The organism is Sphingomonas sp., assembly GCF_048595155.1.
Lineage (GTDB): Bacteria > Pseudomonadota > Alphaproteobacteria > Sphingomonadales > Sphingomonadaceae > Sphingomonas_I.
Window position 1 is genome coordinate 1 of sequence record NZ_JBMDXN010000071.1, and the last position, 41,162, is coordinate 41,162.

The window sequence follows — 41,162 nt, forward strand, 5'->3', positions numbered from 1 at the left end:
TAGCAGCCCTGGATCTGCGCCTCGATCAGCTTCTTCTCGATCCGGCGGCGGACCAGATACAGCTTCTTCTCGAACTCGGCCGCGCTTTCATCGTCCGGCAGCGGCCCGGCGATCATGATCTGCTCGATCTCGGGGCGCGTCAGCATCGCCTTGTCGCCGATGCACGACACATCCACCGGCACCTGGCGCCAGCCATAGATGGTGTAGCCGAAGTCGATGATCTCGCTTTCGATGATCGTGCGGCACGTCTCCTGCGCCCCCAGATCCGTCCGCGGCAGGAAGATCATGCCGACCGCCAGCCGGTTCGGACGCGGGCGATGGCCGGCGCTCTCTATCGCGTCGTCGAAGAAGCGCGCGGGCAGATCGACATGGATGCCGGCGCCGTCGCCGGTCTTGCCGTCGGCATCGACCGCGCCGCGATGCCAGACCGCCTTCAGCGCATCGATCGCCGCCGTGACGACGCGCCGCGACGCCTTGCCATCGGTCGCCGCGACGAGGCCGACGCCGCAGGCGTCCCCCTCATACTCGGGCCGGTACATGCCCTCTTGGGCCAGGCGTTCGCGTTCGGAAGCGAGATAGTCGGTCATTGCTTGGACATTCCTGCAAATTTCGTCACGACGGCCTCGACCGTCTTTTCGATTTGAGCATCGAGCGCCGGGTCGGGCTCATTGCCCCACGCCACTGTAGCCTCGCGGACCTCGTCCGCTATCGCGCGCATCTTGATGCCGGCAGCCGAATTGGCAAATGCCTGCAATGCAGCCAGATCCTCGGGGCTCGCCGATCTAGCCACTTCGACACCGCCTGCCAGTGCCGCTGCGCGCGCGTGCTGCGTTGTAAGCGTCGATCCACCACTCGCCATCGTGTTAGAAAGCGAGGCCGAAAAGTCGGCGCCTCCCGCCATTGTCTTCAAGAGCCGCGCCCCCGCGGGGCTCGTGTAAAAATCCAACAACGCCCGCAACTCTTCCGCCGTAAAGGTTCGCGTAAAGATCGGTGCCAGCCGTGCCCAAAGCAGCGGGAGCTGACGTATAGTGCTCTCGGTGATGAGGGGAGCGGTTGCCTCAACGACTGCCTTGATCAAACCTGGACTGTCTCGCTCCATCTCGACGAACTCAGCGTTATCCGCCATCGTCTTCGGCAGGGTCTCGGCCAGCAACTTCCGCGTCTGAATACGCGTCACCTCCTCACTATTGGTTATCCGCGCAACCTGCGCCGCGAGTTCCTGCTTATCGGCTGCCGCCGCAATGGGCTGTTGCGCTACAACAGCCACCGGGGTTGCAAGCAGCAAAAGTGCGCTGGTGACGAGCCAGCGTATCACGCCGCGACCTTTTCGGCCGACGCCTTGGCCTTCAGCCATTGATGCATACGATCGCTGACGTCGCGCCCGTCGCGCACCGCCCATACGACCAGGCTCGCGCCGCGCACGATATCGCCGGCGGCGAACACGCCGTCCAAGCTGGTCATCATCGTCTTATGATCCACCCGCACCGTGCCCCAGCGCGTCACCGACAATTCGGGCGCATCGAACAGACGGGGCAATTCCTCCGGATCGAAGCCAAGTGCCTTGATCACCAGGTCGGCATCGACGCGGAAGCCCGCACCAGGATCGGCCTCCGGCGCCCGCCGGCCCGATGCGTCGGGCTCGCCCAGCCGCATCTTCGTGACCTGCACGCCTGCAACCGCATCGCTGCCATGGAAGGCTTCCGGCGCAGACAGCCAGACGAACTCGACGCCCTCTTCCTCGGCATTCTTCACCTCGCGCTGCGAGCCCGGCATGTTGGCCCGGTCGCGGCGATAGAGGCATCGCACCGATGCCGCGCCCTGGCGGATCGCCGTCCGCACGCAATCCATCGCGGTGTCGCCGCCGCCGATCACGACGACATTCTTGCCCGCCGCGTTGAGCGTGCCGTCGTCGAACGCCGCAACCTCGTCGCCGAATCCCTTGCGGTTGGAGGCGGTCAGGTAATCGAGCGACTCCACCACGCCGGCCGCGCCGACGCCCGGCGCCTTGATGGCACGCGGCTTATAGACACCCGTTGCGACCACGACGGCGTCATGCCGCTGGCGCAACTCCTCAAGGCTGGCATCCCGGCCGACTTCGAAATTCGGGTGGAAAACCACGCCGCCCGCCGCCAGCCGGTCGACCCGCCGCATGACGACAGGCTTCTCCAGCTTGAAGCCGGGAATGCCATAGGTCAGCAGCCCGCCCATCCGATCATGCCGATCATAGACATGGACCTCGTAGCCGCGCGTGCGCATCAGATCGGCGACCGTCAGTCCGGCCGGACCGGCTCCGATGATGCCGATCGATTGGCCGCGTGCCGGCCCCGGCGTCAGCGGCTCGACCCATCCCTCTTCCCAGGCGGTGTCGGTGATGAACTTCTCGACCGAGCCGATCGTGACCGCGCCATGGCCGGAAAATTCGATCACGCAATTGCCTTCGCACAGCCGGTCCTGCGGGCAGATGCGGCCGCATATTTCCGGCATGGTCGACGTCGCGTTCGACAATTCATAGGCTTCGCGCAGCCGGCCTTCCGCTGTCAGGCGCAACCAATCCGGGATGTGATTGTGCAGCGGGCAGTGCGTCGAACAATAAGGCACGCCGCACTGCGAACAGCGCGACGATTGTTCCTCCGCTTTGGCTACCTGATAGGCGCGCGAAATCTCCGCAAAGTCCGCCGCGCGCGCCGCGGCGGCACGCTTTTCAGGGTAATCCTGCTCGACGAGCGGGAAGCTTAACATACCAGCCATGTGCATAATCTCCGCCGCCCCAATGATGGACGTCGAAAGCCATGTCACGCCAAAAATCAGATATATGTCAGTACTACTGACCTATATCTGGGTCACGTCTAGGAAGTTGTTAAGCTTCGCGCAATTATCGTGCGCAATATCGTTCCGATCCGGTCCTTATAGCGTATGAAGCCAGATAAGGGCCGCGGCGCCAGCGACGATTCGGTACCATGCAAAGGGCGCGAAGCCGTGCTTGGTCACGATCGACACAAAGGCGCGAATGACGACGACCGCCACGATAAAGGACACGAGAAAGCCGATGCCGATCGTCGGGAGGCCCACCGCGGTCGGGCCGCCAAATGCATGCCGGTTCTTGTACAGCTCGATGAAACTGGCCCCCAGCATCGTGGGAATGGCGAGGAAGAAGCTGAACTCCGCCGCCGTTCGCCGCTCGACCCCAAGGCTGAGCGCGCCCATGATCGTCGCTCCGGACCGGCTGACGCCGGGGATCATGGCGAGGCACTGGATGAACCCGATACCGACGACGGTCGGCAGCGGCACGTTCGCCACGCCCGCGACATCCTGCCGCTTGGCCAGCTTCTCGACAATCAGGATGGCGACGCCGCCCACGATCAGCGCGATTGCGACCACCTGCGCATTGTCGAGCAGGGTTTCGATCTTCTTGTGCAATGCCAGGCCGATCACCCCGGCGGGCAGAAAGGCAACGACGAGGTTGCGCAGAAAGCGCCAGGAGGTGGGGTCACGCCGGGCCAGGCCTGCCGCCACCGCCCAGAAGGTACGCCAATAGAGGACCAGCACAGCCAGGATCGCGCCCAGCTGAATGACGATGTTGAAGACCTCCCACCGCGCCGCATCGTAGCCGAGCAGCTTGGTGGCAAGGATGAGGTGGCCGGTTGAGGAGACCGGCAGGAATTCGGTAAGCCCCTCGACGATGCCGAGCAGGATTGGCGTGACGATATCCATATCCCGTCAGGCCGCCGCATTGAGGCTGAAGCGGCCTGCGCGGCGATAGCGCACCAGCCACTGGGATGCGACCGCCGCAAGCGGCGTCGGCTCGATCCCGACATCACTGAAGCCAGCCGTTCCCGGCGCGACCACATTGTCGCGCTGGAGCATCAGCCACTGATCCCATGTGATCGGCGCTCCGGGAAGCCAGCCGAAGCGGGCAATTCCGGCAGAGAGGCCGTCGGGAAGTGGAACCAGTCCCGGTGTCCGACCGATCGCTTCGCCGATCCACTTGTGGAGTTCCAGCATGGACAGGATCTGCGGGCCGCCGAGCTCCAGCACGGCCGGCGCCGGATCGGGCGACAGGGCGACCCGCGCGATCGCGCGCGCCACGTCGACGACCCAGGCCGGCTGAAACTTCACGTCGGGGCGCACGACCGGCAGGATCGGTGCCGCCGCCATCATGCCGGCGAACTTGTTGACGAACTGGTCCTCCGCACCGAACAGGATCGACGGGCGGATGATATGGGCGTTCGGGAAAGCGGCCAGCACCGCCTGCTCACCCCGCCCCTTGCTGCTGCCATAGGCGGAGGCAGCATTCGGATCGGCGCCGATGGCGGAAAGCTGGATGAAGCGTTTTGCCCCCGCTGCGGCGGCCGCGGAAGCAGCGTTCTTCGCGCCATCGACATGGACCGCATCGAACTTGCCCTTGAGAATGCCGACCAGGTTGATGACCACATCCGCACCCTGCACCGCCCGAGCGAGGCTGTCCGGATTGGTGATGTCGGCGGTCAGCGATTGCGCCTGTCCCAAGGCCGCCAGCGGCTTGAGGAAATACGTATCAAGCGGATTGCGCTCGGCGATGCGCACGCGCGCGCCACTGCGCAGCAGCTCCTGCGCGACATAGCGGCCGAGAAACCCTCCGCCGCCAAACAGCGTTACCAGCTCGTCCATCGATCCAGTCCTTAAGGAAATACCGGCCTGCCCATGCCTCCTCACTCCCGCCCATGCAAGCAGGAGAGGGCGATGGTGCATTTCCTGGATCAATTGGCCGAACGCCGTTGACAAGGCGCGAGACAGCCCACTAAAGCGCGCCCCCTACCCCGTGCCCATATGGCGGAATTTGTAGACGCACCAGCTTCATGTGCTGGCGCTCGAAAGGGCGTGGAGGTTCGAGTCCTCTTCTGGGCACCATTTTCTTCCGGAGGCGTCCGACGCCTTCGGGTCGACTAAACGGCCACGGCAGAGCAAGCCGCCCGCTGCTCGGCGACGAACGGCCATACCATCAGGAAATCGACCGCGCAGCGCCTGTGCTCGACGCGGCCAGCCCGTTCCTTCAGATCGCGCGGCGCGCTTCCGCTTTCGTCCTGGTCGGCCGGCGAAGATCAGGCGGGCTTCATCACCGTCAGCAGATCATCCACATTGCCCACGGCAAAAGCCGAATATTCGTCGCCAATCGCATAAGGCAGCAGGATTCGCCGTCCCTGGATCATCGCGCCACAGCTATAGGTAACGTTCGGGACATAGCCGCCGCGATGCTCGGCGCTCGGGAACAGCAAGGGCGATGCCGTGCGCGCGAGGACCTTGGCTGGATCGGCCTTGTCGAGCAGGCAGGCGCCGATGCAATAGCCGCGCACCATGCCGACACCGTGGGTGAAAACCAGCCAGCCCTCGTCGATTTCGATGGGCGAACCGCAATTTCCTAATTGCACGAATTCCCAAGGGTATTTCGGTGCCATGATCGGCGTTCCGGTTTCCCAGGTGTAGAGATCGTCGGATCGCAACAGCCAGATATTCTCATTATCCTGGCGGCCGAGCATCACGAACTGGTTGTCGATCCGTCGGGGGAACAGCGCCATTCCCTTATAGCCCGTCATTGCTCCCGTAAGCGGGCTCATCTCCACCCTGCGCAGATCAACACCGCGCAGAATCTCCTGACGCGCATCCCTGCCATCGAACGCGGTATAAGTGCCGATGATGCTGCGGACGCCATCATGATCGGTGAAGTTAACGAGGCGGAGATCCTCAACCCCCTGGCGCTGGCTGGGCAGGACAGGGAAGATCACGGTTTCCGAGGCGTCTTCACTGTCTTCGCACAACAAACGGACCCAATTACCCTCATGGCGTTCGATACGGGGCGGTACGCCATGCTCGCTCGCAGGATCGATCGTCAGTCGATCGCCCGGGCCCCACTCGCCAGTACGAAATGTGATCGACGAGATATGTCCTTCGCCAATCCCCCGCAACGACAGAACAAATCGGACGGCGCCCGGCTCCGACGGCTGTTCGTCCGGCAACGCGACAATGCTGGGGTTGAACAATGCGGCCGCCTCGAACGCATATTCCTGGCTGAAATAAGCGCCGATCAGAAGTTGTTCGTCCTCGCAAAAGTGACCCGCGCCGATTTCTGGCCTGATTTCCGCGAAGCGTCGGAGCAGCACCTGCTCGGCGTTGCGATGGCGCTGCCGCATCGGCGTCAGCAACAGATCGCGCATCCTGGCCCGCATCCGATCATCCAGCGCCCGGATCCGATCCACGACGACTTGGCTGCGTGGTGGCCGCCCTGCTTCAAAGGCGGACGGATAGCCGAAGCTGAACGGCCGGATGACGGTGCGCGACGGATCGGGCTTCAACTCCACGTCGAGCGTGGTGAATACGTCGGCAGCTTTCATCGGCATGGCCCCTTCGGTTTTTCGCGAACGGACGCACGCGATCACGAAGTTAACGATGTCGAACCGGGCACGATCCCCGGCAAACCGCCGCCCGCCGCCCGCCGCCCTGAGGATGCATCCCGCCATAAAAGGGCGGCCAGCCAGCCGCTGTTGCATGCTCCGTTCCCCGTCACCCTCTATGCTGATGTCGACCGCTGCGGGTGTGCGAACGATAACGGCAATTCACAACCGATCGGGGCATCGCCCAAACCCGAGTTCAGGTGCGAAGCGGCTCGATCAGCGTGCTGGGCGCGTGTTGCGCACCGCATGGGGCGTCAGCACCAGCAGCGAAACGCCCTGGCGTGGCAGGCGGAAGCGCAGGCTGGCACGACCCTTCTCGATCGATACTGCCTCACCCGCATCGCCGACCGTCGCAAGCGTGGCGGCCTTCAACAGGGCCGCGCGCTGCGTATCCGAGGGCGCGATCGGCGACCCCATGGCGAGCCATGCCGCATAGGCATTCGAATGATCGCGATCCACGCGATAGTGGGTCACTGCAGCGCCGCGTGCGAAGCTGGCGGGCACCCTTGCCATATCGATGTTCACGTCGGCGTCCGGCCCGGCCAGATCGTCATCATGATAATGCCAGACGAGGATGGTCAGGCGCTTGCCATCATAGGCGGCGACGCTGCCCACATCCGGCGCGTCGCGCACGCCCTCCGTCATCATCTTGTCCAGCGTCGCCTGATGGTCGGAGCGGGCGGCGACATAGCGGCCGTCCATCATCGCAAACAGCTTGAAGACGTTCATCACGGGCAAATCGATGCCCGCCGAGGTTAGCTGGCGGAAACCGGCGAAATAGGGCTGATCCTCGAACTCGAAGGCCCAGGTGAGCACGCCGTCCAAATTCACCTGCCGCTGTTGCGCCAGCGCCTGTAGCCGCGGAAAGACGGCCGCAGTGTAGCTGGAATACATGGTGCCGTTGCGATAGGCGTTGGCCGGCCCTTGGCAGGCCGCGCACCCTTCCGGATCGGACTCGCCGATGATGATCGGCCTGTCGCGGAACGCAGGATCGGCCGCGATCTGGCCGAATTCGTGATCGGCGGCTTTCAGATGGGTGCTGATCCCCATCCGGACGTGACCGCCTTTATCATCCTGTAGGAACTCGGGCTTGCCCTTGGCGTGGAAGGACAGGAAGTCGGTCGGCGTGCCGGCCTGTTTCACATGCGCCAGAAAGCGCGTCATGAAATCGTCGCCGGCGCCGGCAATATCAGGGCCGCCGACGCGGGCCTGCGGCAGGGCGCGACGGACGCCGCGCACGGCCGCGTCGTGCAACCGAAAGAATTCGTCCGGCGTGCCGCCCCAATAATATTGCGGCAGGTTCGCCTCGTTCCACGTCTGGAAATACCATGTCGCGACCTCCTTCGCGCCATAGCGATCAACACAGTGGCGAACCCACTGGTAGATCAGCTCTTCCCACTTGGCGTAATCCTTGGGCGGATAGGCCCATCCCGTCCGCAGATTGCCGCTGCCCGGCCGAAAATCATGCTGGTAGGGTTGTGGATGCGTCGACAAGGCCTCCGGCATGAAGCCCAGTTCGACATAGGGTCGCACGCCGCGGGCACGATAGGTGTCGAAGATCCGGTCGACGATGGTCCAGTTATAGACGGCGCGGCCTTGTACATCCTCCGTATAAGCGTTGGTCGAACCCCATTTCAGCGCCGGCGTGCCGTCACCCGTCGTCAGCAGATTATGCGCCCGGAAATAGACGCGATCCGGCGCGAGCTGGCCGAGCGTAGCCAGCGTCGTTCGACCATCCTTCATCGTCGCATAATTGGGCTCGTCCGCACCGAAGAACCGCCAGAGCGGCTTTACCGGCCCGCCTATCTGGCGGGCATCAACCGCAATATGGACCGCAAGCGGAGCGGGCTGTGACAGCGCGGGAGCCTCGCCCGCCAGCGCGGCGGCCAAGAGCAAGAGCGACATGGTCCGCACCGCGCGGCCTCTGTCTGCGGCTTCGCTACGGTCTCCCCAATTGGGCATCCTGCATCCCTCCCCATTTGGCTGGCTTATCGCTACGCACCCGAACCTTCGGGCCGCGCCGCACCGCGCTGTCGATCGCCTTGGATCGTCGTAGCGGGTGCGGTCAAGATTTCCCAAGGATCCCATGCCGATAGATTGAGGCGGCAGGCCCATATCGATGAATTTACCGGTCGCGACAGCCGTTCGATCGAGATGAGGATTGGCGCATTGCCGTTGGACGGGAGAGGATACCTACCTTGAAGGCACATCATGGGCTTCCGGCGCCAGCAATTGCGAGAGCCCGGGCACTGCGCGTGCGAGCTGGCAGGCTACGATGCTGCGCCCAGCTTCGCCCCTTCCCTATTCCACCGCACCAGACGCTTCAGGGCCAAGCTTGCGCCGCAATGCCGCGCAACGCATGTTGATCAAGCGTAGGGCCGGCCGGTCAGCTGAGCCGGACGAACTTCGTCGCGCTTGCACTGACACAGCCGCCCGAACCCCGCACCGAGAGCTGCCCTCCGGCACCCTTGCGGAAGTTGTGGACGCCCAGATCCACCCATGTTCCGCGTGTGTCCGCAAGGTTCAGATGTTGCCGCACCGTCTTGCCGCTGGCCGTGATCGTCACGTCCGCGGCACGGTCATCACCGGTGGGGCCGTTCCAGAGTGAAACGCGGTAGCGGCCAGCCTGGGCCAAGGTCGCCGCGAAGGTCGCATAGGCAGCCTGACGGCAGCTCTTCCTTTGCGGCATCAGGCCGAACCCGCCTTGCGCTGGCTCCCAGCCCCCACCGGCCTCCGTATAGCCGTCATGGCCGGACAGGACATAGTAATCCCGCTGGTAGAAGCGGACGTTGCGATAGAGCTGCGGCGTGCCGCCAACCGTAACAGGATCGCGATAGGCGATCGCGGTCAACCAGATCCGGACGGGGTCCTGGCGATAGGTGTCGGCCTGATAGGCCTTGGTGCAATATTTGACGCCATCGACATAGAAGTCGACCGCGCCCTCGCGCCAATCGGCACCGTAGGTATGGAAGCCGGCAGAGCTATCGAACGAGGTGACGTCCGCGCAGCGATCCTCCTTGATCCACTTGGGCCCCGGCTGACCGTTCCAGAAGATGAGTCCGGACGTCACTGCCGAAGGGTTGGTGGTGTTGATCTCGAACTGATCGATCTCGAGATAGTGGCCGGGACCGTATGTGTTGCTGCCGTCTCCGGCCATCATCCAAAAGCTGTTATGCCAGCCCTTGTTCGTAGTCGTCCGCGCGGTCACTTCATAATATCCGTAACCGAACAGGCGTTTGCTGATGATGCCGGCGCCCGTATAGTCTTTACCGCGCACCGCCTCCTTTTTCATCACAAGGCTGAGTTGATTGTCCCGGACAACGACATTGGCGGGCAATTGCGTGCTCAAGGCCTTCGAGTCCGTGCGGAAGCTCCATCGGCTCGTGTCGATGGCGGTTCCGGCGAACGTTTCCTGCCACGTGAGCCCGTAAAGCGCAGACGGCGGAGAGGCCGTGCTGATGCCGGTCGTGGTCGCCGCCAGCACGATTGCAAACATCCGCGCCTTCATGTCTCGTCTCCTGCAAAGCGTGATGGGTCGGCATAGGGGGACGACGCGTTTCGTTTCACGGCGTCGTCACGCCCCATGGGAAAAAGCTCTGTCGGCACGTCAATGCAGCCGATTGAGGGCGTGAAACCCGGCGACGCGCGCGGCCTGAGGATCGACCAATTGCGCCGGGATGGCCTGTACGGCGAGTGCGGCAACATAGAGGTTCGCCAGAGCGCCACCCCCGATCACAGCGACACGTGCCGACGCGAAATCCGGCAGAAGGCGCTCGCCATCGGCCAGCTCCGAGCCGATCAGGAGGCCCCGCAGGTAGGATGAGGCGTCGTCCTTCGGCAGCGTGTTTCGTATCACCCGCGCGCGCACGCCAAACAGCAATGTGCCAAGTGTCAGCGGCTGGAGCCGGCCTACGCGGACGCCCTCGCGGAATGCATCGCCATCCTCCGCCTCATCCCCCGTGATTGAAGCTAGCAGTCCCTGTTTTGTGACCTGGTTGTAAATTTCGCCGTTGAGCGAGGTGAAGAAGTCCGTCACGCGACCCTGGCGAAGGCTGAGCCATTTTGGATGGGCGCCGGGCAAGATGGCGATCATATCGTCCTGACCGCGCATGATCCCAAGCAGTTCGACCTCTTCCCCGCGCAGAACATCGGGTTCCGCGTCGGTCGTCCGCGTGCAGGTTATGCCGGGTACGATCCTGATATCGACACCGCCGATCGTCATGAGCGGGGCAGCCGCGACGATCTCATCCCGGCCTACCGGCGCCTGCGCATAGGGAACTTCCGCCCAACCGAGACTGGAGCCGATCATGCCGGACGCCCAGATGTTCGACAGGCCCGGCCACCGGCCCACGACCTCGCCCGCGGCCTCGGCCATCGCCCGACGATCCATGCTCAGGACACCACGTGGGTGGCTGTAGCAATCGACGAGCGCACCGTCCGCTCCGATGCGGTAGGCGTGGAAGTGGTTGCTACCCCAGCTCAGTCCCGCGATATCGCGCCCATCAGCGGCGCGTGACATGTGCACCTCCGTCAATTTCGTAGATTGAGCCCGTGATCCAGGACGCGCGATCAGACACCAGGAAAAGAGCGAGTTCCGCCACCTCTTCGGCCGTGCCGATCCGGCCCAGGGGGTGACGATTCTTGTTCAACTCACGCGCAAGCGCCGCATCGCCGCTCGCGGCATAGGAGCTCTGCATCGCCGGCGTATCGACGCTGGCCGGGGCGATCGCGTTGACGCGGATATTGTCGGGCGCAAATTCCAAGGCGGCCGTCTGGGTCAGATTGCTGAGTGCTGCCTTCGACGCCGCATAGGCTGCGAGCGAGGGGGTGGCGAAACGGGCATTGATCGACGACAGGAAAAGGACTGCCCCACGCGACCGCGCCTGCATCGCGGGCACGCAGCCCCGCAGCAGACGGACCGCGCCTGTGACGTTCACGTCGAATATCATGGTGTAGACAGCAGGATCGGTTTCGATCGTGCCGCCCCGATGGGTTGCTGCCGCCGCATGCACCAAAATGTCGGCGTGACCGATCTCTTGTTCCATGACACCGAAAGCGCGCACGACAGCGGCATCGTCCCTGAGGTCCGCCACCAAGTTGCAGTCGCTCACCATGTTTGGATCGATGTCCAGGCCGGCGACCTGCGCGCCCTCCCGCCGCAGGCGCGCCGTGATGGCTGCGCCGATGCCACTTGCAGCGCCTGTCACGAGCGCGACGCGTCCGCTAAGTTCGCCGCCCGTCCCGGCTCCTGCCGGCTCAGAATTTGGCACTGATACTGGCCTTGTAGATCCGCCCGAAGAAGAGGTTGGTCCGTAAGGCTTCCCGGAAGCCGTCATAGGTGCGCTGCTTCTCGTTGAGGATGTTGTTGGCCTCGAACCCGACCGAAAGGTTCTTGGTCAGATCATAGCGCAACGTAGCCGAAAGATCGGTGTAGTTATCGTTGTAGATGCCGTTTCCGGTCGTGGAGAGGCTGATCAGATAGTTGTCGCGCCAGTTATAGGCGACACGGACGCTGAACGGCCCTTTCTCATAATAGCCGACGATATTGATGTTGTTCTTCGACAGGCCGGGAAAAGGCAGCGCCCGGTTGGTCACGTCGCGGATCGGCGTTTTCGAAGAGATATAGGAATATGTCGCCAGCACACCGAAGCCGTCAAAGGGTTCGGGCAGGAAGTAGAAGGGCAGCTGCAGCACGCCTTCGACACCCTTCACCGTGGCGCCTTCGCCATTGACCTTGCGGTTGATGAGGTACTTCACCCCCTCATAGGTTTCCTGGCTCTGCTGCTGGACGATGAAGGTCGACACGTCCTTGTAGAATAAGCCGATCGACAGCATTGCCTGCTTGCCGAAATAATATTCGGCGGAGAAGTCGATCTGGTTGGCCTTATATGGATCCAGATTGGGCGCTCCGCCGCTACCCGTGCCCAACACCGTCTGTACGCCGTCCACGAACAGCGCGTTATTGGACAAGGAGATACCGTTGTTGAGGTCACCCGAATTGGGGAAGGTGATGACCCGGGCTGCGCCGGCGCGAGCGACCAGCTGATCGGTAAGGTTCCACTTCACGATACCCGACGGCAGCCATTCATTGTCGGTCCGGCGGAACGTAGTGGGGCTGGCGGCCCCGCTCGGCGCGATCAGATTGCCGATCGAGGCAAGCTCGCGCTTGAGGTAGCGGAGGCCGATATTGCCGGTCAGATCGGTACTGCCGATGTCGGTGCCGAAGTTGATCTTGCCATAGCCTTCGTAGAACCGCTCCTTGATCTGGAAGGTCGTCGAGAGCGCGTTCAGGTTATTCTTTGGGTCCAAACACTGCGAATTCTGGGACACCACCGGCAGGTCGGTGAAGTCATGGCAGCTTCCAATCGTGTCGCTGGCGGCAAGATAGCTGCGCGGAATCCCCGCAAAATCGCCTTTGGCGAAGTCATTGTTGGAGAATAAGGTAACGTAATTGGCGATCTGCGTGGCCGGAATGCCGTTGGTCGGCCGGATGTCGGCGCGGTCGGGATCGGTCGCAGTGGTCAGGCGCGCATAGCGTCCACCGACATCGATCGATTTCAGGAAGCCCGCGTCGAGGTCATAAGTCCAATCATTCCGCGCGGCCGTCTCCTTGCTGGTCGAGCGACCCCAATTGTCGAACAGGATCGTGAAACGCAGCTGCGACGGATCGGAAAGGTCGATCCCCTTGATCTGGTAGGATCCGAAACTGCCCTGCGTGAAATCGAAGTTCACGCTCGGCGATACCGACGCGGTCGGCTGCAGGCGGAAATAGATCTGGTGCGAGCTGGACGAGGAGCGATCATAAGCGATCTCGGCGCTGCCATGGAGCCGATCGGTCACGTCGAACTTGCCGTGCAATGCGGTGGACCAAACGTCCGCCTTCGTGTCGAGCGTCTCGCTATTGCTGAGGACCGGGCCGGTGGCGGTTCCGGAAAGCAGCACATCATTGTCGGAATAGACCGCGTTGCTGAGCCCCGAGCTCGGATTGAACGAGAGCCAGTGCCGCGAACGATCCGACGTCAGCTTGGAATAGAAGCTGTCGAGCGTGAACTCCAGGCCGGGCCGGGGCTTCCATTGCAGCGCGCCGTCGAGGCCGAGATTGTCGCGCCGCTCCTGGATGTCCTCCGGGCGTGCATCGGCATTGCCGAAACGCCGTATGCCAGCGCTGTCATTGAAGGCGGAATAACCCGAGAAAGTGTCCAGCCCCTGTTGCTCGAGATTGCGGCGGTTGAAGGAGGCGGACAGCAACACGCCGAACGTATCGTCGGCAAATTTGCGTGAGATCAGGCCGAAGGTTTCGAAGCCTCCCTTTTTGGGCAACTCATCATAGATGCCGCCCGCCTTCAGCGCGATCTGGTTGGGCCCGTCGAGCGGCATGCGCGTTCGAACGTCGACGATACCCCCGAGGGCGCCGGCAATCTGGTCAGCGCCGGGCAACTTGGTCACGTCGAGGCGGCCGATCAGCTCCGATGGCACCAGCGCCAACAGACCGTATGTGGACGTATTGAGGTTATCCAGGCCCGCACCGCCGCGACCGGCCGCGTCGATGATTTCGCGACCGTTGAACAGGATGATATTCTGACGAAGGCCGCGGATCGAGATGCCGGTTCCTTCGCCGATGCCGCGATCCACCTGCACGCCCGATACGCGTCCCAGCGATTCCGCGATGTTGCGATCGGGAAGCTTGCCGATGTCTTCCGCGACGATCGAGTCGACGATCTGCGTCGAGTTGCGCTTGATATCCCGGGCGCGATCGAGACCCGCCCGTATCCCCGTGACGACGATTTCGGCGTCGCCGCCGGCCGGATCGGCCTGGCCACTCGCCGCCGTGGCCGCGCCGGCAGCGGCATCGGGGCCCGAACGGGCGTTTTGCGCAAGTGCGGGCGCCGACGTCAGCGCTGACGTCACAAGCAGACCGGCGACTATCGAGACCTTCATAATCTCCCCTCTCCTGAGCGCCCGCAGACCGGGCTTCACATTCTGCCGCGCTTCGTCGGCTTCTAATTTTCGTATCTACTAAAGCAACAGTCGTCGTTTAGCAACCCTGTTTAGAGGCAGCCGTCTAGAGGCAGACCTTTAATTGTCCCCGAGCGCGTCCGGCGCTTGACAGCTCGATATCAAAGCCTCAGATTTGCACATATAGCAACATAATGAGAGGCAGCATGGTGGCGTTGCAGGGAGTCATCCCCATCCTTCCGACCATTTTCGATTCCGCCGGGCCGATCGACGAAGCCGGAACCTTGCGCGTCGCCGACTACATCATCGAGGCTGGAGGCCGCGGCATCGTCTTTCCGGGGCTGGCCAGCGAATATGACCAGCTGGATCGCGAGGAGCGCCTCCACATGGTCGCGGCAATTGGCCGCCATGTGGCCGGCCGCGTCCCGTTCATTGTCGGTGCGAGCGCCGAACATCCCGCCGACGCGATCGCCTTTGCCGCCGCCGGGGCACGTGCCGGCTGCACCTCCGCCATGATCCTCACGCCCAAAGCTTTCGCCAGTGATATGGCAGCTATGACGGCCTTCTTTCGGGACGCTGCCGATGGCTGCGGCCTGCCGATCATGGTTCAAAACGCGCCGCCGCCGATGGGACTGGGGCTTCCCCTTGAGCAAGTCGCCGAGCTGGCCCGTTCGGTGGACGCGATCGTCTACGTCAAGGAAGAAGCTGCCCCCTCGGGCCAGCGTATGACCCGTCTGACCGATCTTGCCGGGCCGGCGTTGCAGGCGGTGTTCGGCGGAGCGGGCGCGCGCTATGTTATCGACGAGTTGAAGCGCGGTGCCCGCGGGACGATGCCCGCCTGCGAAATCACTGAGCTGCACGTCGCGATGCTGAGCTGCTTCGAAGCCGGCGACGAAGCGGGAGCACGCGACATGTTCGAACGCACGCTGCCACTGCTGAATATGCAGGCGATCTTCCGCTGGCGCTTGACGAAGAAGGTGTTGCAGAAGCGCGGCATCATTGCTTCGGATTATGTGCGCGCACCGGGGCCGGCGCTCGATCGCTACGACAATGACGAACTCGACGCGCTGCTGAGGCGGTTGTCCGACCTGCTGCCGCTGGAGGGAGCATGACGCAGCGGGTCGCCTCGGTCGAGACCTTCGTCGCCACCATCCCACGCGACACGCCCTATCTCGGCCCGCTCGGCCCGGGGGAGAAGGTCAATAGCCGCGGCTATCTGGTACGGCAGGGCAATGGCACGATCTATCCCACTGCGGATCGTTCGATCGTGGTCCGGATCACCAGCGACACGGGTGCCATCGGGTGGGGGGAAACCTACGGCATCTGCGCGCCCCGTGCGACGTGCGAGATCATCAACGATTTACTGGCCCCGGTGCTTGTCGGCGAGTCCATCGAGACGCCGGAAGCGATCTGGGACAGGCTCTATGGCCTCATGCGCGTGCGTGGCTGCACCGGCGGCTTCCATGTCGATGCCATCGCCGCCTTGGACATCGCCCTATGGGATCTTCATGCGCAGGCGGCGGGCAAGCCGTTGCGCGACCTGCTCGGACAGACGGTCATCCCGACCATTCCCGGCTATGTCTCCGGCCTGCCGGCTGGCACGTTGGCTGAACGGGTTGCCTTCGCCGAACAGATGTTCACGGCCGGGCACCGCGTCTTCAAATTCGCGGCGGCCGTCAGCCACGAAGGCATCGTAGAAGAGATGGCCGCGCTTCGCAGCGCGCTCGGGCCCTCTGCCAATATTCTGATCGACCTTCACTGGAAATTTGAAGCGGAAGCGGCGCTGCGCCTGATCGACGCTCTTGCGCCTTTTGGTCCCGGCTTCGTTGAGGCGCCGGTTGCCCCCGAGGACGTAGGCGGATTGACCTTGGTCGCGCACGAAAGCCCCATCCCGGTCGCCGCCGGCGAAGAATGGTATACAGCCTACGAGGTGGCCAATCGGCTGCATGCCGCGAACATAGCCTATGTCCAGCCGGAGATGGGCCATACCGGGGTAACGCAGTTCATGCGGATCGCGCGGGTTGCGCGCGACCATGACACCCTGATCGCACCGCACGCGACGATTGGCGTCGGCGTGTTTCTCGCCGCGAGCATCCAGGCCTCGGCCGTGATCCCCCACCTCTGGCGACACGAATGGCAGCATTCCGTCTTCGATCGCGGCCTGGAGCTGCTGGAAGGCATGCCGCCTTATGCGGATGGCGCCTATGCCCTGCCGAACGGACCCGGGCTCGGCGTACGGCCCAACGATGCGTTCTGGAACTATGCGGAACGCGTCGAATGATTGCGGTAACGATCGCCTTCGCATGTTTCGGAGGTGTCGATGCGACCAAAGCCTAATGCCCAGCCCAACCAGAGCCTGATCGATGGATTGGCGACCCTGCAGGCGCTGGCCACCTCGCCCGAACCGGTGGGCTCGCGCGAGCTTGCGCGCCGCCTAGGGCTCGACGTCACCAAGACCAATCGCCTGCTGAAGACGCTCGCTTATGTGGGCATTGCGCGTCAGACGGCGGATCGCCGTTACACGGCCGGAGCCGGCATGCATGTTCTGGCCGCGCAGAGCCTGTTCGCGTCGGGACTGATCCGACGCGCGCTGCCCGTGCTGGAATCGCTTCGGCGGTTCGGCCACACCGTCGCGCTCGGTGTGCTGTGGCAAGAGAATGTGAGTTATCTGTTCCACGCGCCGCCTGGTGTCGAGGCATCGCATGGGCTCGGTCGCATCGGCCTGCTGCCTGCGACCACCAGTGGCATCGGCATCGTCCTTCTGTCGGAATATGAGGATGACGAGGTGCGCGACCTGTATGCGGGACGCGACATTCCGATGTTCCCGGAGGGGATCGATCAGCTCCTCGGCAAGCTCGATGAGGTGCGCCGGCTGGGCTATGCACGCGTCCACGTCGCGGACGATCGTGACATGCACATCGTCGCCGTTTCCACGGGAGATCCGGCGCATGCGGGCGTCGCCTTGTCGGGATGGATCCCGGAAGAAACGACCGCACCGATCGTTGAGGCTCTACGGCTTGCCGCGACCGAGATCGGCGGATGAAGGTTGTGCCGACCACGCGGCCGGAACGGCTGCGCTGGGTTATACTGGCGCTGCTCTTCCTCGCCACCGTTCTCAACTATGTGGATCGGCAGACGCTCTCGATCCTGGCCTCCTACGTCCAGCACGACCTTAGGATCAGCGATCGCAGCTACGCCCATATCGTTCAGGCATTCCTCATCGCCTACACGGCCGCCTATCTGCTGGCCGGTTGGGTAACGGACCGGCTTGGCGCCAAGGTCGCGCTGGCGCTGTTTCTCGGCTGGTGGTCGCTCGCCAATATGGCGACCGGATGGGTCCGTTCGGCGCTAGAACTTGGCCTTGTGCGCGCCATGCTCGGTCTGGGCGAGCCCGGCGTCTACACGGCCGGTCCGAAAGCGGTGCAGGAGCATTTCCCCCCGCACGAACGTGGCTTCGCCTTCGGAGCCTTCACCGCGGGCGCCATGGTGGGCGCCACGCTGGCACCGCCGCTGATCGGCGGACTGGCCTTAACGATGGGGTGGCGGACAGCCTTTGTGGTGAGCGGCGCCGCCGGATTCGTGTGGCTGGTCGCCTGGCTGCTCCTCTACCGCGACGCTGCGCATTCCAAGGAGACTGAACCGCGCGTGCCGGTGCGCTGGGGCCCCATCCTGCGCGATCGGCGGGTCTGGGGTCTCGCAGCGTCGCGGATGCTGTCGGATCCGGTCTGGTATTTCTACCTGTTCTGGTTTCCCAAATATCTCACCGACGCCCGCGGTATGACGCTCATGGCGGTCGCGAAAATTGCTTGGGTGGTCTATCTTGCCGCCGATCTCGGCAGTATCGGCGGCGGCTGGTTTTCGGGCCAGCTGATCCGGCGCGGGATCAGCCCGGAGCGCAGCCGCTTGATCGCGATGACGATCGCCGCCTGCCTGTCCCCGTTCGGCCTTCTGATCGCCTTCCATCCCAGCATCGGCGCGACGCTTGCGTTGGGGGCTCTGGTCGCGTTTGCCCATCTCGTGCTTCAGATCAACATCAGCACGCTCATCATCGATCTTTATCCCAAAGCCGTCGTCGCCACGGTTTTCGGCGTGATCGCTGCCGGTAGCGGATTAGGCGGCATTCTCTCGACGCAGATCGTTGGCCAGTTGGTGAGCGGGGGCTCGTTCGACACCGTGTTCCTGATCATGGCTGCTTTGCACCCTGCCAGTTGCGCGGTCGCATGGATCGCCTGCAGGCGCCCGCGCACCCAGGCCGAAACGGTCTGAGTGACCCCACGATACGACGGAACGCCCCGCTGGCTCTGGAGATGGCTTTCTGGGAGAGGGCAGGAGACAGATCAGATCATGTTGATCTTTACACGCCCGAGGCCACACGATTCCGACCGGCCCGCTTCGCCGCATAAAGCGCGTGGTCCGCTCGATTGATAAGGGCGTCGAGGCTGTCCTCCTGGGCTTCAGCGACACCGACGCTAACGGTTACGCGCGCTACGTCATCGGGAAGGCAACTTGCCGCATGCCGCTCAATCTCTTGACGTAACCGCTCGCACGCTTCGACTGCGCTGGCTTCACCCAGTTCAGGTAATAACAGACCAAATTCCTCGCCGCCGATCCGCCCGACAAGGTCGGCCTTACGGATCGATCCTTGGGCGATGCGCGCGACAGCCTTGATCGCCTGATCCCCAACAGGGTGACCATAGCGATCGTTGATCTGCTTGAAATGATCTATGTCGAAGATCGCCATCGACAGGGGGCGGCCATATCGCCCGTGCCCTCCAACCGCACGTTCTGCCGTTTCAAGGAAGGTGCGGCGATTTGCAATTCCGGTAAGCTCGTCGGTACTTGCGAGACGTCGCAATTCTGCCGCAGCGGCACTTGCCTGCCGCCAGGCTCTATTCGCGTTAAGCGAGGTCAACATCAGCAAAGCTATTGCCAGGCCGGATACGCCGAAAAGGAGATGGCGGCGGTTGGCCGATTGCCGCTGTGCAGCCTTTGTGCGAGCGCCCCTGATGTGAAGCAGTGATCTTTCCTCCTGCTCGATGCGCGACAGGCGCGCTTTCGCCTCTTGAGCCGCTCTGATTCTGCCGGGCTCGCGCGCGCCATAGTCACCTTCCAACAGCAACGCGGACTTAAGCTGCCTGACGTTAGCCACCTGGGTCGGATTGTCCCCAACAAGCCGACTCAGCCGTCCAAGATTGGACATGAGAACTCCGGTTTCGCGCGCGTCGGCGCGTAACCCCTGATCGGCATCTATGTACCCGCTTTGGTAAAGCTGCTGCCGAAGAGAGGCGGTGGCGACGAGAACATCAAGAGTATGGACGAACCATCGGTCTGCAGCCAAACGATCTCGGGCAGCAGCCTCCGCCGCTATAGAGACGATGAGGAGGACGCTCCCCAGGAAGACCGCGAGAGCCATTGTTACATAAGAGCGCCATTGCGGCCTCAAAGTCATCGCACGCGTCCTTTAGCTCTGTCCTAATTGTCTGAACTTTTTATTCGTTGGGGAGCTCCACTCTTTTTGATTGAGTTAGCTTGCATCAGACAGTTCGCCGTCCTGTCCCTGCGCGGCAGGAAACGCGCTAGATATGTCGGCCTGCGAAGGGGGGCGCCTGCAATCCGACGCGCAACTGGAATGACGCCGGGATTGCCGCATAACGTCTGACGGGATCGACCGTTAAAATATCTGCACGGCTCAGAAATTAAGAATTGGTGAGAGGTCGAAGCAGCACCGCGTGCCGCCTGCAAGATACCTATAACCGAGACGCTGGCTGATCAATGTCAGCGCGATATACCGACGAGAGCTTCCCTCACAGTCCTGTCGGCAAAGGGCTTTTCAAGAATAGAGCTGAAGCCCGCAGCAAGCGCGTTCATCGAAAGGTGGGAGGATCCGTAGCCAGTCACGAGGACCGCGCGCCCCTTGAAGCCTGCGGCTTTGAGGTCTCGCAATATGCTCAACCCGTCGCTGTCCGGAAGCCGGTAGTCCGCAACAAGCGCGATCGCTGAACTCGCGCTTGGATCTGCCAGCAACGTAGCGGCCGAGCCGAAGCTTCGTACGTCAAAACCGTCCCCTTGCAAGATGAGTTGGAGGGAACGCCGCACCGCGGGTTCATCTTCGACAAGTAGCAAAACAGGGCGACTGGGCGGCTCGGACGCATGCTCGATCATTTTCATTTCCATCATGGCCCGCTGAGGATGATGGCTGGCAACCACGTCGTCGCTACGTAAAGCTCCTAGGCACGATCCCTTCCGAGGCCGGCGGCGAACGCGATGCGCAAGGCTTCCGATAGGCTCCTCACCTGAAGCTTGGTCATGACATTGGCCCGATGCACCTCCACCGTGCGGGGGCTGATGCCAAGGTCGTAGGCGATCGTCTTGTTCGGCAGGCCTTGTGCTAATCCTTCGAGGACGTCGCGCTCCCGTTTGGTAAGCGCGGCAATCGCCGTCGCGGCATCATGCGCTCGCTCTGCCCGCCCTGCTCGATCACCAAGTCTCGCGAACGCTGCGTCGATCGCGTTCAAGAGCACAGTCTTCTCGAAAGGCTTCTCGATGAAGTCGACTGCCCCGCCTTTCATGGCCCGCACCGCCAGCGCAATGTCACCGTGACCTGTAAGTATGATGACCGGCATCGTTACACCGCGATCGGCAAGTTCCTGCTGGACTTCCAGTCCGTCCATCTCCGGCATACGGACGTCGAGCAGGATGCATCCGATGCGCGCGGCGCGGACGCCTTTCAAGAATTCGACGCCGGACGGCCAAGCTTCCACATCGAAACCCGACATCTTGAGCATGAAGCTCGCAGAGCGCCGAATGGCATCGTCATCGTCGACGACATGGATCAGACGCCGCTCATTCATTTCAAGTCTCCGATTCGACCTTCACCAAGGTAAAATGAAAATGCGAGCCGCCGCCCGCGCGCGGCTCCATCCAGATCCGCCCCCCACTCGCCTCGACGATCGTGCGGCAGATGGAGAGGCCAAGCCCCATTCCTTCCGCCTTGCTGGAGTTGAAGGCCCGGAACAACGTCTCCGCCGTCTCCGGAGGCACGCCAGGGCCCGTATCGGAAACCGTGACCCGGACGAAGCCGGCGTCGTCCGGGCGCGTCGAGACAACCAATTGCCTAAGCGGCTGGTGCTGCATCGCCTCTACCGCGTTCCGCATCAAGTTGATCAAAACCTGCTGCGTCTGCACGCGATCTACCAGCACCGGCGATGCACTGGGATCCAAGTCGAACCGGACGCTGACCCCACGCTCATGCACACCGAGCAAGGCGAGTTGCGATGCCTCGTCGATCAGACGGGGCAGGTCTTCGACGCCCTTGTCGACCTCACCACGCGCGACGAAATCGCGTAGACGGCGCACGATCTGGCCAGCCCGGACCGCTTCTTTCGCCGCGTCGTCAAGCGCTTCGCGGATCATCGGCATGTCGTCCAGGTTGGGGACGGTGAGCAGATCACGGATCGCTTCCATATAGTTCGCGACGGCGGTCAGCGGCTGGTTCAGTTCATGCGCCAGGGTGGAAGCCATCGTCCCCATCGCACTGATCCTTGCCGCATGGATAAGCCCGGAGCGAAGCTCATCGAGACGCTCCTCCGTAGCCTGCTTTTCAGACAGATCGCGGATGAAGCCGGTGAATACGCGATCGTCCTCAATCTTCGCTTCGCCTACGAACAGGTCCATCGGGAATGTCGATCCGTCCGCGCGAAGGCCGGTGACCGTCCGGCCGCGGCCGATGATCTTGCGCTCGCCTGTCGTCAGATAACGCTGCAGATAGGTGTCGTGCGCCTCGCGGTCGGGCGAGGGCATGAGACGACTGACGTTCGATCCGACGATTTCGCTTTCCGCCAGTCCGAAGAGCGTCTCTGCGGCGGCACTGAACGAGATCACGCGGCCGCGCTGGTCGATGACGATCATCGCATCCGGCACCGTCGCCAGGATCGAGCGCAGATGCGCGGCATTCGCGCTCAACTTGCGCTCGACCGACCGTTGCTCGGTAATGTCGCGGATCACCTTGCCGAAGCCACGCAGCGCGCCAACCGCATCGTACAGCGCCGTTATCGAAACATGGGCAAGAAATTCGGAGCCATCCTTGCGCAACCGCCAGGCCTCGTCCTCAAGTCTGCCCTCTCGTCGCGCGCGCTCGAGATCTTGTTCGGGCTTGCCTTCCGCCACCTGCTCCGGCGGATAGAAAGTCGAGGTGTGGCGCCCGACCACCTCGGCTTCACGCCATCCCTTGAGACGCTCGGCACCCTTGTTCCAGATGGTCACATGGCCGCCCGGGTCGAGCATGTAGATCGCATAGTCATGCGCGCCGTCGATCAGCAGGTTGAGTTCGTCCGCCAAGGCAAGGCTGTACTCGCCACCTGCATAGGTGCCGCCGCGTCTACTGATCCGCTCGCCTACGGGAACCTCCAATCGATGCCTTGTTCGTGCCTCAATCCCTTATAGAGCTCGGCACGTAAGGAACAGGATCTCAGCCTCGCAAGATGGTGAAAAGCTGGGCGGCGCCAATCAGGCTGAGCATGATGATCCCCAACCTAACGCGCAGATCCATTGAACAAGGCGGCCTAGATTCGATGATCGACATGCGCATGCTGCATCTCCTCGGGTCCCGCTGCGCTAGCCGACTCGCCGCGCCGACGAGATTGGGGATTCTACGGATGTCGCCTGGAAGAGGCGGAGCTCATGGTCCGCAAACGTGAGGAGATCGCCCATGAACGAACCGACAATGAGCCAGAGGCGTGCCGGCTTGACCGCAGCCCTGACCACCCGCAGCGGTATCGAGATCAGGATCCGGCCCGTGACTTCGGACGACCGGTCGCAGCTGGTCGATTTCTTCCGTGATGTCAGCCGCGAAGACTTGCGCTTCCGCTTCCTCACGTCTTTGCGCGAGGTAGATCCCGTCAGGATCGATACATTGTGCAAGGCAGAGCCGCCCGCGCTGATCACCTTTCTGGCGTTCAGCGGCGAGCAACTCGCCGCTATTGCGACCCTCGCCGGCGAACCGGATCTGACGAAGGCGGAAGTCGCACTGGCGACCCGCACGGGCTGGAAGAGCCGTGGTATCAGTTGGACTCTGCTTGAGCACGTCGTCGGCTACGCCCGCGCGCAAGGTTATCGCGAGTTATTGTCGGTAGAGAAGACGGAAAACGGAGCCGCAATCCAGCTTGAGCGCGACATGGGCTTTTCGATCAGCCTCGCCGACGATGATGCTGGTGAGGTCATCGCGAGCCGGCCGATCGTTGGCGCTCGATCGGCCGGCCCTGCTGAACCGGCAACTCGTTCAGACCGATAACACCACTCGTCCGTCGATCTGGCCAGCGGCGAGCCGGCGGAACACGTCGTTGATGTTTTCCAGCGGCTCGACCGAGAAGGCCGTGTGCACCTTTCCAGCTGCAGCGAAGGCAAGGGCTTCTTCCAGATCGTGCCGCGTGCCGACGATCGAACCGCGAATCGTTATGCGCTTCAGCACGATGTCAAAGATCGGCGTGGGGAAATCACCCGCCGGCAGCCCGATCAAGGCGATTGTGCCCTTGCGACGCGTCATCCCGATCGCCTGGCTAAACGCCGGCCGGGATGGGGCGGTGACCAATATGCCAGGCGCCCCACCATCGGTGATGGTGTGGACCGCCTCCATCGCGTCGCCTTCGCAAGCGTTGACGACCGCGTCCGCGCCAAGCGTGCGCGCCAGCGCAAGCTTCGTCTCGGATACGTCCACCGCGACCACGTTCAGGCCCATCGCCTTGGCATATTGAACCGCGACGTGCCCGAGCCCCCCAATACCGGAGATGGCGACCCATTCGCCCGGACGCGCTTCTGTTTCCTTCAGCCCTTTGTAGGTTGTGACGCCCGCGCACAGGATTGGCGCGAGCGCGAAGAAGTCCGGATGCTCGGGCAATCTACCGACGTAATCGGCCCAGGCGATGACATATTCAGCATAGCCGCCGTCGACGCTGTAGCCGCTATTATGCTGCTGCTCGCACAGCGTTTCCCATCCGGTCTCGCAGAACTCGCAATGTCCGCAGGCGTCATGCAGCCAAGGGACGCCGACTGCGTCGCCTTCCTTGAACCCGGCGACGCCCGGACCAATGCCGGCGACATAGCCAACCGCCTCATGGCCGGGGATGAACGGGAGCGTCGGCTGCACCGGCCAATCGCCATTGGCGGCGTGGAGATCGGTATGGCAGACGCCACTGGCGACGACGCGTACCAGCAACTCTCCGGGGCCAGGCTTTGGTACGGGGCGCTGCTCGATCGTAAGCGGCTTGCCGAATTCGTGGACAACCGCTGCGCGCATCATGGTCATGGCTTCCTCCTGATCTGAGCCAGAAGCCTATCTGCGCGCCGCTGGGTGCGGCATTCGTATGTCTACCTAGGCTGCCGCCGATAACGCGCGCCCGCCCACCAAAATGCGGTGCGAACATAAGGCGGCGAGATGCGGACGGTGGCTCACCAGCACAAGGCCCTGACCGGTCCGGGCCAACCGCGCATCAAGCCGCTCTACGACCAGCGTCTCGGTTGCCGCATCCAGCCCCTCGGTTGGTTCGTCGAGCAGCAACCAGGGTGCAGGCGACAGGAAGGCCCGCGCCAGCGCGAGGCGTCGCCGCTCGCCGCCCGACAGGCGGGCGCCATTCTCGCCGATCCAATTGTCGAGCCGATCGGGAAGTGCCGCGACGCGCCTGTCCAGCGCAGCGTCATGGAGGGCCGCCCATAATTGCGCCTCGCTCGCCTGCGGATCCGCCGACAGCAAATTGTCACGGACGGTCCCCGCAAGCAGTGCGGCATCCTGCGGGAGCCAGGCGAACGCGCGACGCAGAGTTTCCAGCGCCACCTCGTCCACATCAAACCCGCCATAGCGAACCTCGCCTGGCAGCGAACGCAGGCCGATCAGCGCCTCGATCAAACTGGTCTTGCCGACGCCAGAAGGCCCATCGAGCTGAATACGGTCGCCCTTTACGAACAGCCGATCTTGGCCGGAAAAGCGGATCGTATCGGCAACGGGAATGATGCGGAAACGTGGCTGCGGCTGCACCAGCATGGTTCCCAGCCGTCGCTCCGCTTCCGCCGATGCCCCCCGCTGCGCGAAGCTGCGCACCATCGGCGCGGCGCCTTCGATCGTCATGGCGGCTGCAAGCGCGGCGAGCGCCGCGATCGCAGCCCCAGCGGGCGCTGCGAGCAGTACCGCTGTCGTCGCCGCCACGCCGATTGCGGTGGCTTGTACAAGCTCCAGCCAGGATTGCGCATTCGCCTGCGCACGCTGGGCAGCTTCAAGGCCATAAGCGGTCGTGCCAATGCGCTCGGCCGCCCATTCTTCCAACCCGAAACAGCGCAGTTCCGCCGCCGATCCGGTGAGGACCGCCACCTCCTGCTTGAGCAAGCCGGCCGCGCGATGGACATTGGCACCGTGAGGCTCCGTATGCCGCGCTATGCGATCGGCCGACAGCAGCGTACCTCCGAGAATCACGGTGGTGGCAAGCGCTGCCGGCCAGCCGCTCAACAGCGTCAGCGCGGTCCCCGACAGCAGCGCGGCGCATAGGGCCCACACGGCCGACAGCCGAACGAAGCGGCTCTCGATCGCATCGACATCCTGTACCAGTCGCGCCGTTGCTTCGCCGCTTCCCAGCGCCAGCGTTGTCGATAACGGGCCCGCCGCCAGCGCGCGGTACAGCGCGGGGCGAATGTGGGCGAGCGCCGCAAAAGCGGCCTCATGGCTCGCCAGCCGCTCGCCGTAGCGCGCGCCCGTGCGCACGATGGCGAGCAGCCGTATTGCGGCGCTGGGCAGCATATAATTGAACGCCGCGGCCGCTGCGGTCCCGGCGAGACCCGCGAAGGCAGCGGCCGTGATGAACCAGCCGGATAAACCCAGCAGCAAGACCGAAGCGGCGGCGACCAGTCCGGCAAGCAGCGCCGCGCGCCTCAGCCGTTTTGCCTGGCGTGTACGCTCCTTCAGAAGCAGCTCCTCCAGCGCGCTCATAGCCGTACGATCCGGTCGGCGACGCTGGCCACCAGGGGGCTGTGTGTTGCAATGAGCGTCGTGCGGCCGCGGCAGGCGGCTCGGATCGCCTGCACTAGGCCGCGTTCCGACGCGTGGTCGAGATGCGCCGTCGGTTCGTCGAGCAAGAGCACAGGTGCGTCCTTCAGAAGCGCGCGGGCGAGCGCGATGCGCCGACGCTCGCCGCCCGACAAAGCACTTCCGCGCTCATCCAGAACGGCATTGATCCCGCCGGCGCGCCGATCCAGCATTGGGTCGAGCCCGACATCGCGGATAGCGCGCCCGACTGCCGCGGGCGTGGCGCTTGGCCGGGCGAGCAACAGGTTGTCGCGGATCGTGCCGGGGATGATGAGTGGTGCCTGCCCAGCCCAGGCGCAGGACGGCGATAATCCGCCATCTGGCGAAAGCCCGCTTCCATCGATCGTCACCCGCCCACCGCTTAGCGGCGCCAAACCAAGAAGGAGATGGAGCAGACTGCTTTTGCCGGAACCGGACGGGCCGAGCAGCGCCACCGTTTCGCCCGACGCTACCGTAAGCGAGAAATGCGCGATCGCCGGCACCTCCCCCGGCCCATAGCTGATGGTGACATCGTCGAAATCGATCTTAGGCGCCTGAGCAGGCAGAGCGGTGTTGGGGGACTTGTCAGGCACCTTATGAGCCCGCAAGCGTGCGGCCGCGCTCTCGGCAGCCTGCCGATCATGATAAGCGGCAGCCAGGCGCCGCATCGGCGCGTAGAATTCCGGCGCTAGCGCCAGCACGAAGAAAGCACGCGGAAGAGACAGCGTCTCGGGCACGGGAAAGGGTAGCAGCCCAAGCAGGTTGAACCCGGCATAAACCGCTACCAGCGCGACCGAAAGCGCAGCGAAGAACTCAAGCCCGCCCGACGACAGAAACGCCACCCGCAACACCCGCATCGTTCGACGGGCGAGCTCCTCGGCGGCGAGCCCCAGAAGGCGCGCCTCGGCTTCTTCCTGTCGAAAAGCGAGGATGACAGGCATGGCGCGCAGACGGTCCGCAAAGCGGCCCGACAAACGCGCCAGCGCCACGAATTGCCGATCGCGCTCCTGTTTGGCCGCACCGCCGGCCAAGGCCATGACCGCCACGAACGGAACAAGCGTGCCCAGCAGAATGGCCGCGGCAATCGGGCTGGCTATCGCAGTAGCGAGCAACACGATCAAAGGTGCGAGCGTCGCCGCCTGTCGGGCCGGCAAGAAGCGCGCGACATAGCCGTCCAGGGCGTCGACCTCATCGACGATCGCGGTCATCCACGCGCCGCTTGTCGACGGGTCGCCCGACCTGCGGCGCAAGCTTGCGGCTGTCACCGTCTGCCGCACCGCCCGTTTGACCCGTTCAGCTGCCCCGGCCCCCAGCCGCGCCGACATCATCGCGGCAACGCCCCGCAGCGGGCCGCAGGCAGCTACCAGAGCAGCCCAACACACCATCGCCCCCGCACCGCTGCCGACATGCGCAATGCAGCCGGCAAGTCCCCCAGCGAAACCGATCGCGGCAACCGTATCTAACAGCAACAGGGTCGCCGGTGCGCAGGCATCGCCCCGCTTGACCGTCCGCGCGAGGAATGTCGCTGCTTCGTTCACTGTTCTTGCCATGCGTCACCGCTGCCTTGCGCCGCCGAAACCGTCTTTGACGGCGGTCAATGTCGGTGCGGCGCAACGCTCCTAGCCGCCATCAGCGGGGCCGCGTCCGGCGCGCCAAGGAGATGTTCAATGGATTGGGGGGTCGTCGACCTGTCGCGGCTGCAATTTGCGCTGACCGCACTGTATCACTTCCTGTTCGTCCCGCTAACGTTGGGGCTCAGCTTCATGCTGGTCATCATGGAGTCCATCTATGTGATGACCGATCGGCCGATCTGGCGCGAGACCACCCGATTTTGGAGCCGTCTGTTCGGCATCAACTTCGTACTCGGGGTAGCTACCGGCCTGACGATGGAATTCCAGTTCGGGACCAACTGGTCTTACTTCTCGCATTACGTCGGCGACATCTTCGGCGCGCCGCTGGCGATCGAAGGGCTGATGGCCTTCTTCCTGGAAGCGACCTTCGTCGGCCTGATGTTCTTCGGCTGGAACCGCATGTCCAAGGTTGCGCACCTTGGCGTCACCTTCATGGTCGCGCTCGGCACGAACTTGTCGGCCTTATGGATCCTGATCGCGAACGGCTGGATGCAGAACCCGGTCGGCGCGGCGTTCAACCCCGAAACGATGCGCATGGAGGTCACCGATTTCGGGGCGGTGCTGTTCAACCCGATCGCGCAGGCCAAGTTCGTCCACACCGTCAGCGCAGGCTATGTCATCGCCAGCGTCTTCGTGCTGGGCGTGTCGGCTTATTATCTGCTGAAGGGCAAGTGGGTTCCCGTTGCACGCCGGTCGATGACGGTCGCGGCCGCGTTCGGGCTTGCCGCGTCGCTGTCGGTCGTGGTGCTGGGGGACGAGAGCGGCTATGCGCTGACCGACAACCAGAAGATGAAGTTGGCCGCGATCGAGGCCGCTTGGCACACGGAGCCGGCGCCGGCCGGCATCACGCTCATCGGCATCCCCGACACCGCCGCGCGCAGCACGAGCTACAAGGTCGAAGTGCCGTTCGTGCTCGGCCTGATCGCCACGCGGAGCCTCGACAAGCAGGTTACCGGCATGTCGGAACTGGTGCTGAAAGCGGAGCAGCGGATCACGTCAGGCGTGCTCGCCTATGATGCGGTCGAACGGCTCAAGATCGCGCCGCATGACCCGATCGCCCGCCGCAAATTCGAGCTGCACAAGGCCGATCTTGGCTATGCCTTGCTGCTGAAACGTCATGTTGCGGATCCGCGCCAGGCCAGCCCGCAGCTGATCGCGACGACGGCCTGGGAAACCGTGCCGAGCGTGCCGCTCATGTTCTGGAGCTTCCGGATCATGGCGTTGATCGGCTTTGCGATGATCGGCCTGTTCGCGATCGCCTTCCTGCTTTGCTCGCTCCGGCTGCACACACAGACGCGCTGGTTTCTAAAGCTTGCTGTAGCGGCGATCCCACTGCCGTGGGTCGCCGTCGAGCTGGGCTGGATCGTGGCCGAGCTCGGCCGCCAGCCCTGGGCGATCGAGGGCGTGCTGCCGACCTTCCTCGCACCATCCTCGCTTACGCGTCCCATGCTGATCACCACGATCGTCGGCTTCACCGCGCTCTACGGCGCACTCGCCGTAATCGAGATCCGCCTGATGATCGCATCGATCCGCAAGGGCCCGCACGACCATGCGGAGGATCCACAACCGCTTCCCGGCCCCATCCCGGCCGATCCCATCACCGCCTGATCCGGAGGATTACGATGATCGATTATGAAGTCCTGCGGGTGATTTGGTGGGCGCTTTTGGGCGTACTGCTGATCGGCTTTGCGCTGACCGACGGCTATGATCTGGGGGTCGCCGCCTTGCTGCCCTGGATCGCCAAGAAAGATGCAGAGCGCCGAATGGTGATCAACACCGTCGGGCCGACCTGGGAAGGTAACCAAGTCTGGTTCATCCTGGGCGGGGGCGCGATCTTTGCAGCGTGGCCCTTTGTCTATGCGGTGAGCTTTTCCGGCTTCTATCTGGCCATGTTCGTAGTGCTCGCAGCGTTGATTCTGCGACCGGTGGGCTTCAAATATCGGTCGAAGCGGTCCGATCCGGCATGGCGCACCCGTTGGGATTGGGCCCTGTTCGTGGGCGGGCTCGTCCCGGCACTCGTATTCGGCGTCGCCGTGGGCAACGTCTTGTCCGGCGCGCCCTTCCGCCTCGATAGCGATTTGCGAGCCTTTTACGAAGGCAGCTTCTTCGCTCTATTCACGCCATTCACCCTGCTGTGCGGGCTTCTGTCCGTGACCATGCTGGCGTTGCACGGCGCTGCCTGGATTCAGATGAAGACAGAGTATGGCGCAGTCCGCGATCGGGCACGCCGGCTGGGCCTGGCGGCGGGGGCGTTGTCGATCCTGCTGTTCGCAGGTGGATGGGGCGCGATTGCATACGGGAAATACGGCTTCGTGATGGTGAGCCCGTTTGATCCGCTGGCGCCATCCAATCCGCTGCGTACGACCAGCATGGCAGCTCCGGGCGCATGGCTGGCCAATTACGGCGTCCACCCATGGATGATGATCGCGCCCTTCCTGGGTTTCGGGGGGACGGCGCTGGCGATGTTCGGCATGTGGCGCGGGCGCGAAGCGCCGGCATTTGCAGGGTCTTCGGGGGCAGCAGCGGGCATCATCGCGACGGTTGGGCTGTCGATGTTCCCCTTCATCCTGCCGTCAAGCATCGATCCGCATTCCAGCCTGACGGTCTGGAACGCGTCGTCCAGTGCCAAGACGCTTGGCATCATGGTGGTGGTGACGCTGATCTTCCTGCCGCTTGTGCTCGCTTACACGGCCTGGGCCTTCAAGATCATGTTCGGCCGGGTGACGAGCCAGGAGGCCGTCTCAAACCCCGATTTCTACTGACTGGCGCATACCGCCAAGGGAGCATGACAATGTGGTATTTCACCTGGGTGCTCGGGCTGGGCCTCGCAGTCCTTTTCGGGATCATCAACGGCCTCTGGCATGAATTTCACCTGCCCCTGGAGGATGATGACACACCGCCAACGCAGTCCTGACGCGAAAAAGGGCCGCCCGACTTGTGCTGGGCGGCCCTTTTTATGACGAGCAAGACGAGGCTTCAGGGGCGTCGATCGCTGATCGCCTCCTGGATCGTCGCATAAAATAGCGCGGCCAGGAAAAGTACGGCGCCTCCGATTGCAATCCACAGGAATATGTCGCCGGCAATGATGGGCATGGTCTTTTCCTTCGCTTGAGGTGGCATCAACCATGCCGGCATGGCGGGACCCCGCGTTTGACGCCGGTCAAACTACGGGATTTTACGAAGCGACTGCGCTGCTGGCTCGGGGCATCACCGCCCCATGGACATCAGCAAGACATGCGCGGACTGTTCGGTCCGCAACCGATCCCTCTGCGGGACGCTCGACGATGGTGAGCTTCAGGCGCTCAGCCGGATCGGCCATCGTAGGCATTTTACCCGCGGCGCCACGATTTTGTGGAGCGGCGAGCCCGCCACGCAATGCGGCAATCTGCTCAGCGGTGCGCTGAAGATGACTGCATCGACCGCGGATGGCCGCGAACAGACTGTCAGCACGCTTTACCCTGCGGATTTCGTCGGCCGTCCGTATGCGGAGGATAGTCGGTTCACTGTCACAGCCACTGCGGACAGTGAGCTTTGCATGTTTGCAAGAGCCCCATTCGAACACTTGCTGGAACGCCATGCCAAGATGGAACGGCAGTTGCTCGATCAGGCGTTCACTGCCCTCGACGAAAGTCGCGCCCAAATGCTCACGCTGGCGCGTCGCTCCGCAGCGGAAAAGGTAGCAGGCTTTCTGCTCGATATGGCCGACCGCGCGGAGGTGACCCGTATCAGCCCTACCGGGCCTGCCACGTTCGATCTGCCGATCAACCGTGGTCAGATAGCGGACCTGCTCGGTCTTACGATCGAGACCGTGAGCCGGCAGCTGACGAAGCTGAAGCTCGCCGGCATCATCGCCCTGCCCGGCATACGTACGATCACCATTCGCGACGAAGCCTCTCTGCGCACGCGCGCAGGCTGATCAGCTGTCTGCCGCCTCCGCCGGCATATGCTGCAGCAGCACGGCGCGCGCGGCAGCGGTAAGCCGCTGTGGGGCAATCAGCAGCAAAGCGAGCGTTTCGAGCGCGATCGACTCTCGCCACCCGGCAAAGACCGCGCGCAGCATATAGCCCAGCGTGTCGGCACAAACGCGCTTGTGATCGGCCGCGATCATGTCGGCCAGATCCTGCGCCTCGACGGTGCGGCTGAAGCGACGTTCCCGTAACCCGTCCAGCACGGTCTTGACCTGCGGCTGTGAACCTTCGTTCTGGAAAAGAGCGTGGAGCGAAAAAGCGGGTGGCTCTGCCGTCGCCGGAAAAATGTCGCGCACCTGACAACGCAAGGCGGCGATCTCGATCCGCGTCGGCATTGCCGGAAGCGCGTCCGCAATCCGTTCCAGCCGCACGCACAATTGCCGCCACCGGCTATGTTCGACGATGAGGGGCACCAGATCGATTTCGTCGATCATGTGCCAACAGCGAACGCGTCGGGATGTGTGGGAAGCTACCATCATCGTTTCTCCGGCCGCTCGACTGGCACAAGGCCGAGCGGCCGGACTTGACCCCGGTCAAATTGGGTCGGGTTAGAAGCGCGTACCAATTCCGATGCCGAACACGAGCGGATCGAGATGCACCCGCTCGCGATTGATCAGGCTGCCGGTCTTCAGCCGGGCCTTCGTGTCGATATCGATATATTTGACGTCTAGGTTGAGGAAGACGCGCTTGGACAGATCCATATCCACGCCAGCCTGCAGCGCATATCCAAAGCTGTCGCGCAACCGCACCTTCGTGGCGCCGATCGCCTTGTTGAGCGCCCCGGAAGACTTGGTGTTGTAGAAGATCGTGTAGTTGGCGCCGGCGCCGAAGTAAGGCCGAACTGCCGCATCCGGCAGGAAGTGATACTGCAATGTCAGCGTCGGCGGCAGCACCCAGGTGCCGGCAAGTCGGCCGACCGGGGCAAGCGCGTCCTTACCGCTGACATGATGCTTGGTGGTCGCCAGGATAAGTTCCGCGCCGACATGCTTGGTGGCCATATAGGTAAAGTCGATTTCCGGTGCGACGCTGTTGTCGACCGCGGTGTGGCTGGTGGCGAAGGTCGGCTGGACCGGGCCAGTCTTTTCATTGGGGGCCACCACGATCGCGCGCAGTCGTACCAGCCAGTCCCCCTTCTCGGCGTAGGCTGGGCTCGCCAGCAGAAGCGCCGCGCCGGATGTGGCGATAAGCAGATTGCGCATGATGTCCTCCGTTGCAGATGGGCGGCGGTTAGGCGCCGTATGCGGAGGCAACATTGACGGCGGTCAAGGATCGCAACGAGGTGCTGGGGCACTCAGGGACATGGCCCGCTTCATCCCCGCACTCGCCCGCCGCGCCGTACCGCGCTACACCAGCTATCCCACCGCTGCGGACTTTTCAGATGCGGTCGGGCCGGCAGGTCAGGCGACCGCGCTTGCCGCGGTGCCGGCGGATATGCCGGTCTCGCTTTACGTCCATATCCCGTATTGCCGCGCGCTCTGCTGGTATTGCGGATGCAATACCGGCGCCGCCGGACAGCCAGAACGTCAGGCGCGTTACGCCTCGACACTGATGCGCGAGGCCCAACTCGTCGGTTCCATGATGCGCGGTGAAGTGGTGTCGATCCATTTCGGTGGCGGCAGTCCGAACGCCTTGCCAGCCGCTTTGTTTGAGCAACTCGTCGGCCATCTGCGCAATTGCTTCGCGACCAGCGAAAAGCCCGACATCGCGGTCGAGCTGGATCCGCGCTTCCTGGAGCGCGAATATTGCGATGCGCTGGTCCGTGCAGGCGTGACGCGCGTGTCACTGGGGGTGCAGACCTTTGCCCCCGACGTGCAGCGCCGGATCGGTCGTATCCAGCCCTTTTGGCAGGTGTTCGAAGTGGTGCGCGATCTGCGCTATGCGGGCATCCGTCACATCGCTTTGGATCTGATGTACGGCTTGCCGGGGCAGACCATCGATGACGTGGCCGAGACTATCGAACAGGCCATGCGGCTGCAGCCTGATCGCATAGCCATGTTTGGCTATGCCCATCTTCCGACCGTCCTGCCGCGGCAGCGTGCGATCGACGCGTGCCTGCTGCCTGACGAAGCCGAACGCTTTGCGCAGAGCGAGCTGGCTTTCTCCGCGCTGACCAGCCGCGGCTACAGCTCGATCGGGTTCGACCACTTCGCCCGACCTGACGACAGCATCGCGATCGCGGCAGCACAGGGGCAATTGAAGCGCAACTTTCAGGGCTTTACCGAAGATGCGGGCCTTGCGGTGATCGGGCTGGGCGCATCAGCGATCAGTCAATTCGATCACCTGCTCGTCCAGAACGAAAAGCATGAAGCGGCCTATCGCAAGCGGATCGATCATGGAAGGCTTGCTGGTTACCGGGGCATCGTGCGCACCCAGGAAGATCGCATGCGCGGAGAAGCGATCGCCGCGCTGCTGTGTAACGGCAGCGTCAACCTGGTGGATATCGCAAACCGCGGCGGCAGCGCCGCCGATTCCTTCACGCCCAGCCTGCCGGCGCTCGGTGAACTGGAGCAACACGGCTTGCTGACGCGGGAGGCATGGCAGCTGACTTTAACGGAGGAAGGCCGCCCCTACGCCCGGCTTGCCGCCGCGGCTCTGGATGGCCGGCGCGGCGGTGCGGGAACGTTCAGCAACGCGGTTTAAGCGAGGGGACGGAAAGGAACAGCCTGTTCATCACGAGGGTGATAGCGCTCGGCCAGAATTGCGGCGCAGGTCGCGCGCGCTTGCTGCTCCACCTGATAGAGATGTTGGTCCGCCCAGCGCTGCTCCATGCCAGGCACCACGCTTGCGAAATGGACATGTTCGTCGCGCTGCATGCCGAAGGCATGGCTCAGATAATGATCGAACACATAGCGGAGCGCCTGCCATTGCCCCTGCTCGCTTAGCCACGGCTGGCTTGCGGCAGAGGTGGTGAAGCTCACCAGACGTTGCCCCGCAAGGAACGAGGTAGGCAAACGCGCCTGAACATCCCTGGGATTCACGCCCGAGCCGAGCACACGCTCGACATAGCCCTTCAGCATCGCCGGCGGCGTTCCGAACCAGATCGGATAGATGAGCACGAACGCCTGGCATCCGCGCAGCACATCCAGCTCTGCCTGGACATCGGCGCTGACCGTGAAGTTCTCGATGGTGGGGCGTTCCTGCGCCTTCAGGACAGGGTCAAAGCGCATCGCATAAAGATCGCGCAGGATCGTTTCCTGCCCATTGGCCGCGACCGCGCCACAATAGGCGTCGGCGATGGCATGGTTGAAGCTATGCGGGTCCGGGTGACAGAGGATGACAGCGTGTCGCAGAACCGGGGTAGGATGTGATCGGTGCATGAGGGACCTCCTCCGACCGACGCTAGGTGTTCCGGCACGCGCGCGCCTTCCGCAATCTTACGTAGGTACTTCGTCCGCACCGAATGCCACCAAGACGGAATTCCGGATCGGAAGATGACAACGCCGCACCATGGCAGAACGGCGATAACGTCGACTCCGCGCGCCGCGTAGCCATATTGCGCACGCCGCCCCCACGGTGATACGAATTGCTTTGTGCTCGCAATTGGCGCGCAGCTATTCCTTGGCACAAAGCAGGCGAAAGCACAGCTTTGCGTCGGTCGGCTTCGGGGGCGGTCATGAGTGCAGATCGGGAACAATGAAATGAAGCGCGTCTTCATTGGCGCTGCGGGTGTCCTGGTCGTTTGCCTGATGGCCTTCATTATTTTCGCGTGGCGGCCGGCCTTCAAACCAGTCCCCGTTCCTGCACCTAGCTCCTTTGCGCCTGAGCAGGTCGCGCGTGGCGCCGTGCTGGCGAGCGCCGGCTATTGCGCCTCCTGCCATACTGCAAAGAACGGCAAGGCCTTCGCCGGCGGTTATGCGATGGCCACGCAGTTCGGTACGATCTATTCGACCAACATCACGCCGGATGCGGACACGGGCATCGGCACCTGGTCAGAAGCGGCGTTCAAGCGTGCCATGCACGAAGGGGTGCGGCGCGATGGCGCGCACTTGCTGCCGGCATTTCCCTACGATCATTTCACGAAGCTCACCGACGAAGACGTGGCGTCGCTTTACGCGTTCCTGATGTCGCAACCCGCCGTGCACGCCCCAGCCCGTCGCAATACGATCCCCTTCCCGCTCAGCATTCGCGCGCTTCAAGCCGGCTGGAAGCTCTTATTCTTTCGCCCCGGCCGCTTCCGACCCGACGGGACGAAAAATGATCAGTGGAACCGCGGAGCTTACCTCGCCGAGGGGCTTAGTCATTGCGGAGCATGCCACACGCCACGTGGTGCCCTTGGCGCCGAAAAGACGGGCCAAACGTATGCGGGCGCCGCCATCGATGGCTGGATAGCGCCGCCCCTCACCAATACAAACCCCTCGCCGGTGCCGTGGGATCAGGCCGAACTCGCAGCCTATCTGTCAAGCGGCATCAGTCGCTATCACGGCACTGCGGCGGGGCCGATGGGCCAAGTGACGCGCGGATTGTCAGCATTGTCCGCAGCCGATGTTCAGGCGCTGGCCGCCTATTTCGCCGATGTAGGTGGCGCTGCCGCACGGGCGAGCGAAGCGGCGCCCGCTCTGGCACGTGCCCAAGCTGCCGACCGCACCGGAACGGGCTTGCAATATGCACCGGCGGCGCGGCTCTACACTGCAGCATGCGCGTCCTGCCACTATAATGGCGCGGGCGAACCCAATCCGCTCCGGCCGGATCTCGCGCTTAATAGCGCCGTCAATCTCGACGATCCGACCAACCTGATCCGCGTCATTCTCTACGGAATTTCTGCCCGCGACGGCGCGCCGGGCGTCGTGATGCCCGCGTTCGGCAGGGGCTTCAGCGACACCGACGTTGCGCGGATTGCCGCTTATTTGCGCGCGACACGCACAACGAAGGCGGCATGGCCGGATTTGGAGAAGAAAGTTGCCGCGATCCGGGCTGCGGGACAGGCTGGGGACTGAAGCGATGACCACATTCACCATCAACGGACGCATGGTCACGGTCGACGCAGAGGACGATACGCCCCTGCTGTGGGTCATTCGCGAGGACGTCGGGCTTACCGGCACTAAATTCGGTTGCGGCATCGGGATGTGCGGCGCCTGCACGGTCCATGTCGGCGGCCGTGCCACCCGTTCCTGCATCACGCCCGTAGCGTCGGTCGACGGCGCGGTGGTGACGACGATCGAAGGCTTGGATCCGGCCGGTGCGCATCCCGTGCAACAGGCCTGGCGCGCCCTGCAGGTGCCGCAATGCGGCTACTGCCAATCAGGCCAGATCATGCAGGCGGTTGCCCTTCTGCGGGATTTCCCCCAACCGACGGACCAAGATATCGACGCGGTGATGGACGGTAGCCTGTGCCGTTGTATGACCTATGTCCGTATCCGGGATGCCATCAAACGCGCGGCCGCCGCTATGCCGACGGGGGCCAAGGCGTGAGCCGCCCCGAAGCAGCCAGTAAGCTTGACGAGGCACTGTCCCGCCGCAGCTTTTTGGCGGCGACCGTCGGTACGGCCGCGATGTTCGGTTTCGCGCGCGTCGTGCAGGCCGCAATGGACCCGGCCGCTCCTGGCGGCGCTCCCGCTGCCGCGGCTGGCCCACTGTTTGAACCGAACCTGTGGTTTGCGATCGACGCAGACGGCATCATCACGGTCAATATCGTGCGGGCCGAAATGGGCCAGCACGTCGGCACCGCGCTCGCCAGGATCCTCGCGGATGAGTTGGAGGCCGACTGGAGCAAGGTACGCATCCTCCATGTCGACAGCGATGCAAAGTGGGGCTTGATGGTCACTGGCGGCAGCTGGTCAGTGTGGCAGACGTTCCCGTTGTTCAGTCGCGCCGGTGCGGCCGGGCGGATGGCGTTGATCGAAGCAGGCGCCAAGTCACTCGGTGTTGGTCCAGCCGCCTGCACCGCGCGGAATGGCGCCATTCATGCTGGCGGACGTTCGATCGCTTACGGCGAGATCGTGAAACAGGGCAGCATCGCCCGCAAATTCACTGCCGACGAGATGGCCAAGCTGCCGATCAAGCCGACGGCGCAGCGCCGCCTGATCGGCCGGCCGACACCGGCATTGGATGTGGATGCGAAGACCAATGGCTCCGCGGTCTATGGAATCGACGCCAAGGTCCCCGGTATGGTCCATGCGCGTCCAAAGCTGCCGCCGACGCGCAACGGCTGCAAGGTGGTGTCCGTCGACGACAGCGCCGCGAAGAAGGTTCGGGGCTACATCCGCTACCTGATCCTTGATGATCCGTCTGGGACCGTGCCCGGCTGGGTCCTGGTGATCGCGTCCAGTTATTATGCGGCGATCCGCGCCACTGACGCGCTGGTGGTCACATGGTCGGGCGGCGCCGGCGCGACCGTCTCGGAAAAGGATCTGCAGGACCACGCCACTGGCCTGGTGAAAGCCGCCAGCGGCGGGGTTCAGCTCGACATTGCTGATGACGATACGACGCCGGACTTCGCCAATGCGAAGGCCACCACGATCGAGCGCTTTTATTCGACCGCAACGGTGCTCCATTTTCAACTCGAGCCGGTCAACGCCCTGGCATTCGAGAAGAATGGCGTGATGGAAATCCACGCAGGCAATCAGTGGCAGAGTTTGATCCTTCCAACGCTGGCCAAGGCGCTCGGCATGCCGGAGGCGAGGATTGTGCTGCGTTCCTATATGCTCGGCGGAGGTTTTGGGCGCCGCTTGAACGGCGACTATCTTGTCCCGGCGGCACTTGCCGCCAAGGCGCTCGGCAAGCCTGTAAAGATGGTGCTCACGCGCGAGGACGACGCCCGCTTCGACTCCGTGCGCTCCCCTTCGGTGCAGCGGCTGCGCATGGCGTTCGATGGCAGCGGCCAGATACAGGCGATGGAGCATCATGCATGTGCGGGCTGGCCGACGCAGGTCATCGCCGGACCTAGCTTGCTCACCAAGACCAAGAGAGGCGGCCAGTATGATCCGTTCGCCATATCAGGCGCCGATCACTGGTACGATGTCGGGCATCAGAGAGTGCGGGCGGTCGCCAACGATCTCGCGAACGACACCTTCCGCCCCGGCTGGCTGCGCTCGGTAGGGCCGGGCTGGACGAACTGGGCGCTGGAGAGCTTTATCGATGAAGCGGCGCTCCACGCGAAAGTCGATCCCGTTGCCTTTCGGCTGAAGCTGTTGACCGGCACCGGCCGCAACGCCGGTTCCTCTCCCAACGCAGTCGGTGGCGCGCTTCGCCAGGCTGAAGTGGTGCGCCGCGCGGCCGAGACGGCGCGGTGGGGCGAGAAGCTGCCTCCCGACACCGGCTTGGGTATCGCCACCAGCTTCGGCCAAGAGCGCGACATGCCAACCTGGGTCGCCTGCGTCGCGCGCGTTCACGTGGCTCGCCGCACCGGCGTCGTCCGGGTGGAGAAGCTGACCGTGATCACCGATGCCGGCACTATCGTCGACCCGGACGGGGCCCTCGCGCAAACCCAGGGTGCGGCACTGTGGGGCCTTAGCATGGCGCTTCACGAAGGCACGGAGTTCGTGAATGGACAGGTGAAGGACACCAACCTTAACACCTACATGCCGCTGCGCATCAGCGACATGCCGGAACTCGACATAGCCTTCGTTCAGAATGACGAGGTGCCGGTAGGTCTTGGCGAACCGGCAACGACCGTCGTCGCCCCTGCAATCGGCAATGCCATCTTCGCAGCCGTTGGCTTGCGCCTACGTCACATTCCCATCACCCCAGAGGCGGTCCACGCGGGCTTAACCGCTATATAGCCGACACGCTCAACAAGGAGACGGAGCCTGGATAGCTCTCTCCGAGGCCTAGGTTGCGATCAGGTGCGGCGTCCCGACCGCGGATTCATGCGACGCCCTATCCTGGGAGCCGTGTTGATCGATGCGCACACCAGCCCCAACAAGACAGATGCGCCGAAGGCCTCAGCACCGTCTCAACGTTCGCTGGCTGACGCCACCATATTTTCCCATCCCGCGATGCCGAGTTTGGCGACAGCCTGCAGTTCCTCCCGGTCGGCGCCATCCCGGGCCCGGATTGCCATGCCGCTCTGCAAGGTCTGCAAATAGCGGGCGAGCTTGGTGACGTCGACCGACTTGGGCAGCTCGCCTTCGGCGATCGCTCGCTCGAGACGAGATGCAAGCACGTCGAACGCACCGCCACGCGTGGTCCGCATCAGGAGGCCAAGCTCGGCGTGACCGTCGCTCCCCACCGTCCCCAGCGTCGCCATGCAGCCATGAGGCAGCTCGCTATCGGATCCCGTCATCGCGGCCGCCGAATCCATCAGGTAGGCAAGCGCGGCGTCCCGGACGGTGGCAGCCTCGTGGAACCTTCCAAACACCAGATGCTCGTAGTTCGTGGAGTAGCGGCGAAGGGCCTCGGCGTAGAGCTCATCCTTGGATCCGAACGCGGCGTACAGGCTCTTCACCCCAATACCTAAGGCGTCGGTCAGGTCGGCAATCGACGTGGCCTCATAGCCCCTGACCCAAAACAGCTTCATCGCCCGTTCCAGAGCAACATCGCGATCGAACGCCCGTGGGCGGCCACGCTTGGGGAGGCTCTCCACGCACGCACCCGTCTGCTCCAAATATTTTTCCATCGATCGCTGTATAAATATCTTGACGTCGTTTTTCAAGCAACCCAACTTAATGCAGCGATCGCTGCATAAAGGAACTAACGATGATGAGCTTGGCTAACAAACGTGCGCTTGTGAACGGTGGTTCGCGGGGGATCGGCGCCGCTATCGCCTTGGCTCTCGCCGAAAACGGCGCAGACGTTGCGCTCACCTTCCAGAACTCCCTCGATCGTGCCCAAGCCGTGGTGGAATCGATCGAGAAGCTAGGGCGACGCGCAGTCGCCATCCAGGCCAACAGCGGTGACCCAGCCGCCAACAAGCGAGCGGTCGACGAGGCCGTCACCGCGCTGGGTGGGTTAGACATCCTCGTCAACAACGCGGGCATCGCGCTCTACGACCTGATCGCCGATATCAAGGCCGAGACCATCGACGCCATGTTCGGAGTTAACGTGCGCGGAACCATTCTCACCACTCAGGCTGCAATTCCGCATCTGAGCGCAGGCGGCCGGATCATCACGATCGGTTCCGCCGGCGCTGAACGGATCGTCGGCGTGCCCGGAACGGTTTACTACATGACCAAGTCCGCCCTGCAATCGTTCAACCGCGGCC

Annotated in this window: 35 protein-coding genes, 1 tRNA gene and 1 pseudogene; 15 read left to right on the forward strand and 22 right to left on the reverse strand. The window is 63.4% G+C overall.

Annotated elements, in window-relative coordinates:
* From ACOJSI_RS11240 to ACOJSI_RS11260, 5 genes and pseudogenes are all read right to left on the reverse strand, one after another.
* Positions 1-587 (reverse strand): annotated as a pseudogene (locus ACOJSI_RS11240) (glutamate synthase large subunit); the annotation flags it as partial.
* The gene (locus ACOJSI_RS11245) at positions 584-1,354 is read right to left on the reverse strand and encodes a DUF2059 domain-containing protein (RefSeq protein WP_420138382.1); all 771 of its coding nucleotides are present in this window, start codon (positions 1,352-1,354) and stop codon (positions 584-586) included. The pseudogene ACOJSI_RS11240 and the gene ACOJSI_RS11245, both read right to left, overlap by 4 nt.
* Positions 1,312-2,739: an NAD(P)-dependent oxidoreductase gene (locus tag ACOJSI_RS11250; protein WP_420138415.1), complete on the reverse strand. Its 1,428-nt coding sequence runs from the start codon at positions 2,737-2,739 to the stop codon at positions 1,312-1,314. Before ACOJSI_RS11250 ends, ACOJSI_RS11245 begins: the two co-directional genes overlap by 43 nt.
* 165 nt (positions 2,740-2,904) lie before the next feature.
* Positions 2,905-3,711, reverse strand: a complete 807-nt coding sequence (locus ACOJSI_RS11255; protein WP_420138383.1) for an undecaprenyl-diphosphate phosphatase — start codon at positions 3,709-3,711, stop codon at positions 2,905-2,907.
* 6 nt (positions 3,712-3,717) lie between these two features.
* Entirely contained in the window at positions 3,718-4,647 is a 930-nt protein-coding gene (locus ACOJSI_RS11260; protein WP_420138384.1) for a complex I NDUFA9 subunit family protein, read from the reverse strand.
* Positions 4,648-4,800: 153 nt separating this feature from the next.
* Here ACOJSI_RS11260 and ACOJSI_RS11265 point away from each other — a divergent pair.
* A tRNA-Met gene (locus ACOJSI_RS11265) sits at positions 4,801-4,887 on the forward strand.
* A gap of 191 nt (positions 4,888-5,078) precedes the next feature.
* Here ACOJSI_RS11265 and ACOJSI_RS11270 read toward each other — a convergent pair.
* The 6 genes from ACOJSI_RS11270 to ACOJSI_RS11295 all read right to left on the reverse strand — a co-directional run bounded on the left by ACOJSI_RS11270 (position 5,079) and on the right by ACOJSI_RS11295 (position 14,363).
* Positions 5,079-6,365: a glycoside hydrolase family 130 protein gene (locus ACOJSI_RS11270; protein ID WP_420138385.1), complete on the reverse strand. Its 1,287-nt coding sequence runs from the start codon at positions 6,363-6,365 to the stop codon at positions 5,079-5,081.
* A gap of 276 nt (positions 6,366-6,641) precedes the next feature.
* A complete protein-coding gene (locus tag ACOJSI_RS11275; RefSeq protein ID WP_420138386.1) occupies positions 6,642-8,330 on the reverse strand; it encodes a GH39 family glycosyl hydrolase in 1,689 nt (562 codons plus the stop codon).
* A 481-nt stretch (positions 8,331-8,811) separates the two neighbouring features.
* Entirely contained in the window at positions 8,812-9,933 is a 1,122-nt protein-coding gene (locus ACOJSI_RS11280) for a family 16 glycosylhydrolase (protein ID WP_420138387.1), read from the reverse strand.
* Between the two features lie 99 nt (positions 9,934-10,032).
* Positions 10,033-10,944 (reverse strand): 2-dehydro-3-deoxygalactonokinase, encoded by a 912-nt coding sequence (locus ACOJSI_RS11285; RefSeq protein WP_420138388.1) that lies wholly within the window; start codon positions 10,942-10,944, stop codon positions 10,033-10,035.
* A complete protein-coding gene (locus ACOJSI_RS11290; RefSeq protein ID WP_420138389.1) occupies positions 10,928-11,695 on the reverse strand; it encodes an SDR family NAD(P)-dependent oxidoreductase in 768 nt (255 codons plus the stop codon). Before ACOJSI_RS11290 ends, ACOJSI_RS11285 begins: the two co-directional genes overlap by 17 nt.
* Entirely contained in the window at positions 11,682-14,363 is a 2,682-nt protein-coding gene (locus ACOJSI_RS11295) for a TonB-dependent receptor (protein WP_420138390.1), read from the reverse strand. The genes ACOJSI_RS11290 and ACOJSI_RS11295 overlap by 14 nt, the downstream gene beginning before the upstream one ends.
* A 212-nt stretch (positions 14,364-14,575) precedes the next feature.
* Between ACOJSI_RS11295 and ACOJSI_RS11300 the strand changes: the two genes are divergently transcribed.
* Genes ACOJSI_RS11300 through ACOJSI_RS11315 form a run of 4 tightly spaced genes read left to right on the forward strand, consistent with a single transcriptional unit; the run spans position 14,576 to position 18,647 of the window.
* A complete protein-coding gene (locus ACOJSI_RS11300) occupies positions 14,576-15,493 on the forward strand; it encodes a dihydrodipicolinate synthase family protein (RefSeq protein ID WP_420138391.1) in 918 nt (305 codons plus the stop codon).
* Entirely contained in the window at positions 15,490-16,662 is a 1,173-nt protein-coding gene (locus tag ACOJSI_RS11305; RefSeq protein WP_420138392.1) for a mandelate racemase/muconate lactonizing enzyme family protein, read from the forward strand. Before ACOJSI_RS11300 ends, ACOJSI_RS11305 begins: the two co-directional genes overlap by 4 nt.
* A gap of 39 nt (positions 16,663-16,701) precedes the next feature.
* Complete coding sequence (locus ACOJSI_RS11310) at positions 16,702-17,424, forward strand: IclR family transcriptional regulator (RefSeq protein ID WP_420138393.1); 723 nt, start codon at positions 16,702-16,704, stop codon at positions 17,422-17,424.
* Positions 17,421-18,647 carry an MFS transporter gene (locus tag ACOJSI_RS11315; protein ID WP_420138394.1) on the forward strand — a complete coding sequence of 409 codons (1,227 nt, stop codon included), beginning with the start codon at positions 17,421-17,423 and terminating at the stop codon, positions 18,645-18,647. The genes ACOJSI_RS11310 and ACOJSI_RS11315 overlap by 4 nt, the downstream gene beginning before the upstream one ends.
* A gap of 88 nt (positions 18,648-18,735) precedes the next feature.
* On the opposite strand, the gene ACOJSI_RS11320 is transcribed toward ACOJSI_RS11315, so the two are convergent.
* From ACOJSI_RS11320 to ACOJSI_RS11335, 4 genes are all read right to left on the reverse strand, one after another.
* A complete protein-coding gene (locus tag ACOJSI_RS11320; RefSeq protein WP_420138395.1) occupies positions 18,736-19,794 on the reverse strand; it encodes a diguanylate cyclase in 1,059 nt (352 codons plus the stop codon).
* Between the two features lie 362 nt (positions 19,795-20,156).
* Positions 20,157-20,558, reverse strand: coding sequence for a response regulator (locus ACOJSI_RS11325; RefSeq protein WP_420138396.1), 402 nt, complete (start codon positions 20,556-20,558; stop codon positions 20,157-20,159).
* Between the two features lie 50 nt (positions 20,559-20,608).
* A complete protein-coding gene (gene fixJ / locus ACOJSI_RS11330) occupies positions 20,609-21,232 on the reverse strand; it encodes a response regulator FixJ (RefSeq protein ID WP_420138397.1) in 624 nt (207 codons plus the stop codon).
* A 1-nt stretch (position 21,233) separates the two neighbouring features.
* Positions 21,234-22,766 (reverse strand): PAS domain S-box protein, encoded by a 1,533-nt coding sequence (locus tag ACOJSI_RS11335; RefSeq protein WP_420138416.1) that lies wholly within the window; start codon positions 22,764-22,766, stop codon positions 21,234-21,236.
* 358 nt (positions 22,767-23,124) lie between these two features.
* Between ACOJSI_RS11335 and ACOJSI_RS11340 the strand changes: the two genes are divergently transcribed.
* Complete coding sequence (locus tag ACOJSI_RS11340) at positions 23,125-23,670, forward strand: GNAT family N-acetyltransferase (RefSeq protein ID WP_420138398.1); 546 nt, start codon at positions 23,125-23,127, stop codon at positions 23,668-23,670.
* Here ACOJSI_RS11340 and ACOJSI_RS11345 read toward each other — a convergent pair.
* The 3 genes from ACOJSI_RS11345 to cydD all read right to left on the reverse strand — a co-directional run bounded on the left by ACOJSI_RS11345 (position 23,659) and on the right by cydD (position 27,962).
* Positions 23,659-24,681 carry a zinc-dependent alcohol dehydrogenase gene (locus ACOJSI_RS11345; RefSeq protein ID WP_420138399.1) on the reverse strand — a complete coding sequence of 341 codons (1,023 nt, stop codon included), beginning with the start codon at positions 24,679-24,681 and terminating at the stop codon, positions 23,659-23,661. The genes ACOJSI_RS11340 and ACOJSI_RS11345 overlap by 12 nt on opposite strands.
* A gap of 66 nt (positions 24,682-24,747) precedes the next feature.
* Positions 24,748-26,349: an amino acid ABC transporter ATP-binding/permease protein gene (locus ACOJSI_RS11350; RefSeq protein WP_420138400.1), complete on the reverse strand. Its 1,602-nt coding sequence runs from the start codon at positions 26,347-26,349 to the stop codon at positions 24,748-24,750.
* Entirely contained in the window at positions 26,346-27,962 is a 1,617-nt protein-coding gene (cydD, locus tag ACOJSI_RS11355; protein ID WP_420138401.1) for a thiol reductant ABC exporter subunit CydD, read from the reverse strand. Before cydD ends, ACOJSI_RS11350 begins: the two co-directional genes overlap by 4 nt.
* Before the next feature lie 129 nt (positions 27,963-28,091).
* Here cydD and ACOJSI_RS11360 point away from each other — a divergent pair, with 129 nt between their 5' ends.
* The 4 genes from ACOJSI_RS11360 to ACOJSI_RS11375 all read left to right on the forward strand — a co-directional run bounded on the left by ACOJSI_RS11360 (position 28,092) and on the right by ACOJSI_RS11375 (position 31,971).
* Positions 28,092-29,663: a cytochrome ubiquinol oxidase subunit I gene (locus ACOJSI_RS11360; RefSeq protein WP_420138402.1), complete on the forward strand. Its 1,572-nt coding sequence runs from the start codon at positions 28,092-28,094 to the stop codon at positions 29,661-29,663.
* A gap of 14 nt (positions 29,664-29,677) precedes the next feature.
* Positions 29,678-30,817, forward strand: a complete 1,140-nt coding sequence (gene cydB / locus ACOJSI_RS11365; protein ID WP_420138403.1) for a cytochrome d ubiquinol oxidase subunit II — start codon at positions 29,678-29,680, stop codon at positions 30,815-30,817.
* 23 nt (positions 30,818-30,840) lie between these two features.
* Entirely contained in the window at positions 30,841-30,969 is a 129-nt protein-coding gene (cydX, locus tag ACOJSI_RS11370) for a cytochrome bd-I oxidase subunit CydX (RefSeq protein WP_420138404.1), read from the forward strand.
* Positions 30,970-31,272: 303 nt separating this feature from the next.
* Complete coding sequence (locus ACOJSI_RS11375; RefSeq protein ID WP_420138405.1) at positions 31,273-31,971, forward strand: Crp/Fnr family transcriptional regulator; 699 nt, start codon at positions 31,273-31,275, stop codon at positions 31,969-31,971.
* Here ACOJSI_RS11375 and ACOJSI_RS11380 read toward each other — a convergent pair whose 3' ends face one another.
* Positions 31,972-32,457, reverse strand: coding sequence for a hypothetical protein (locus ACOJSI_RS11380; RefSeq protein WP_420138406.1), 486 nt, complete (start codon positions 32,455-32,457; stop codon positions 31,972-31,974). It lies immediately after the preceding gene.
* A 114-nt stretch (positions 32,458-32,571) separates the two neighbouring features.
* Positions 32,572-33,222: an OmpW/AlkL family protein gene (locus ACOJSI_RS11385; RefSeq protein WP_420138407.1), complete on the reverse strand. Its 651-nt coding sequence runs from the start codon at positions 33,220-33,222 to the stop codon at positions 32,572-32,574.
* Between the two features lie 100 nt (positions 33,223-33,322).
* On the opposite strand from ACOJSI_RS11385, the gene hemN reads away from it, so the two are divergent.
* On the forward strand, positions 33,323-34,663 hold the full coding sequence (gene hemN, locus ACOJSI_RS11390; protein WP_420138408.1) for an oxygen-independent coproporphyrinogen III oxidase: 1,341 nt from the start codon (positions 33,323-33,325) through the stop codon (positions 34,661-34,663).
* Here the strand turns inward: hemN and ACOJSI_RS11395 are convergent.
* The gene (locus tag ACOJSI_RS11395; RefSeq protein WP_420138409.1) at positions 34,660-35,340 is read right to left on the reverse strand and encodes an NAD(P)H-dependent oxidoreductase; all 681 of its coding nucleotides are present in this window, start codon (positions 35,338-35,340) and stop codon (positions 34,660-34,662) included. The two genes, hemN and ACOJSI_RS11395, sit on opposite strands and share 4 nt — an antisense overlap.
* 321 nt (positions 35,341-35,661) lie before the next feature.
* Here ACOJSI_RS11395 and ACOJSI_RS11400 point away from each other — a divergent pair, with 321 nt between their 5' ends.
* Genes ACOJSI_RS11400 through ACOJSI_RS11410 form a run of 3 tightly spaced genes read left to right on the forward strand, consistent with a single transcriptional unit; the run spans position 35,662 to position 39,741 of the window.
* Positions 35,662-36,957 carry a c-type cytochrome gene (locus ACOJSI_RS11400; RefSeq protein ID WP_420138410.1) on the forward strand — a complete coding sequence of 432 codons (1,296 nt, stop codon included), beginning with the start codon at positions 35,662-35,664 and terminating at the stop codon, positions 36,955-36,957.
* 4 nt (positions 36,958-36,961) lie between these two features.
* Entirely contained in the window at positions 36,962-37,432 is a 471-nt protein-coding gene (locus ACOJSI_RS11405) for a (2Fe-2S)-binding protein (protein WP_420138411.1), read from the forward strand.
* A complete protein-coding gene (locus tag ACOJSI_RS11410; RefSeq protein WP_420138412.1) occupies positions 37,429-39,741 on the forward strand; it encodes a molybdopterin cofactor-binding domain-containing protein in 2,313 nt (770 codons plus the stop codon). The genes ACOJSI_RS11405 and ACOJSI_RS11410 overlap by 4 nt, the downstream gene beginning before the upstream one ends.
* Positions 39,742-39,914: 173 nt before the next feature.
* Here the strand turns inward: ACOJSI_RS11410 and ACOJSI_RS11415 are convergent, their stop codons facing one another.
* A complete protein-coding gene (locus tag ACOJSI_RS11415) occupies positions 39,915-40,613 on the reverse strand; it encodes a TetR/AcrR family transcriptional regulator (protein ID WP_420138413.1) in 699 nt (232 codons plus the stop codon).
* A gap of 44 nt (positions 40,614-40,657) precedes the next feature.
* On the opposite strand from ACOJSI_RS11415, the gene ACOJSI_RS11420 reads away from it, so the two are divergent.
* Positions 40,658-41,162, forward strand: a 505-nt coding sequence (locus ACOJSI_RS11420; protein WP_420138414.1) for an SDR family NAD(P)-dependent oxidoreductase, incomplete at its 3' end; no start/stop codon positions are given.

Bases quoted from the DNA above. Each gene is read 5' to 3' on its own strand.
- ACOJSI_RS11345 (WP_420138399.1), bottom strand. From the start codon at position 24,681: ATGACCATGATGCGCGCAGCGGTTGTCCACGAATTCGGCAAGCCGCTT.
- hemN (WP_420138408.1), top strand. From the start codon at position 33,323: ATGGCCCGCTTCATCCCCGCACTCGCCCGCCGCGCCGTACCGCGCTAC.
- ACOJSI_RS11395 (WP_420138409.1), bottom strand. From the start codon at position 35,340: ATGCACCGATCACATCCTACCCCGGTTCTGCGACACGCTGTCATCCTC.
- cydB (WP_420138403.1), top strand. From the start codon at position 29,678: ATGATCGATTATGAAGTCCTGCGGGTGATTTGGTGGGCGCTTTTGGGC.
- ACOJSI_RS11405 (WP_420138411.1), top strand. From the start codon at position 36,962: ATGACCACATTCACCATCAACGGACGCATGGTCACGGTCGACGCAGAG.
- ACOJSI_RS11295 (WP_420138390.1), bottom strand. From the start codon at position 14,363: ATGAAGGTCTCGATAGTCGCCGGTCTGCTTGTGACGTCAGCGCTGACG.
- ACOJSI_RS11360 (WP_420138402.1), top strand. From the start codon at position 28,092: ATGGATTGGGGGGTCGTCGACCTGTCGCGGCTGCAATTTGCGCTGACC.
- ACOJSI_RS11255 (WP_420138383.1), bottom strand. From the start codon at position 3,711: ATGGATATCGTCACGCCAATCCTGCTCGGCATCGTCGAGGGGCTTACC.
- ACOJSI_RS11280 (WP_420138387.1), bottom strand. From the start codon at position 9,933: ATGAAGGCGCGGATGTTTGCAATCGTGCTGGCGGCGACCACGACCGGC.
- ACOJSI_RS11270 (WP_420138385.1), bottom strand. From the start codon at position 6,365: ATGAAAGCTGCCGACGTATTCACCACGCTCGACGTGGAGTTGAAGCCC.
- ACOJSI_RS11300 (WP_420138391.1), top strand. From the start codon at position 14,576: ATGAGAGGCAGCATGGTGGCGTTGCAGGGAGTCATCCCCATCCTTCCG.
- ACOJSI_RS11310 (WP_420138393.1), top strand. From the start codon at position 16,702: ATGCGACCAAAGCCTAATGCCCAGCCCAACCAGAGCCTGATCGATGGA.
- ACOJSI_RS11245 (WP_420138382.1), bottom strand. From the start codon at position 1,354: ATGGCTGAAGGCCAAGGCGTCGGCCGAAAAGGTCGCGGCGTGATACGC.
- cydX (WP_420138404.1), top strand. From the start codon at position 30,841: ATGACAATGTGGTATTTCACCTGGGTGCTCGGGCTGGGCCTCGCAGTC.
- ACOJSI_RS11250 (WP_420138415.1), bottom strand. From the start codon at position 2,739: ATGTTAAGCTTCCCGCTCGTCGAGCAGGATTACCCTGAAAAGCGTGCC.
- ACOJSI_RS11315 (WP_420138394.1), top strand. From the start codon at position 17,421: ATGAAGGTTGTGCCGACCACGCGGCCGGAACGGCTGCGCTGGGTTATA.
- ACOJSI_RS11260 (WP_420138384.1), bottom strand. From the start codon at position 4,647: ATGGACGAGCTGGTAACGCTGTTTGGCGGCGGAGGGTTTCTCGGCCGC.
- ACOJSI_RS11350 (WP_420138400.1), bottom strand. From the start codon at position 26,349: ATGAGCGCGCTGGAGGAGCTGCTTCTGAAGGAGCGTACACGCCAGGCA.
- ACOJSI_RS11285 (WP_420138388.1), bottom strand. From the start codon at position 10,944: ATGTCACGCGCCGCTGATGGGCGCGATATCGCGGGACTGAGCTGGGGT.
- ACOJSI_RS11325 (WP_420138396.1), bottom strand. From the start codon at position 20,558: ATGATGGAAATGAAAATGATCGAGCATGCGTCCGAGCCGCCCAGTCGC.
- ACOJSI_RS11305 (WP_420138392.1), top strand. From the start codon at position 15,490: ATGACGCAGCGGGTCGCCTCGGTCGAGACCTTCGTCGCCACCATCCCA.
- ACOJSI_RS11380 (WP_420138406.1), bottom strand. From the start codon at position 32,457: ATGATCGACGAAATCGATCTGGTGCCCCTCATCGTCGAACATAGCCGG.
- ACOJSI_RS11320 (WP_420138395.1), bottom strand. From the start codon at position 19,794: ATGGCTCTCGCGGTCTTCCTGGGGAGCGTCCTCCTCATCGTCTCTATA.
- ACOJSI_RS11275 (WP_420138386.1), bottom strand. From the start codon at position 8,330: ATGTCGCTCTTGCTCTTGGCCGCCGCGCTGGCGGGCGAGGCTCCCGCG.
- ACOJSI_RS11385 (WP_420138407.1), bottom strand. From the start codon at position 33,222: ATGCGCAATCTGCTTATCGCCACATCCGGCGCGGCGCTTCTGCTGGCG.
- ACOJSI_RS11400 (WP_420138410.1), top strand. From the start codon at position 35,662: ATGAAGCGCGTCTTCATTGGCGCTGCGGGTGTCCTGGTCGTTTGCCTG.
- fixJ (WP_420138397.1), bottom strand. From the start codon at position 21,232: ATGAATGAGCGGCGTCTGATCCATGTCGTCGACGATGACGATGCCATT.
- ACOJSI_RS11375 (WP_420138405.1), top strand. From the start codon at position 31,273: ATGGACATCAGCAAGACATGCGCGGACTGTTCGGTCCGCAACCGATCC.